The following is a 44,641-nucleotide window of genomic DNA, read 5'->3' on the forward strand; positions in this document are numbered from 1 at the left end:
TCAACCCCGAGACGGGCGAGAGCGCCGACGAGACGTACCGGCGGCTGGCGGGGGAGATGATCGACGCCGAGCAACGACGGCCGAAGGCCCTGTAACGTCGGCCGCAGCGCAGACCTGACACGGGGGAGTACGCGATGGGCGCAGGGATCGGGAAGCAGCGGGCCGCGGTGCTGGAGGGGCGCGCACCGGACGAGGCCATGGTCGTCGTCGAGGACGTCCGCCGTACGTACGGCAGCGGCAGCACCGCCGTGCACGCGCTGCGCGGGGTCTCGTTCTCCGTGCGCCGGGGTGAGCTGGTCGCCCTCAAGGGGCGCTCCGGCTCCGGCAAGACCACGCTGCTCAACATCGTCGGCGGCCTCGACAGCCCCGACGGCGGCAGCATCGTCATCGACGGTACGGATCTGGGCGGGCTGGGCGAGAGCGGGCTGCTGGAGCTGCGCCGGGACCGGATCGGCTTCGTCTTCCAGTCCTTCGGCCTCATCCCCATCCTGACCGCCGCCGAGAACGTCGGCGTCCCGCTGCGTCTGCGCCGTACGGATCCGCGCGAGCGCGACGCACGCGTCAGGCTGCTGCTCTCCCTCGTCGGCCTCGCCGAGCACGCGGAGCAGCGCCCCGGTGAGCTGTCCGGCGGCCAGCAGCAGCGCGTGGCCATCGCCCGGGCCCTGGCGAACAAGCCGGCCCTGATCATCGCCGACGAGCCCACGGGCCAGCTGGACGCCGACACCGGCCACGCGGTGATGGAGCTGCTGCGCGCCGTCGTACGCAGCGAGGGCGTCACGGCCGTCGTGGCCACCCACGACGCGGCGCTGCTCGACCTGGCGGACCGGGTGCTGGAGCTGGTCGACGGCCAGATCGTCGAGGAGCACGCCCCGCCGGCCTGAGGCCGCCGCCGCGGCGGGGCGCCGGGTGCCGGAGCGCCCCCGGCCCCCGCGCGCCGTGAAACCGGCCCCCGTGGCCAGGTACCCTGCCCGCATGAGTCCGCGCAGCTCTCCACCGCCGACCGGCAGGTTCCGCCGGATGATGAGCCGTATCTCCGGCAGCGCCCCCGAGCCCGAGGGTGACGTCCTCCCCGGTGAGGACGCCGCGGAGCAGGACTGCGCGCCCATCCGGGAGTGCCACGACCGCCAGGTGGTCAAGGTCGCCGGCACCCTGCGCACGGTGACCATGCAGCCACGGGCGGGTACACCCGCCCTGCAGGCGGAGCTCTTCGACGGCGAGGACTCACTCGATGTGGTGTGGCTGGGCCGCCGCTCCATCGCCGGAGTGGAACCGGGCCGGCGCATGATCGCCTCCGGCCGCGTCGCGATGAGCCACGGCCGGCGCGTGCTCTTCAACCCGAAGTACGAACTGCGACCCACCGGACAGGAGTAGGCGTGACATCCCTGGACAAGAGGCCAGTGGAGCCGGAGGACCAGCAGCCGCCGGTCGACGCCGCGGCCACCTCGCAGGAGGTGACGAAGGCCGCCCTGTTCGACGCCTTCGGCGGGGTGCGGGGCATGGTGGAGACCACGGTGCCGGGCCTGGTCTTCGTGGCCACGTACACCGTCCAGAAGGACATCCATCTCTCCGCGATCATCGCGCTGGCGCTCTCGGCGGTGCTGGCCGTGGCCCGGCTGATCAGCCGCGACACCGTCAAGCACGCCTTCAGCGGCGTCTTCGGAGTGGCCATCGGCGCGGTCTTCGCGATGATGTCCGGCGACGCGAAGAACTTCTATCTGCCGGGCATGCTCTACACCCTGGGCCTGGCCGTCGCGTACTGCGCGACCGCGGCCTTCGGCGTCCCGCTGATCGGTCTGATCCTCGGCCCGGTCTTCAAGGAGAACCTCTCCTGGCGTACGCGCAACCCCGGCCGCAAGGTCGCGTACACGAAGGCCAGCTGGGCCTGGGGCCTGATCCTGCTGGCCAAGTCGGCGGTCACGTTCCCGATCTACTTCTGGGGCGACGCGACCCAGCTGGGCTGGCTCCGGGTGGCCCTCGGCATCCCGCCGATGCTGCTCTGCGTCTATCTGACGTACATCTTCCTGGCCAAGGCCCCGCCGCCGATCGACGTGATCGCGGAGATGGAGGCGGAGGAGAAGGCGGAGAAGGAGCGTGAGGCCGCCCGCGCGGCCGGTGAGCGCTCCGACGGCTGACCCCGCCGCCCGGCGTACTCCACCCGCCGCAGGCCCGCAGCACGCCGAAGGCCCCGCCCGGTCACCGGGCGGGGCCTTCGTACGGTTCAGCGGGTTCAGGCCTCGTGGCGGACGGACAGCAGGTCCTCCAGCTGCTCCTCACGGTCCTGCGCGGCCACGAACAGCAGCTCGTCCCCGGCCTCCAGGGTGTCCTCCGGCTTGGGAGTGAGCACCCGGCTCCCCCGGATGATGGTGACCAGCGACGTGTCCTGGGGCCACGACACGTCCCCCACCAGCGTCCCGGTCAGCGCCGACTCCTGGGGGAGCGTGAGCTCCACCAGGTTCGCGTCGCCGTGGCTGAAGCGCAGCAGCCGCACCAGGTCGCCGACGCTCACGGCCTCCTCGACCAGCGCCGACATCAGGCGCGGCGTCGAGACGGCGACGTCGACGCCCCACGCCTCGTTGTAGAGCCACTCGTTACGCGGGTTGTTGACCCGCGCGACCACCCGCGGCACCCCGTACTCGGTCTTCGCGAGCAGCGACACCACCAGGTTGACCTTGTCGTCACCGGTGGCGGCGATGACGACGTTGCACCGGTGCAGCGCCGCCTCGTCCAGCGAGGTGATCTCGCACGCGTCGGCCAGCAGCCACTCGGCGCGCGGCACGCGCTCCACCGAGATCGCCGACGGCGTCTTGTCGATGAGCAGCACCTCGTGCCCGTTGTCCAGCAGCTCCGCCGCGATCGAACGGCCCACAGCCCCGGCTCCGGCAATGGCGACCCGCATCAGTGCGCACCCTCTTCCGGCCCCTTGGCGAAGGAGGCCTCGACCTGCTCCAGTTCGTCCGTGCGGAGCATCACGTGCACCAGATCGCCGTCCTGCAGCACGGTCTTCGAGGTCGGGAGCATCGCCTCGCCCTGACGGGTGATGAACGCGACCCGTACGCCGGTCTCCTCCTGCAGCGTGGCGACCTTGTGGCCGATCCACGAGGCGGAGTAGTGCACCTCGGCCAGCTCCACGCGCCCGCTGGGGTCGCGCCACAGCGGCTCGGCGCCCGAGGGCAGCAGCCGGCGCAGCATCTGGTCCGCCGTCCAGCGGACGGTGGCCACGGTGGGGATGCCCAGGCGCTGGTAGACCTCGGCGCGGCGGGGGTCGTAGATCCGGGCGGCCACGTTCTCCACGCCGAACATCTCGCGCGCCACCCGGGCGGCGATGATGTTGGAGTTGTCGCCGCTGCTCACCGCGGCGAAGGCGCCCGCCTCCTCGATGCCCGCCTCGCGCAGCGTGTCCTGGTCGAAGCCGACGCCGGTCACGCGCCGGCCGCCGAACGACGAGCCGAGGCGGCGGAAGGCGGTGGGGTCCTGGTCGACCACAGCGACCGTATGGCCTTGCTGTTCCAGGGTCCGTGCCAGAGTGGATCCCACCCTGCCACAGCCCATGATCACGATGTGCACTGCCGTCCTTCCGGCCGTCGCTCTCAGCAGTCCTGCGGATTCAAGCTACACAGCGTATGCGACCACGGGCACCCCGGGGACCACACGCATGTACATGAAACAGGCATGCGGCGGGGCCCCTGCATACGAACCCCTGACGCAAGCCATACGATCGAGCATGTGTCCAGACTGACCGACGAAGCCAAGCGGATCCTCATCGGCCGCGCCCTGCGCAGCGACCGACTGGGTGAAACGCTTCTCCCCAAGCGCATCGCGCTGCCCGTGTTCGCCTCGGACCCGCTGTCCTCCGTGGCGTACGCACCGGGCGAGGTGCTGATGGTGCTCTCGGTGGCGGGCTTCAGCGCCTACCACTGGAGCCCGTGGATCGCGGTGGCGGTCGTGGTGCTGATGTTCACGGTCGTCGCGTCGTACCGGCAGAACGTGCACGCCTACCCCTCCGGCGGCGGCGACTACGAGGTGGCCACCACCAACCTCGGCCCGCGCGCAGGCCTCACGGTGGCGTCCGCGCTGCTCGTGGACTACGTCCTCACCGTCGCGGTGTCCGTCGCCGCCGGTATCGAGAACCTGGGCTCGGCGGTCCCCTTCATCGCCGACAACAAGGTCTCCATGGCGCTGGTGGTCATCGCCCTGCTGACGGTGATGAACCTGCGGGGCGTCAAGGAGTCCGGCAAGATCTTCGCCGTCCCGACGTACCTCTTCGTCGCCGGCGTGCTCGCGACCATCCTCGTCGGCATCTTCAAGGCGACCGTGCTGGACAGCGACATGCACGCCCCGACCGCCGCCTACGAGGTGGTGGCCGAGCACAGCGAACTCACCGGCTTCGCGCTGGTCTTCCTGCTCCTGCGCTCCTTCTCCTCCGGCTGTGCCGCCCTCACCGGCGTCGAGGCGATCTCCAACGGCGTCCCCGCCTTTCGAAAGCCGAAGAGCAAGAACGCCGCCACCACGCTGGCCCTGATGGGCGGGCTGGCCGTGACGATGTTCTGCGGCATCATCGGCCTGGCCATGGCCACCGACGTGAAGATGGCCGAGAACCCCGCCAAGGACATCCTGATCAACGGCACCCCGGCCGGCGGCGACTACCACCAGGACCCGGTCATCGCCCAGGTCTCCGCGGCGGTCTTCGGCAACGGCTCGCTGGCCTTCGTCTTCCTCGCCGCGTGCACCGCCCTGGTGCTGTTCCTGGCCGCCAACACGGCGTACAACGGCTTCCCCGTGCTCGGCTCGATCCTCGCCCAGGACCGGTTCCTGCCGCGCCAGCTGCACACCCGCGGCGACCGGCTGGCGTTCTCCAACGGCATCGTGCTGCTGTCGATCTTCGCCGGCATCCTGGTCTACGCGTACCGCGCCGACTCGACCAAGCTGATCCAGCTGTACATCGTCGGCGTCTTCGTCTCCTTCACGCTCAGCCAGACCGGCATGGTCCGGCACTGGAACCGCCATCTGCGGACCGAGACCGACCCGGCCGAGCGCCGCCGGATGATCCGCTCGCGGGCGATCAACACCTTCGGCGCGTTCTTCACCGGCCTGGTGCTCGTCGTCGTCCTGCTGACGAAGTTCACGCACGGCGCGTACGTCGCCGTCCTCGGCATGGTCGTCTTCTACGCCATGATGTCCGGCATCCGGCGGCACTACGACCGCGTGGCGGACGAACTCGCGGTGACCGACGAGAAGGCCGACGACGTGATCCGCCCGGCGCGCGTCCACTCCATCGTCCTCATCTCCAAGATCCACAAGCCCACGCTGCGCGCCCTGCAGTACGCCAAGCTGATGCGCACGGACACGCTGGAGGCGCTCAGCATCAGCGTCGACCCGGCCGAGACGAGGGCGCTGCAGCGCGAGTGGATGGAGCGCGGCATCGACGTACCGCTGACGGTGCTCGACTCGCCGTACCGCGAGATCACCCGCCCGATCGTCGAGTACGTCAAGGGCCTGCGCCGCGAGAGTCCGCGGGACGTGGTCAGCGTGATCATCCCCGAGTACGTCGTGGGCCACTGGTACGAGCACCTGCTGCACAACCAGAGCGCCCTGCGGCTGAAGGGCCGGCTGCTGTTCACGCCGGGCGTGATGGTGACGTCCGTCCCGTACCAGCTGGAGTCCTCCGAGCGCGCGAAGGTCCGCGCCCGCCGCCGCGCCGAGTGGAGCGCGCCCGGTTCGGTGCGCCGCGGCCCGGCCGCGGAGGGCAAGAAGGACCAGGCGGGCGTGCGCCGATAGGAACCTCCGGCGCGGGCGGCTTAGACTGGACGGTCGCATCCGTGTCGTACCGCCCAGTGTCGTACCACCCAGCTCAGGAGCCACCCCGTGCCCGCAGCAGACAAGCCCTCCCTCGTGGGCGAGGAGTACGAGGTCACCGTGGGCCCCGTCGCCCACGGCGGCCACTGCATCGCCCGCACGGACGAGGGCCGGGTCCTCTTCGTACGCCATACCCTGCCCGGTGAGCGGGTGACCGCGCGGATCACCGAGGGGAACGAGGACTCGCGCTTCCTGCGGGCCGACGCGGTGGAGATCCACGAGGCGTCGAAGGACCGCGTCGAGGCGCCCTGCCCGTTCTCCGGCCCGGGCAGGTGCGGCGGCTGCGACTGGCAGCACGTGGCACCCGGCGCCCAGCGCCGGCTGAAGGGCGCTGTCGTCGCGGAGCAGCTGCAGCGGCTCGCGGGCCTGACGCCCGAGGAGGCCGGCTGGGACGGCACGGTGGAGCCGGCGCCGGGCGACAAGGTCGCCAAGGGCGAGGTCCCGGCGTGGCGCACGCGCGTGCAGTACGCGATCGACGCCGAGGGCCGGGTGGGCCTGCGCAAGCACCGCTCGCACGAGGTCCAGCCCGTCGACCACTGCCTGATCGCCGCCCCCGAGGTCACGGAGCTCGGCATCGAGAAGCGCACCTGGCCGGGCATGGACACCGTCGAGGCGATCGCGGCGACGGGCTCGGGCGACCGCCAGGTCATCCTGACCCCGCGCCCGGGCGAGCGGCTGCCGATCGTGGAGCTCGACAAGCCGGTGTCGGTGCTGCGCGTCCACGAGCGGGACGGCAGCATCCACCGCGTCCACGGCCGCCCGTTCGTCCGTGAGCGGGCCGTCGACCGCACCTTCCGGGTGGGCAACGGCGGCTTCTGGCAGGTCCACCCGAAGGCCGCCGAGCTGCTGGTCGACGCGGTGATGACGGGCCTGATGCCGAAGAAGGGCGACATGGCCCTGGACCTGTACTGCGGCGTCGGCCTGTTCGCGGCGGCGCTCGCGGAGCGCGTCGGCGAGAAGGGCGCGGTCCTGGGCATCGAGTCGGGCAAGCGCGCGGTGGAGGACGCCCAGCACAACCTCCGCGACCTGGACCGCGTCCGGATCGAACACGGCAAGGTGGAACGCGTCCTGCCGCGCACCGGCATCACGGCGGCGGACCTGGTGGTCCTGGACCCGCCCCGCGCGGGCGCGGGCCGCGACACGGTCAGGGACATCGCGTCCCTGGGCGCGCGCCGCATCGCCTACGTCGCCTGCGACCCGGCGGCGCTGGCGCGGGACCTGCGCTACTTCGAGGAGGCGGGCTACGCCCCGAAGTGGATGCGGGTGTTCGATCTGTTCCCGGCCACGCACCACGTGGAGTGCGTGGTGGTCCTGCGGCCGGCCGGCAAGGGCGCCTGACCCGCTCGTTCAACCTCTCCAGTCCCGCGGTCGGAGGCGCCCGGGCGGGCAGGCCGCCCGGGCGCGTCGGTCAGCGGTCGGGCTCCTGCATCGTCACGCAGTGGGCGCCGCCGCCCCCGTTGCCGTAGAGGTTGTCGAGGTTGAGCTGGACGACGGGCCTGCCGAAGGCGGCCGCGATCACGGACTTCGCCGCCGCGTCCTTGGCCGTGTCGCCGAACTGGACGGTGACGACGGCTTGGTTGGTGACGGTCCAGTTCATGTACGAGCTGAGGAACTCGCGCTGCTTCCCGTGCGGGATCCGGGGCAGGACGTCGGGGCCTTCGATGGTGAGGACCTGGAGGCGGCGCCCCCTGGCGTCGGTCGAGTTCACCAGTACGTCGTGGATGGCCTGGGCGTTCTCGGACCAGACGTCCGGCCGCACCGCTCCGGCCAGCTGCACCATGACCACCCCGGGGCCGATGTAGCGGGCGGTGCCGTCGATATGGCCGTCGGTGACGTCCTGCCCGGTGACTCCGGGCAGCCAGATCATCTTCGAGGCGCCGAACCGGGAGAGCAGCTCCGCCTCGATCTGGCTCCGCGTCCTGCCCGGATTGCGGTTGTCGTTCACCCAGCAGCTCTCGGTCGCCATCAGCGTCCCGTCGCCGTCGTACTCCACACCACCGCCCTCGCCGACCACGGCCGCCTTCGCGAACGGGACGCCCGCGTAGGCGGCGAGCTTCTGCGCGAGCGCCCGGTCCTTGTCGTAGGCGGCGGCGGGGATCCCGTAGAAGCTGGTGGCGTTCTCGCCCCAGGCGTTGAAGTTGAGGCCGAAGGCGTCCAGCCCGCCCGCTCCGTCGACCCGGAACAGCGGGCCGGTGTCCCGCATCCAGCAGTCCGAGACGGGAACCGAGCCGATCACCGTGACCGTCGACCCGCACGCGCTCCTGGCCTGCGAGGCGGCCGCCGAGCCGTCCGCACACATGGTGACCGGCTCGTACTTGGCGATCTCCTTGGCGAGCCTGGCGATGTCGGCCTGGATCCTGGACAGCAGGTTGCCCCAGATCGTGTAGCTGGACGGCCAGGCCATCCAGGTCCGCTTGTGCGACGCCTCCTCGCCGGGAACGCGCCAGGAAGCGGCCAGGGCCGGCTGGATGCCGCCGAGCACCGGCCCGGCGGCCACCCCGGCCACTGCTGCTCCGGTGCGGGCCAGCAGCGTTCTGCGGCTCACGCCCGGTCGGTCGCCGTTGCCGTCGTGCTGTGTGTTCACGTCGATCTCCTTCTCGGGGAGGTGGTGTACGTGCACGCGCGGGTCGCTCAGTGGAGTGGCGCCAGCAGCCCCTCCTCCCCGGCCATCCGGCGTTCGGTGGCCAGATCGAGGCTTCGGGCGAAGGCCCAGTAGAGGCCGCCCGCCACCGGCAGGCCGACGAAGATCGAGCAGTCGACGCCGCCCAGGACCTCCGCGACGGGACCGACGTAGAGACCGGTGACGACCATGAACGGGGCCATGCAGGCCAGACCGATCCCGTAGGCGAGGTTTCCGCGCCATCCCCACCGGCCGTAGATGCCGCGGGGGTTGAAGATCTCACCGACCACGTACTGGCCGCGGCGGACGAAGAAGAAGTCCACCAGGTTGACGGCCGTCCAGGGGATGAACAGGTACGTCAGCACGACGACCACGTTCGCGAAGAACCAGTTGAAGTGGTCGATGCCGACCAGGGTGGAGACCGCGCCGACGATCACCAGCATGATCCCGATGGTCGCGGCCCGGATGGTCCGCGTCGGCCGGACCGGCCGGAACGAGTCGACGATGGAGATCATGGTGAGGCTGCCGCCGTACTGGTTGATCGCCATGATGGACAGCAGACCGACCAGCAGTACGACGACGGCGACCGTGCCGAATCCGCTGAACAGCCGGTCGGCGGAGAGCTTCAGCGCGGTCACCGGGTCGGTGCCCTCGGGCGCTCCGGCCGAGACCACGGCGCCCAGGACGAACACCCAGATCCCGGAGACCGCACTCGGCAGGTACGTCCACCAGAAGGTGCTGCGGACGGGGACGTCGGGCTTGAGGTAGCGCGAGTAGTCCGAGACGTAGGGTGCCCAGCCGAGCTGGAAGCCGGCGACGAAGACGAACACGAGCATGAACGGCGCGAGTTCGAACGGACCGGCGTCCCAGACGCCGGCGGGCAGGCCGCCGCCCGCCAGCGCCGCCACGGTGATGGCCGCGGTGACCACGACGAAGGGCCAGGTGAGCCATCTGTTCAGCCGGTGGATCCAGTCGTAGCCGAAGAGGGCGATCACGGTCGCGACCGCGGCGGCCAGCAGATACCCGATGTCGTTGGGTATGTCGGTGAGCGTGTTCATCGCCTGGCCGGACAGCAGGGCGTCGGACGTGTTGAAGGCCACGTAGTTGACCAGGGCGAACACCCAGACCGTCACGGCGGCGCCCAGGTAGCCGAACTGGGGACGTGACTGGACGAGTTGGGGCAGGCCCAGTTGCGGCCCCTGCGCCGAGTGGAACGCCATGAAGAACGTGCCGAAGAGCGACCCGACGACGGTGGCGACGACGGTCCAGACGAGCGAGGCTCCCATGGAGAGGGTCACGACGCCGGTCGCCAGACCGGTGAGGTTGAGGCTGCCGACGAACCAGATGGCGCCCACGTGTGACGGTTTCCCGTGCCGTTCCTCCAGGGGCACCCAGTCGATCGAGTGCTGTTCCATGCCTGCGGACGCTGTGGAATCTCCGGATTCCACGGTTACTACCCCCATGCGGTCCCCTCGGTAAGGAGGCGTCTGCCACCCGCCTCGACGGCCTCGACTTCCCAAGCTGTCGGGGCTGCGCCACCGTAGGGTTTGACGTAATTTTCAGTCAAGACCTGTGACCGAGGAACGTGGGCGCCGTGGACGGGTCTTCGCACCGGGCCCCGGTGCCGCCGGGCCACTGGCGGGCGAGCTGCCCGATCTCCGCGGAGACCGCTTCCCGCATGTGCTCGCGGGCGCGGGCCGAGGTCAGGGCGTCGCTCAGCCAGCGGGTGCTGAGGCCCTCCAGGAGGGCCGTCAGACGTTCCGCGGAAGCCGTGAGGGCCGGGGCGGGGACCTGGGGGCAGACCCGGCCCAGAAGTGCCGCGACATCGTGAACCCAGGTCAGGCCGGCCCGGGCCAGGTCCGTGCGGAGTTCCGGCTCGAAGACCGCGCTGGCGCGCAGTTCGCCCCAGGCCGTGCTGTTCTCGCGGACCTCGGGGTCGTCCTGGAACTCGAGCAGCAGTGATCGCTCCAGCTCCCGGCGGGGGTCGTACGGTCCGGCGGGGCCCTCCCGGCCGGCGGTGTAGCGCCCGGCCCGGTCGCTGATGAACTCCAGCGTGTGGCGCAGGATGCCCGCTCGTCCCTTGAAGTGGTAGTAGATCAGGGCGGTCGAGACCCCTGCCTCTGCCGCCAGTTCCTCCACCCGCAGTCCGCGGATGCCCCGCCGGGCTATGACTCGGGTAGCCCCTTCCAGGATCGCCGTTCGGCGGTCGGTCGCCATGTCGCCCCTCGTCGTCGTTCTGCAGCCCAGGCAGTCTCTCATGTCTGACTGAATCTTCAGTCCAACCCGGGCTTCGTCCGCGGCGACGGCCGCCGTCATGGCGAACGGGATCAGGGTGGGGGCGGTCGGACGGCGGTCACGCGGCCGGTTTGCCGGGCTGGTCGTGGGTGGAGCAGTGGATGCCACCGCCGCCGGAGGCGATGGTGTCGATCCGGACCGGGACGACGTCGCGGTCGGGGAAGTGCTCCTGGAGGATGCTCCTCGCCCGGTTGTCGGCCTTCCTGTCCCCGAACCTGGGCATGAAGACGGCGTCGTTGGCGACGTAGAAGTTCGCGTAGGTGGACACGAAGTCGTCCCCCTCGCCGGTGATCTTGTAGAGGTCGGGCTGAGGGAGGTCGATGATCTCGAAGCGCCGGCCCCTGGCGTCGGTCGACTTGCCGAGCACGGAGCGGGCCTGGTCGGCCGAGCGGGACCAGGAGTCCGCAGGCGTGCCGGGGAACGCCTGGTCGAGCAGGACGACGCCGGGGGCGGTGAAGCGGACGAGGCTGTCCACGTGCGCGTCGGTGATGTCCTCGCCGCGGACGCCGGCCAGCCAGACCACCTTCTCCACGCCGAGGGTCGCGATGAGCTCGTCCTCGATCCGGTCCCGGCTCTTCCCGGGGTTGCGGTTGTCGTTGACGATCGAGCTCTCGGTGATCAGCAGGGTGCCTTCGCCGTCGGTCTCGAAGGAGCCTCCCTCGGCGACGAGGGGCGCCTCGACCCGGGGGATCTTGTACCTCGCCAGCAGTGTCTCGCCGACGAGGGCGTCGTTCCGGTGCTGCTGCTTGTCGCCCCACCCGTTGAAGTTGAAGTCGACGCCGACGACCCCGCCGTCCTCCTCGACGAAGACGGGCACGGTGTCGCGGGCCCAGAGGTCGTCGACCTCCAGGGGGACGACCTCGACCTGTGATCCGCAGGCCCGCTGCGCGGCCTTGAGCTGGGAGGGCCTGGCCATCATCACGACCGCCTCGTACTCCGCCACCGCGCGCGCGATCCGTGCGATGTCCTCGCGTACGTAGGGCAGGTCGTCCCCCCAGACCGCCTCCAGGGCGGGCCAGGACATGAAGGTACGGGTGTGGCTCTCCCACTCGGCACCCAGACGACGCTCGCCGCCCTCGCCGCCCTCGCCGGCGTCCGGGCCCGAGCTGTTCGCGGTGGCGCCGACCGGGCCGGGATCCGCGGTGTCGCAGGCGGAGGCGCCGAGGGCGATCGCGCCCATCCCCGCGAAGGAGCGCAGGGCGGAGCGGCGGGAGGGGAGGTAGATCACGTGGGACTCCGAGGGTGGACTGACGGGGCGGAGGCGGGTGCGGTCGCGGAAGACCGTGCGAACGCGGTGCCGCGCCGCGCTCCTGCGGAGAAGAGTGCCCGGTCACCAGCGAGAACGCCGGCACCCGCAGCAGGCGGCCCGGCCTCGTGTCAGGCACCATGACACTGGCTGGAATTTCAGTCAAACTCGCGGGCGCCGTGCCGGAGGTCCCCGGAACGGCGATCGCCGTGGCCCACGGGGTCACGATCGCCCGGGGGCAACATCGCCGATAGGGCTGAGCAGCGGACAAGCGCGGAAGGGCGCCGGGTAGAGTTCGGGCATGGCGACCCGCAGTGATCAGATCCTGGAAGCGGCTGCGCGGGTGATCGCCCGGCGCGGAATCCGCGGACTGCGCGTCGAGGAGCTGGCCGCCGAGGCCGGGGTCTCCACGGCCCTCATCTACTACTACTTCAAGGACCGCTCGGGCATCCTGCGCCGTACGTTGGAGTACATCAACGACCGCGCGGAGCGCTACACCACGGAGCGGGCTGCGGACGCGCCCCCGCTGAGCCCGCGGGAACAACTCGAGGAGACGCTCCTCCTGGAGCTCCAGGACACCGTCGAGGTGCGGGAGAACAGCGCCGCCTGGGGCGAGCTCCGGGCCAGTGCCGTCTTCGACGAGCTGCTGCGCGAGGACCTGGCCAGGGCCACCCTGACGTGGACGCAGGAAGTGGCGGCGCTGCTGGGTCAGGTGCAGCCCATGGCGAGTGCCGTGGCCCTCGCCTCGGCGGGGGAACGGCTCACCGCTCTGCTGGAAGGGCTCAGCATGCGCTGGCTCGGCGGCGGGATGCGGATCGAGCACGCGCGCGCCCTGTTGCGCGGTGCGATCGACGCGGAGCTGGCCGGACTTCGCTGAGCCCGCACGTGCCGCAGCGGGGTGCGGCACCGACGCGCTGACTCGTACTCACTCACCATGGCAGCTTTCGCGCTCGCATCTTGACTGGATTTTCAGTCAGTGCCAGAGTGTGGCCACCGCCGAGAGCGACCGCCGTGTCGTTCTCCGTCGGCTCCTCTGCCTGCCAGGGGCATCCCTCGTCCCTCGCCGCCCTCACCGCTTCCGGGTCGCTACCCGTACGGCGGCCATGACGTACAGGTATCCCGCCCACCTCCCGGAGAACGAATGAACACCAAGGTTGCGACCGGCGTATCCGCCGGGGGAAGCGGTCAGGGCCCGGTATGCCGCTGACTCCCACCGAGCGGGACCGCCTGCTGCTGTTCACCGCCGCCGAGCTCGCCCGGGCCCGGCACGCCCGCGGTCTGCGGCTCAATGTCCCCGAGGCGACCGCGCTGGTCGCGGACACCGTCTGCGAGGCGGCCCGCGACGGCCTGCGCCTGGCCGAGGCGGTCAAGCGCGGACGCTCCGTCCTCGGCCCCGACGACGTGCTGCCCGGCGTGGTCGACGTGGTGACCGAGATCCAGGTCGAGGCCGTGTTCGACGACGGTACGCGGCTCGCCGCCGTGGCCGACCCGTTCGGCGCCTGGGAGCGCAACGACGGTGCCCCCGGCGCCGTACTGCCGGCACCGGCCCCCGTCGACGTGCCGGAGCCCGCCCTGAGGCTGGCCGTCCGCAACACCGCGGAGGTGCCCGTCAGCGTGACGTCCCACTTCCACTTCTTCGAGGCCAACCCGCGCCTCGCCTTCGACCGCGCCGCCGCCTACGGCATGCGGCTCGCCCTGCCGGCGGGTGCGTCCTTCCGCTTCGACCCGGGCGGCGAGGCCGAGGTGGGGCTCGTCCCGATCGGCGGCGCCCGGATCGCGATCGGCTTCGCCGGCCTGGTCGACGGGCCGCTGGACGCGTTCGGGGCGAAGGCGGAAGCCCTGCGCAGGGCCGCGGCCTGCGGCTACCTCGGAGCGGACGCCGCCGGTGCGGATGCGCCGGCGGCTCTGGAAGGAAGGATCCTGTGAGCAGGCCGACCAAGCACAGCGACCACTGCGCCCCCGAGCACAGCCGCCACTTCGACCCCCACGAGTACGCCGCGGTGCACGGTCCGCGCGCGGGCGACCGCGTACGACTCGGTGACTCCGGACTCGTGGTCCGCGTCGAGTCCGACTCCCAGAACCCGGGGGACGAGTTCCTCGCCGGCTTCGGCAAGACCGCCCGCGACGGAATGCACCTGAAGGCCGCGGCCGTCCGCGAGACCTGTGACGTGGTGATCACCAACGTGCTGGTGATCGACGCGGTGCTGGGCATCAGGAAGACGTCGGTCGGCATCCGCGCGGGCCGGATCCACGCGATCGGACGGGCCGGGAACCCCGACACGGTCGACGGCGTGGACGTCGTCGTCGGTACGGGGACGACGATGATCCCGGGAGAAGGGCTGATCGCCACCGCGGGAGCCGTCGACACCCACGTCCACCTGCTGTCGCCGCGGATCATGGAGGCCTCGCTCGCCAGCGGCGTCACCACCGTCATCGGCCAGGAGATCGGGCCGAGTTGGGGCGTGGGCGTCAACTCGCCGTGGGCCCTGCGGCACGCCTTCAACGCCTTCGACGCGTGGCCGGTGAACGTCGGCTTCCTCGCCCGCGGCTCCTCCTCGGACCCGGCCCCGCTGGTGGAGGCGCTCGCCGAGGGCGGCGCGTCCGGCTTCAAGGTCCACGAGGACATGGGCGCCCACACCCGTGCGCTGGACACCGCGCTGCGGGTGGCGGAGGAGTACGACGTCCAGGTCGCCCTGCACAGCGACGGCCTCAACGAGTGCCTGTCGGTGGAGGACACCCTCGGCGTCCTGGACGGCCGGACGATCCACGCCTTCCACATCGAGGGCTGCGGCGGCGGTCACGTCCCCGACGTCCTGAGCATGGCGGGCGTGCCGAACGTCATCGGCTCCTCCACCAACCCCACACTCCCCTTCGGGCGGGACGCGGTCGCCGAGCACTACGGGATGATCGTCTCCGTCCACGCCCTGAAGACCGACCTGCCCGGCGACGCCGCGATGGCGCGCGACCGGATCCGGGCCGGGACGATGGGCGCGGAGGACGTCCTGCACGACCTCGGCGCGATCGGCATCACCTCGTCGGACGCGCAGGGGATGGGACGAGCCGGCGAGACCGTACGCCGGACCTTCGCGATGGCCGGGAAGATGAAGGCCGAGCTGGGCCCCATGGAGGGCGACGGCGCGCACGACGACAACGCGCGCGTGCTGCGCTACATCGCCAAGCTCACCATCAACCCGGCGATCGCCCACGGTCTCGCACACGAGATCGGCTCGATCGAGGTCGGGAAGATGGCCGACATCGTGCTGTGGCGCCCCGCGTTCTTCGGCGCCAAGCCGCAGATGGTCATCAAGAACGGCTTCCCCGCCCACGGAGTGACCGGCGACCCCAACGCGGCCACCGACACCTGCGAGCCCCTCGTCCTCGGCCCGCTCTTCGGCGCCCACGGCTCCGCCCCGGCCGACCTCTCCGTGGCCTTCGTCAGCCAGGCCGCCGTGGACCAGGGGAAGGACCAGCTGACGACCCGACGCCGCCGTGTCCCCGTACGCGGAACCCGCGGCATCGGACCCGCCGACCTGCTCCTCAACTCCCGCCTCGGCGACGTCCAGGTCGACGGCCGCTCCGGCCTCGTCACCCTCGACGGGACGCCGGTGCGGTCCCAGCCGGCCCGAGAGGTCTCGCTCAACCGCCTCTACTTCCTCTGACCCCCGTCTGCTTCCTCCGACACCCACCGGCTCGATTCGCCCCCGCACCCTCGCGCACCTCCGGCGAGAGAAGAGAGAGCTCACATGACCGCATTCCGGATGCCCGCCGAATGGTCCGCGCACGAGGGCTGCCTGATGGCCTGGCCCACCCGCTCCGACCAGTGGGGCCCTGTGCTGAACGACGCCAAGGAGGAGTACGCGAACGTCGCGCGGGCCATCGCCGGGTTCGAGCCGGTGACGATGGTCGCCCCGCCCGGGCACGGCGCGGACGCCCGGGCCCACTGCGGCCCGGAGATCACCGTCATGGAACTCCCGCTGGACGACTCCTGGTTCCGCGACTCGGCGCCGCTGTTCGTCCTCGACGGCGAAGGACACCGGGCCGGCGTCGACTTCCGCTTCAACGCCTGGGGCCGCAAGCACCACCCGTACGACGGCGACGACCGCGTCAGCGCCCTGCTCCTCGACCACCTCGAGGTGGACCGCATCGCGTCCGGGATGATCCTGGAAGGCGGGTCGATCACCGTCGACGGCGAGGGAACGCTGATCACGACCGAGCAGTGCCTCCTGCACCCCAACCGGAACCCCGGCATGAACCGGGACCAGATCGAGGCCGAGCTGAAGGCCCGGCTCGGCGTGCGCAAGGTCGTGTGGCTTCCGTACGGCGGACTGCTCGACACCGAGACCGACGGCCACGTCGACGGCGTGTGCGCGTTCGCCGCCCCCGGCAAGGTCGTCGTGTCCCTGCCCGACGACACCGACCACCCCGACTACGCCCGGATGCGGGCCAACCGCGCCGTCCTGGAGGCCTCGACCGACGCCGAGGGCCGGCCCTTCGAGATCGTCGACGTCCCGCAGACCGCGTTCGCCCACGTCGCCGGCACCGACGTCGAGGTGTCGTACCTGAACTACTACATCGCCAACGACGGCGTGGTCGTCCCGGTGGCCGGCGTACCCCAGGACGACGAAGCCCTCGCGGTGATCGCCGCGGCCCACCCGGGCCGCAAGGTCGTCGGCGTGCGGGCAGTCACGATCGCGTTCGGCGGCGGCGGGGTGCACTGCATCACGCAGCAGATCCCCGTCGCCCGACCGGGCGCGTAACGCCGGACCGGATCCACCGGACCCCCTCTCCGGGTCCGGCAGCCTCCCCCCCCCCTCACGTAGCCACCCGCCGTACGGAAAGAGAGCGCGACGATGATCCCACCCGTACCCCGCAGAGGGAGACGCCCGAGCGTCCCGCCCCGCCGACGCCTCGCCGCCGCGGCCGCCCTCCTGACCTCCGCGGCTCTGGTCGCGGCCTGTTCGGGGCCCCCGAAGAGCGAGGAGAGCAGCCACGGCGACTTCGCTCTCTCGAAGGGCACGCCCGCCGCCAAGGGCGAGATCGACTCCTTCAGCTGGGCCCTGTACGCCGAGCCGCCTACCCTCGACTACACCGTGGCGTTCGACTATCCGCAGAACACCATCCTCTCCAACGTCTGCGAGAGCCTGATGCGCTGGACTCCGGAGCTCACCATGGAGCCCGGCCTCGCGCAGAAGGCGTCGAATCCGGACGCCACGACCTGGGTCTACGACCTCCGCCCCGGGGTGCGCTTCCACGACGGCAAGGTGATGACCGCGGACGACGTGGTGTTCAGCCTGGGCCGGCAGACCGACCCGGACAACGCCGCCGCGTGGGCCCAGGTCTTCCAGAACGTCGCCTCCGTGACGAAGACCGGTCCGCTCCAGGTCACCGTCAAGCTCACGAAGCCCGACTCCCAGTTCCCGCAGTACATGGCCACCGCGGCCGGCGTCATCGCCTCCAGGGCCGGTGTCGAGGCGGCCGGCAAGGACTACGGCACGTCCGGAGGGCTCGCCTGCACCGGCCCGTTCAAGCTGGGCGCCTGGAACAAGGGGCAGTCCGTCGAGCTCGACCGGTTCGACGGCTACTGGGGCAAGAAGGCCAAGTCGGGCAAGGTCGTGTTCCGCTTCATGACCGACCCCTCGGCCCGTACCAACGCCCTGCTCAGCTCGGACGCCGACGGCGGCTACCTCATCCCGACCGAGAGCTACGACCGCCTCAGGAACAGCGGCGTCGGCAAGCTCTACTTCGGCGAGGGCCTCAGCACGGTCAGCGTCAACATCACCCACATGAACGGCCCTCTCAGCGACGTACGCGTACGCCGCGCACTGTCCCTGGCGCTGGACCGTTCCGGGTTCGTCAAGGCCGGCCTCGGCGGGGCGGGCACCGTCACCAACTCGCTCACCACCCGCGCCGCCTGGGCGGGCGCCTCGGAACAGACCCGGAAGGCGGCCCTCGACGGCCTCCCGTCGGTCCGGCCCGACATCGAGAAGGCCAAGGCGCTCATCAAGGAGGCGGGCGCCACCGGGAAGACGCTGACCGTCGCCACCAGCTCCATCGGTCAGGACGTCTCACTCCTCGCCACCGCCGTCCAGGCCGCCGGCACGCAGATCGGTCTCGACATCAGGCTCAAGACCATCGCGCCCAACGCGTTCACCGCGCTGTTCACCGACCCGGAGGCGCGCGAGGGCATCGACATGTTCCCGCTCACCTACTACGACTCGATCACCGATCCGCTGGACCTGCTCGCGAACTTCAAGACCGGCGCCTACATGAACTTCGCCGGCTACAGCGACAAGAAGTACGACGAGGGCGTCGAACGGGCAACGGCCGTGTACGACCCGGACGAGCGCCTGGCGATCGAGGCGGAGCTGCAGAAGCACGCCGCCGAGCAGCTGCTGTGGATCCCGGTCGCCGAGTGGCCCTCCGCCGTCTTCCTCAACAAGAGGATCACCGGCGCCCCCACCACCATCTCGTACATGTACTACCCGTGGGCGGCGGACGTGGGGGCCGCGCGGTGAGCTTCGCCAGAGTCGCCGTACGCCGGCTGGCGGAGATGACCGCCACCCTGCTGTGCGCGTCGTTCGTCGTCTACGGTGCGATGTACCTGGCGCCGGGCAGCCCTGCGAGCTTCCTGCTCGCGGGCCGCTCGGCCTCGCCCCAGGCCGTCGCCGCGATCAACGCCCAGTACCACCTGGACGACCCCTTCTTCGTGCGGTACCTGCACTGGCTCGGCGACATGGCGCAGGGCGACTTCGGGCGGTCGATCACCTATCGGACGGACGTCTCGCGGCTGCTGGCCGACCGCCTGCCCACGACGCTTCTGCTGATCTCCATGTCGCTGGTCGTGGTCGTGGTCGTCGGTCTGCTGCTCGGCCGGATCGCGGCCGTGCGCGGCGGTGCCACCGACTCCGTCGTTCTGGTCACCACCACGTTCGCCGTCGGCACCCCGTCCTTCGTCGCGGCCGTGCTCCTCCAGGCGCTGTTCGCCGTCAGACTCGGCTGGTTCCCGAGCGGGGGCGCCGGCCAGGGCCTGTTCGACCAGCTCTGGCACCTGACCCTCCCCGCGATCGCGCTCGCCCTCTATCTGGTCGGCATGCTCGCGCGGGTCACCCGTTCGGCCATGCTCGAGGCCCTCGGCAGCGAGCACGTCACCGTGGCCCGCAGCCGGGGTGTGCCCGAGCGCCAGGTCATCCGCCGGCATGTGTTCCGCAACTCGCTGGGTACCGTCCTGACGACCGGCGGCCTGGTCGTCTCGACGCTGCTGGTGTGCACGATCCTCGTGGAGACCGCCTTCGGCGTCGGCGGCATCGGTCAGCTCCTGGAACTGTCCACCTCCACCAAGGACTTCCCGACGGTCCAGGCCATCTCCCTGATCATCGTCGCCCTGTTCATGATCGTTAACTTCGTGGTCGACCTCCTGCTGCCGCTGGTCGACCCGCGGATCGCCCTCGGAGCGCGGAGGTCCGCCGCATGACCGCAGTGCTCATCCGCCGCCCCGGCCTCATGCGGGTCCGTACGGTTCGGTCGCCCCTTCACCTGTGCTGCCTGGGCTTCGTGGTGCTCGTCGTGGCCGGAGCGCTGCTCGCCCCCCTCGTGGTGCCGTACGACCCCAACGCCGTCCACCTCGGCGACGCGCTCGCCGGACCCACCGCCGACCATCTGCTCGGCGTGGACGCCGCCGGCCGCGACACGCTCTCCCGCCTGCTGCTGGGCGCCCGCACCTCGCTGCTCGGCCCCCTCGGGGTGGTCCTGTTCTCCACGCTGGCGGGCATCGGCGTCGGCATGGCCGCGGCCTGGCGGGGCGGCTGGCTCGACTCGGTGCTCTCCCGCAGCACCGAGCTGGTCTTCGCCTTCCCCGGCATGCTGCTGGCGATCCTCATCATCTCGATGTACGGCGAGGGGCTGCTGGCTCCGGTCCTCGCCCTCGCCCTCGCCTACCTGCCCTACGTCAGCCGGCTGACGCGCTCCCTGGTCCTCGCCGAGCGCGAACGCCCCTACGTGAGCGCCTACCAGGTCCAGGGCCATTCGGCGCTCCAGATCTGCCTGCGCCACATCCTGCCCAACATCGCCCCCGTCGTCCTCGCCCAGTCGACCGTCAACTTCGGCTACGCCCTCATGGACCTCGCCGGTCTCTCCTTCCTGGGCCTCGGCGTCCCGGCGCTGACCCCCGACTGGGGCCGCATGGTCTTCGACGGCCAGACCGCGGTCCAGCACGGCTACCCGCTGTCCGCGATCCTGCCCTGTGTCCTCATCGTCCTGACGGTGGTCGCGTTCAACGTCGTCGGGGAACGCTGGGCCGACCGCGTCGCCAGGAGAGACAGATGAACACATCCGACCGCCCGGCCCTGGAGATACGCGGGCTCCGGATCCACCTGCCCGGTACCGGGCGCCCCGTCCTGGACGGGATCGACCTCACCGTCGCCGGCGGCGAGACCGTCGCGCTCGTCGGCGAGTCCGGCTCGGGCAAGAGCCTCACCGCACGCAGCGCCCTGCGTCTGCTGCCGCCGGGCGCGACCGCCGAGGGGACCGTCCTCGTCGACGGCCACGACGTCCTCACCCTGGACGCCGCCCGGCTGCGCGCCCTGCGCACGGGCACCGTGGCGATGGTCTTCCAGGACCCGCGGGCGGCCGTCAACCCGCTGCGGCGCATCGGGGACTTCCTCACCGAAAGCGTCTGCCTGACCCGGACGATGACCGCCGCGCAGGCCCGTACCCGGGCCGTCGAGCTGCTGGAGGCGGTGGGCCTGGACGCCTCCGCCCTGGCGAAGTACCCGAACCAGGTGTCCGGCGGCATGCTGCAACGCGTCGTGATCGCCGCCGCTCTGATGGGGGACCCGGCCCTGCTGCTGGCCGACGAGCCCACCACCGCCCTGGACGTCACCACCCAGGCCGAGGTCGTCGCGCTGCTGGGCAGGCTGCGCGAGCGCTTCGGCACCGGGCTGCTGTTCGTCACCCACGACCTCGACCTCGCGGCGGCGATCAGCGACCGCGTGTACGTCATGTACGCCGGACGGATCGCCGAGAGCGGGCCCGCCGACGAGATCTTCGAGCGCCCCCGGCACCCCTATACGGCCGCCCTGCTGGCGTCCACCCCCCGCCTGGCGAACACGCGGGGCCGGCTTGCCGCCATCGAGGGCAGGCCCCCCGACCTCAGGGCGGCGCTGCCGGGCTGCGCCTTCGCCGCCCGCTGCGCGCTGGCCACCGAACTGTGCGAACGGCAGGCCCCGTTGCCGCTCCCCGCCCCCGGCCTGCCGGCACACCAGGCGGCCTGCCACCACAGCGACCGGCTGGGAAGGACGGCGATCGATGTCTGAGATGGTCGAGAACGTGCGGCACGGTGAGAACGCCGAGCCTGCCCTGGTGGTCAAGGGCCTGTGCAGGACCTTCGGGGCCGTACGGGCCGTGGACGACGTGTCCTTCACCGTCCCGCACGGCGGATCCCTGGGCATCGTGGGCGAGTCCGGCTCCGGCAAGACCACGACCGCCCGGATCGTCGTCGGTCTGGAGCGGGCGGACGCGGGGGAGGTCCACGTGCGAGGCCGGTCCCGGACCGTGCGGGGCCGGGGCCGGGCGCAGCGGCTCGCCCGTGCCCGCGAGGTCCAGATGGTCTTCCAGGACCCTCTCCTGTCGCTCGATCCCCGGACAAACGTCGAGGCGGCGCTCCGGGAGACGCTGCGGCTCCACTTCCCCGAGCGGGATCACGCCCGGCGGGTACGGGAACTGCTCGACCAGGTCGGCCTGGGAACACGCGCCGCCGACGCGCTGCCGCGTCAGCTCTCCGGCGGACAGCGCCAGCGCGTGGCCATCGCGCGGGCCCTGGCCGTGGAGCCGGCCGTGCTCGTCCTGGACGAGGCGGTCGCGGCCCTGGACGTGTCGGTGCAGGCGCAGATCCTGAACCTGCTCGCGGACATCAGGGAGCAGACCTCGGTCGGCTACCTGTTCATCACCCACGACCTCGGCGTGGTCCGGTGCGTCACCGACGACGTCGTCGTCATGCGGCGCGGCGCCGTCGTCGAGGCCGGGACCACCGCGGAGGTACTCGCCGCACCGCAGCACCCGTACACGCGACTCCTCCTGGAGTCCGTGCCCGGGCCCGGCTGGGACCCGGAGCGCATCGCGGTCGCCCGCCGGGCGCTCTAGGCGGCGACAGTCGACTCAGGCCAGGGTGGGTGAATGCGGTGGAACCGGTCGCTGTCGATGTGGACGACCGGCGCGTGCTGCACGCGCTGCAGCTCGACGGGCGGGCCTCGTTCGCGCGGATCGCGGCGACGCTCGGGATGTCCGAACGCACGGTCTCGCGCCGCTACCACAGGCTGCGTTGCCGGCTGGCGCTCCGCGTGGTCGGTGTCACCCGCCCCGCTGCCGGTGAGCAGGAGGACTGGTTCCTGCGCGTCACGGCCCCGAGCACATCGATCGAGGCCGTGGCTCGCAGACTCGCCGGCCGCGACGACACCTCGTGGATCGCGTTGCTGGCCGGCGACGGCGCACTCACCGGCATCCTGCGCGTGCCCGCGCCGACCGCGCCGATCGGCGACCGTACGGGGGCGCTCGAACAACTCCGGCGCAGTGCCGACATCGCGACCGTGACCGCACAGCGGCTGCTCGCGCCGATCTCCAGCGCCGGCGGATCGCCGGGGCGCCTTGAGGCACTCACGGCGGGGGAGCGCGAGGCACTCGCTCCCGGCACGGCAGTGGATCGCGCGGCCCCGCCGTCCGCAGGCCACCCGCTGTCCGACCAGGACGCACGCCTGCTGCGGCTCCTCGCTTCCGACGGGCGTACGAGCAACGCCCGCCTGGCCCGGGCGTCCGGCACCTCGGAGTCGACCGTCCGCCGCCGCATCGCCGAGCTCACCGGCAGCGGCATGCTGGCGTTCGAGGTCGAGGTCGACTCCACGCGCTACGGACGGCAGGTCGACGTACTCTGCTGGCTGGACGTACAGCCCGCCGCGCTCGGCGCCGTCGCGGCCGCCCTCGGCTCCCATCCCGAGGTCGCATTCGCCGCGACGACCACGGGCAGCACCGGCCTCCTCGCGCTCCTCGAACTGGCCGACGCCGGCGAACTGCACCGCTACCTCGTCGAGCGCGTCGCCGCCCTCCCCGGCGTGCATCGCGTACGGACGGACATCGTCGCGCGGTGGATCAAACGAGCGGGGCCGCTCGGCGCCGTACGCGGGTAGCCGCCGGGGCCCTCAGCGGAGCTCGCTGTTGTAGTCGGTCCGCGGGTCGTAGCGCGGCGGGAGGAGCGCGGGGTACGGCCTGCGGCGTACCGACCGCTGCCACCACTTGTCCGCGTGCCGCAGCGACTGCAGCACGCCCCACATCCGGGCGTCCTTGGCGAAGAACTCCCGCACCTCCGCCTCCGACAGGTCGATCTCCAGCGCCTCCCGCGCCTGGCGCAGGACGAAGCCGAGATGGCGGTCGAGGCCGAGCCTGACCAGGTTGCCGGCGAAGTCGCGGACCGCGGTGCGCGGGGTGTGGTACGCGTCGATGACGGCCGGCAGCACCAGGCGCGCCAGGGCCGGGCGCAGGACGGCCGGGTAGCCGCGGACGAACAGCGCGGTCGACAGGCGGTCCGCCCCCGAGGCATCGCGGAGGAACGGCGTCGACACGTCCAGCATCGCCAGGCTTCCGTCCGCGCGCACATGCCAGTTGGTCAGCTGCGGATCGAGGGACGCCTTCTCGTCCACGCCGCGGCCGATCGCGTCGAGCACCGCGGCGAGGATCGCCTCCGCCTGCGCCGGGGTGCCGGTCCGGCAGCGGGTGATCGCGAGATCGTCCGCCGGGAGCAGGGGCTGGACCAGGTAGCCGAGCGTGCCCCACCTGGGGTGCTCGACCACGTGCAGCGCGGTGTCCACGACCGGCACCCCGCGCTCCTCCATGGCGGCGGTCCAGTCCGTCAGCACCCCGCGGTACGTGTCGAGCTCGGCGCGGGTACGGAACGGGGGCAGGCGTTTGACGACGATGCCGGGATCGGCCGGCGGCCAGGCCACGGCGAGGGTGATCTCGCCGTAGCCGACTATGCCGAGGTCGTCGGGGTCCCCCGCCTCGACGCACGCGTCGATACGGGCGTGGGCCTCGGCGATCAGCTGGGAATCAGGTTCGACGTGCACGCGAGCTCCTCGCTGTCGAGGCGTGCGCTCCGTCCGGCGCACGGGTGCCGAGAACGCTAGGCCGAGGCATCGAGGGCGGTGAAACAGCGAAGCCGGGAGACGCCACAAGCGATCTTTGTCACACGTCCGTTCGGAGAGCCGCCGCCGAACACGGAGGTAACAACCGGCCGTTGTGAAGGTACCGGCGATCGGTGTTTCCGCTGCCGGGGCGACCGGCCCAGCATGGGCCCATGGACGACCTGGAGATCCTCATCATCGGAGCCGGCGTGTGGGGCTCGGCGGCAGCCGCCCGCCTCGCACGGCGCGGCCACGACGTACTCGCCCTCGACCGCTGGGCGCCGCCGCACGCCCACGGCTCCCACAGCGGCAGGACCCGGCTGGCCCGCCAGTCGATGCACGAGGGCGCCGACTATGTGCCGCTCAGCGAGCAGACCTTCGCGATGTGGGGTGAGCTGGAGGCCGAGTACGGCGTGGAGATCCTGCGCCGCGACGGCGCGCTGCTCATCGACCGCGCCGACGGCCCGCTGAACGGCGCGAGCCGGGCCTCGCTCGACCTCGGCGGCTGGGACTACGAGATCTGGTCCCCCGAGCGGACCATGGCCGCGTACCCGGCGCTGCACGTCGCCGAGGACGAGGTGGCGATCTGGGAGCCCGGTGCGCGGCTGCTGTTCGTCGAGCCGGCGCTCGCCGCGCTGCAGGAGGACGCCCGCCGGCACGGTGCGCGCTTCGCCCTCGGGGAGGCCGCCCTGTCCTGGTCCGTCGACGGCGACGGCGTCCAGGTCAAGACCGACAAGCGGACGATCCGCGCCGACCGGCTGCTGATCACCGCCGGGGTCTACGGCCCGGACCTGATCGGGCTGGACCTGCCGCTGCAGGTCGAGCGGCAGATCCTGGTCACCTGGGACGCCGGGCCCGAGCTCACCGGCGCCCCGCTGCTGTACTGGATCGACCCCCGGCTCGGCCCGGACTCCGGCGCGTACGGCTGCCCCGAGCCGGGCGGCGGGTTCAAGTTCGCGCTGCACCACGAAGGCGTCGTCGGCCACCCCGACAGCCTCGACAAGGAGGTGCGGGAGGCCGACCTGCAGGCCGTCCGGGACGTGCTCGCCCGGCGTATCCCCGGGCTGACCCGCGCACCGCTGTCCGCCACCACCTGCATGTACACCAACACCCCCGACGTGGGCTGGGTCTTCGACCGGCACCCCGCGGGCGACCAGGTCGTGTACGCGACCGGGGACTCGGGCCGCTCGTTCCGGTACGCGCCGGCCATCGGGGAGGGCCTCGCCGACCTGGTCGAGGGGCGGCCCCGGCCGGACCTCGCCTTCCTCGGCGCCGACCGGTTCGGAGCCTGACTCAGGCGGGACCGGTCCCGCGGTGCGGCGGCCGCCCGGCGGTCCGCGGTACGCCCCCGGTGTGCGGGGGGCGTTCCCGGACCGCCGTCGCCGCGGCGACCAGGTCGGCGAGGACGGGGCTGGTGGCGTCCCGCGCCCACGCGAGGGCGACGACCGACGGCGCCAGGTCCGTGATCGGGACGAACGCGAGGCCGGGCGGGTGCGGCCAGCGCGCCGCCGTGGCCACGCTGATCGACATCGCGCCCCGGGTCGCGACCAGCAGCATCTCCTCGTCCAGCGTGGACACCTCGTGCGAGACGCGGGGCTGCGCCCCGCCGCGGGCGTCCACGGCCAGCCAGAAGTCGTCCCACCGGCGGTCCCGGGTACGGCACACGATGAGCGGCGCGTCCGCGACCTCGGCGAACGTGACGGATGCCCGGGCTGCCAGGGGGTGGGACTCGTGCACCAGCAGGACCCGCGGATCGTGCAGCAGGTCGAGGTGGTCCAGGCCGTCGCAGCCGAGCGGCAGGCGGACGAACGCGGCGTCGGCCCCGCCGTCCGCGAGCCCGGCCGACGGATCGCTGAGCGGCGCCTCCCGCAGCTCGACCCGTACCTGGGGCCGGAGTCCGGCGAAGGCGGCCAGGATCGGAGCCGTCAGATCGAGCGCGGCACCGGTGGAGAAGCCGACGCGCAGCCGCTCGGCCCCGGAGCCGTCGAGGGAGCGCAGCGCGCGCTCCGCCCGGTCCGTACACGTGATCATCGACTCCGCGTACGGCAGCAGCACGTGCCCCGCGTCGGTGAGGCGCACATAGCGTGTGGTGCGTACGAACAGCGCGGCCCCGACGCCCAGTTCCAGCCGCTGGATCTGGGCGCTGAGAGCCTGCTGGCTCATGTGCAGCCGCTGTGCCGCCCGCGAGAAGTTCAGCTCGCTCGCCACGGTGAGGAACGAGCGCAGCAGCCGCGTGTCGAGGTGCACGGCGGGCGCCTACGCGTCGGGCCCGGTCGTCCCGGCCGTCAGGCCGGTCAGCACCCGGTCCAGCGTGGTGATGAGCAGTTCGGCGTCGGCGGCGGTGAACACGAGCGGCGGGCGGATCTTCAGCACGTTCCCGTACCGCCCGGTGATCCCGATGAGGACACCCGCCTCCCGCATGGCGTCGGGGATCCGCCGGGCGAGCGCCGCGGCCGGGGTGCGCGTCCCGCGGTCCTCGACGAGTTCCACCCCCAGGAACAGGCCGAGCCCCCGCACGTCGCCGATGACGGGGTGCCGCTCCATGAGCTGCTCCAGCCGGGCCCGCAGGACGGCCCCGACCTCGCGGCACCGGCTGGTCAGGTCGTCGCGCTCGCACACCTCCAGCACGGCCCTGCCGGCGGCGGCCGACACCGGGTTGCCGCCGAAGGTGTTGAAGTAGACGGCGCGGGAGGCGAACTCCTGGGCGATCTCCCGGGTCGTGACCACGATGCCGACGGGGTGGCCGTCGCCCATCGGCTTGCCCAGGGTGACGATGTCGGGCGTGACCCCGTAGTGCTCGAACCCCCACCAGCGCCCGGTGCGGGCGAGCCCGGCCTGCACCTCGTCGGCGATGCAGAGTCCGCCCGCGGCCCGTACGTGCTCGTAGGCGAGGCGGAAGTAGTCCGCGGGGGCCTCAAGCGTCCCCTGGGTGTCGAAGACGGTGTCGCACATGAACGCCGCGGTTCCGTGGCCGCGTTCGTCCAGTACGGCGGTCGCGTCGGCGACGAGTCGCGCGTACCGGGCGCCGAGGTTGTCGTCACGGTCGCGGCGGAACGGGCCGCGGTAGGTGTTCGGCGGCTCCACCGCCACCAGCCAGTCCGGACGGTCCGCCGGGTCGGGGTGCAGCACGGTGGACAGCGCGTCGACGACCGTCGAGTTGCCGTGGTACGCGCCCTCCATCACCACGGCCCCGTGGCGGCCGGTCACGGTGCGGGCGATGCGCAGGGCGAGGTCGTTCGCCTCGGTGCCGCTGCAGACGAACGTGCACACGTCGAGGCCGTCCGGCATCAGCGAGGTGAGCTTCTCGGCGTACTCGACGACCGTCTCGTGCAGATAGCGGGTGTGGGTGTTGAGCCGCCCCGCCTGTTCGCTGAGTGCCGTGACGACGTCGGGGTGGCAGTGCCCGACGGAGGCGACGTTGTTGTAGCAGTCGAGGTAGCGACGCCCGTCGCTGTCGAAGAGCCAGACGCCCTCGCCGCGGACGAGGTGGACCGGGTCGTCGTAGAACAGGACGCTGTTGCCCACGTGCTTCAGGCGCCGCTCGATCAGGTCCCGGTTGGCGGCGTCGGCGCGGAACTCGTCCAGCCCGAGGTGCGCCGCACCGAGCAGGGCCGGCCGGCCGCGGTGGTCTTCGGTGGGCATGGCTCTCCTCATATGCGGCTACTGAAACTCGAATCCGATCGAGTCAGCGCACGCTATGGCGCGGGGAGGCGTAGGTCAAGAGTCCGCCGCGGTCCGTGCGGCGGGGGGCAGCTCGGCGGGCAGGTAGGTGCGCAGGTACGCGACGGCCGCGCGGACCGCCTCCGCCGCCATGTCGTCGGTGATCCGGCCGTGGCGCAGCATCGACAGGGAGTAGAACAGATCGATGATCTCCACGGCGTGGAAGTACAGGTCCCCGTCCCGGGGCATGGCCGGGAGCTCGAACACGGCGGTGATGTGATCGCGCAGGATCGAGCCCAGGAGGAGGTCGTTCTCGCGGTCGGAGCGCTTGAACTCCGGCGGCGCCTTGCTGCCGATCAGCAGTTGCCGGGCGTCGGGCCGCGCCGCGTAGAAGTCGACCGCGCGCCCGGCGCACACCGTGATCACGTCCTCCCACGCGGTCAGTTGCGCCGCGGGGATCGGAGCGGCGAGCACCTCGGCCAGGTCGGCCCCGATCTGCTCGGTCAGCGCGGCGAACGCCTCGGTCGCGTTCGCGTAGAAGTAGTACGCCGACCCGGTCGGGATGTCCGCGGCCCGGGCCAGGTCCTGCAGGCTGATCCCGTCGAGTTCGCGTTCGCCCAGCAGCCGGCTCGCCGCGGCCAGCAGCTCGGCCCGGCGCCGGCGGCCGCGCGCCTGGGGCCCGCGGGTCCTGGCGCCGCCGTTGGGAGGGTCGGCCGGCTCGGCCATGGTCGGCATGCTCCTTCTCGGCGGGACGGCTGGTGCGGTCACTGTATGCGCTCGCGGTGGATTTCTGTGTACGGACTCTTGACGGATCGGAGTGTGATGTCTCTTACTCGAAAAAATTTGAGTTTGAACCTGGAGCGCGAGTGACCGACTTCTATGATCTGCCTCTCCGGGAGCAGGCCGACCGGCTGACCCTGCTGGCACGAACGGCGTGCTCCGCCTGGGACTTCGGCGCCGCTCCGGAGGTCACGCTGCTCAAGTGCCGGGAGAACGCCGTGTTCCGCGTGGACGCCGGCGGCAGCCGGCACGTCCTGCGGGTGCACCGGGCCGGATACCACACCCCGCGGGCCCTGGAATCGGAGCTGGCGTGGATGACCGATCTGCGGCGCTCCGGCATCGCCACCCCCGCCGCCGTACCGAACCGGCAGGGCCGGCTCGTCGAGCAGGTCACGCACGACGGCGTGCCCGAGCCGCGCCTGGTCGACGTGCTCACCTGGGTCGACGGCCTGCCCATGGGCTCGCTGGAGGACGGAGTCGCCGCGGACCACGACGCGGTGGCGGCCTTCCGCGAGACGGGCCGGCTGATGGCCCGGCTGCACAACCACGCGCAGCACTGGGAGCGGCCCGACGGGTTCGTACGGCACGCCTGGGACCTCGACGGACTGCTCGGCGAGGAGCCCCTGTGGGGGAGGTTCTGGGAGCTCCGGGCGCTGGACGGCGCGCAGCGGGCGGTGGTGCTCGCCGCCCGTGAGCGGGCCCGCGCGGAGCTGGCGGAGTTCGGGGCGGGCGAGGACCGCTACGGGCTCGTCCATGCCGACTTCCTGCCGGAGAACCTGCTGGTCGACGGTGACAGCGTGCAGCTGATCGACTTCGACGACGCGGGCTTCGGCTGGCACCTGTTCGACATCGCGACCTCCCTGTTCGTGGTCGCCGACTCGCCTGAGTTCGAGGCCGTCCTCGCCGCGTTCGTCGCCGGCTACCGCACCGAGCGGGAGCTCCCGGACGGGCATCTGGACCGGCTGCCCCTGTTCTTCCTGCTGCGGGGGCTCACCTACCTCGGGTGGCTGCACACCCGCAAGGAGAGCGAGACGGCACGGGAGATGACCCCCGTGCTGGTGCCCGCCGTCACTGCGCTGGCCGAGGACTACCTCGCCGCGGCCCGCGCCCGGACCTGAGACCCCCGTCCGGGCCGGTGCCGCGAGCACCGGACGGTCGCTTCTTCTCTGCTCCACCCCATCGGACAAGGACAGAACCCCCATGACTGAACCCTCTTCGCCCGCGGTTCCGGCCGCCCAGCCCCTCCTCGCCGGTGCCGGCGGCGCACCCGCGCACGGACCGGCGCGCCGCGGGCATCTGGCCGTGATCTGTGCGACGTACGCGGTCGCGGCGATCGTCTTCAACGTCGCGCCCGGCTTCATCAGCGCGCTGATCGACGGCTACCACTTCACCGAGACCGAGGCCGGCCTGGTCGCGACCGCCGACATGCTGGCCATGGCCGCCACCGGATTCCTCGCCGGCCCCGCGCTGGCGCGCCGGTCGCGGCGCCGGCTGCTGGGCGCGGGCGCCGCGCTCGTGGCGCTCGGCAACGCGCTGTCCGTCGTCGTCGGCAGCCTCGGCGGGCTCCTCGCGACCCGGGTGGTCGCCGGTGTGGGCACCGGGCTGCTGCTCGTGTTCGCGAACACGATGGCGGCGACCACCCGCAACCCGACCCGCTCCTACGGGCTGGCCACGATGACCGCGACGGTCGTGGGCGCCTTCCTCCTCGTCGTGACCCCCATGGTCGTCTCGGCCGCCGGGTACGAGTCGTTCTTCGTCATCCTGGCGGTGTTCGGTGCCGTCGTCGCCCTGTTCGTCCCCGGCGAGCCCGCGGCCCCGGCCGCCACCCCGGCGGCCGAGACGGGCACAGACCGGCTGAGCCCCGCGCTGCTGCGGCTGCTCAGCGTCGCGGCGATGGCGATGATGGTCGTGCAGTCGGCGTTCTACGCCTTCGCGCAGCAGGCGGGCGAGGACGCCGGGCTCTCGTCCGGCGCGGCCGGTGCCGTGCTGTCCGTCGGCTACATCGGCGGCATCGTCACCTCCGCGCTGGCCGCCTGGCTGGGCAACCGGTGGGGCCGCTGGACGCCGGTCGCGCTGGGCATGGTGCTGCAGGCCGCGGCCTCGGTGGTGGTCCTCAGCGGGCCCGGCGCCACGGTCGCCGGCGCCGCCCTGATCGCCCAGAGCGCCACGCTGTTCTTCGGCATCCCCTATCTGCTCGCGCTCAACGCCGAGGCGGACGCCAGCGGCCGTTTCTCCAACATCGGCGTCGGCCTGTTCTTCCTCAGCCTGGCGGTCGGCCCCTTCGTCGGCGGCCTGCTGCTGGACGCCTTCGGGTACGCGGGCGTGGCGGTCGCCGTGGTCGTCGGCACGGTGGCCGGTCTGATCGCCCTGGCGCCGGTGACGCGCGCCCTCGCGGCGCGCGACGCCGACCGTACGACCGCCGCCCCCGGCGCCTGACCCACCACCGAAAGGACCCCCACGATGTCCACGTACACCGAAGACAGCGAGCAGACCGCGGACCGCGCGCTCACCGCTCTGGCAGCCGGGGAGGAGACCTGGTCGCGGACCGGCACCGCGGCACGCCGCCACCTGCTGGGCAAGCTGGGCGACCTGGTCGCCGAGTGCGCCGAGGAGTGGGTCGCGACCGCGGCCCGGATCAAGGGGCTGGCGGACGACTCACCGCTCGTCGGCGAGGAGTGGATCAGCGGACCGTGGGCGACGCTCGGCTACGCCCACGCGCTCGGCCGTACGCTCGACCGGCTGGCCCGCGGCACCGACCCGCTCGCCGGGCTCAGGCTGCGCACCGCCCCCGGCGGCCGGGTCGCCGTCCCCGCGCTGCCCGCCGGCGGCTACGACCGGCTGCTGCTGAGCGGCTTCTCCGCCGACGTGTGGATGCCGCCGGGCGTGACCGAGGACGAGGTGCGGCGTACGGCGGGCCTCGGCGCCCGTACGCCGGAGCAGACCGACGGCATCACGCTGGTGCTGGGAGCGGGCAACATCTTCTCGATCGCGCCGCTCGACGTCCTGTACGCGCTGCACGCCGACAACCGCGTCGTGGTCCTCAAGCTCAACCCGGTCACCGACCCGCTGCTGCCGGTCTTCGAGAAGATCCTCGCGCCCTACACCGAGCTGGGTGTCGTACGGATCGTCCGCGGCGGTGCCGAGACGGGCTCGGCCCTGGCGTACGACGACCGCGTCACCGCCGTGCACATGACCGGCAGCGAGCGGACCCACGACGCGGTCGTCTGGGGTACGGGCCAGGCCGGCGCCGACGCCCGCACCGCGGGCACGCCGCGCCTCGCCAAGCCCATGACCTCCGAACTCGGCGGCGTCTCGCCCGCCATCGTCGTCCCGGGCCGCTGGTCCGCGGCCGATCTGAGGTTCCAGGCCCAGCACATCGCCACCCAGCGGCTGCACAACGCCGGCTCCAACTGCATCGCGACGCAGGTGGTCGTCGTCTCCTCGGACTGGCCGCAGAAGGAGGCGTTCCTGCGCGAGCTGCGGGCCGCGCTGGACGCCGCGCCGGACCGCCCGGTGTGGTACCCGGGCGGCCCGGAACGCGTCGAGGCCGCGCGTGGCAGCCGCCCCTCGATGCCCGGCGCGGTGGCCGACCGCGTGCTGCTCACCGGTCTTGACCTGGCCGACGCCACCGACCCCGCCTTCTCCACGGAGTACTTCGCCCCGGTGCTCGGCGTCGCCGAACTCCCGGGCGCCGGCCTCGACTTCCTCAACGCCGCGATCCGCTGCGCCAACGACGCCCTGCGCGGCACCCTCGGCGCCAACGTGGTCATCGACCCCGCGACGCGCCGCCGGATGGGCGCGGACTTCGACACGGCCCTCGCGGAACTCCGGTACGGGACGATCGGCGTCAACGCCTGGACCGGCGTCGGCTATCTCACCCCGCACGCCACCTGGGGCGCGTTCCCCGGGCACACCGTCGACGACGTGCAGAGCGGCATCGGCGTCGTACACAACGCGCTGCTGCTGGACCGGCCCGAACGCACCGTCGTCCGCGGGCCGTTCCGCCCGGCCCCCCGCGCGATCCTGCGCGGCGAGTGGTCGCTGAGCCCGAAGCCGCCGTGGTTCGTCTCGAACCGCACCGCCGCGACGACGGGACGGCGCCTGGTCGCGTTCCAGGCGCGCCCGCGCGTCTCCGCGCTGCCCGCGGTCTTCGCGTCCGCCCTGCGGGGCTGACCGCGGGCCGGCGCGGCACGTATCAACGACAGACCGAGAAACCGAGAAAGAGACACCGACCCATGGCCAACCTCGCCCGACTCGCCGCCGACCCGCCCGCGCACCTCGCGGACCAGCCCGCGTTCCGGCTCGACGAGCAGGTCCTCACCTACGCGGGCCTCGACGACGCGACCGCCCGCATCGTCAGCTGGCTGCGGGCGCTGGACGTACGTCCCGGCGACCGGGTGGCCGTCATGCTGCCCAACGTCGTCCAGTTCCCGGTCGTCTACCACGGCATCCTCCGCGCGGGCGCGGTCGTCGTGCCGGTGAACCCGGTGCTGCGCGAGCGGGAGATCGCGTACTACCTCGGCGACTCCGGCGCCAAGGTCCTCTTCGCCTGGCACGAGCTGACCGGCGCGGCGGTCGCCGCGGCGGACGGCACGCAGACCGACGTCGTCGTGGTCGACCCGGCGGAGTTCGCCGACCGGCTCGCGGCGTACGAACCCGCGCCCGGCCTGGTGGAGCGCGAGGACGCCGACACCGCGGTGATCCTCTACACCTCGGGGACCACCGGCCGCCCCAAGGGCGCCGAGCTCACCCACGGCGGCCTGCGCCGCAACGTCGAGGAGTCCGTGCGCCTCTTCGGAATCGGCGCGGGCGACGCCGTACTCGGCGGGCTTCCGTTCTTCCACTCCTTCGGGCAGACCTGCGGCATGAACGGCGCACTCGCCGCGGGGGCCACGGTCACCCTGCTGCCCCGCTTCGACCCGGCGAAGGCCCTCGACATCCTGCGGCGCGACCGGGTCACGGTCATGCTCGGAGTGCCGACGATGTACGTCGCGCTGCTGAACCACCCGGACCGTGCGTCCTTCGACACCGACGCGCTGCGGGTCTGCGTCTCCGGCGGCGCGTCGCTGCCGGTCGAGGTGCTGCACGGCTTCGAGGCCGCCTTCCGGTGCGTGATCCTCGAGGGCTACGGGCTGACGGAGACCTCTCCGCTCGCCTCGTTCAACCACCCCGACCGTCCCCGCAAGCCGGGATCGATCGGCACGCCCATCCGCGGTGTGGAGTTCCGGCTCGTCGACGACGGTCTCGACGACGTGCCCGAGGGCGAGGCGGGGGAGATCGCGATCCGCGGCCACAACGTCATGAAGGGCTACTGGAACGGGCCCGAGGCCACCGCGGAGGCCGTCCGCGACGGCTGGTTCCGCACCGGCGACATCGCGCGCCGGGACGAGGACGGCTACTACTACATCGTCGACCGGAAGAAGGACCTCATCATCCGCGGGGGCTACAACGTGTACCCGCGCGAGGTCGAGGAGGTGCTCTACCAGCACCCCGCCGTCGCCGAGGCCGCGGTGATCGGCGTCCCGCACGCCACCCACGGCGAGGAGGTGGCCGCCGCGGTCGCGCTGAAGCCGGGCGCCGTCGCGGACCCCGACGAGCTGCGGGCCCACGTCAGGGAGCGGGTCGCGCCGTACAAGTACCCGCGCCGGGTGTGGCTCGTCGACGCGCTGCCGAAGGGCCCGACCGGCAAGATCCTCAAGCGCGAGATCCACCCGCCCGAGGATCCGACGGGTCTGTGACCTGATCCCGGGGCGGATGATCGCCCTGAACGGCGAACCGCTCCGGAGCCCGACTCGGGCTCCGGAGCGGTTCGGTGACCTCACGGTGTCAGGGGCGTGGGAGCCCGTTGACGGCCACCTCCAGCAGGTCGGTCGTCGGGCCGTTCGAGCCGGCGTCGAAGACGAGCTTCACGTACTGGGCGCGGGCGGTGACCGGATAGCGGTCGTAGAAGCCGAAATAGGCCGTTCCCGTGGGGCCGTTGACCGTGCCGGCGTCCGTCCAGGTCTCGCCGTCGGTGCTGGTCTGGATCCTGATCGTCTTCGGTGTGTTGACGTACTTCTGGTCCAGCGTGTTGAAGTCGATGTCGATGCTCGAGAGGTCCGACTCGGCCGGAAGCCGGAACTGAAGCCAGGACTGCTCCGTCCCGGGCACCGACCACTTCGACTGGTCGAACCGGTCGGCCTCGATGAGCCTGTCGTCGGTGAGGTTCGACACCGCGTCGGCCTGGTGGCCGGCGGTGATCTCGGCGTCGCTCGCGAGGTTCCGGTGGGGCAGCAGGTCCAGGAAGACCCTGTTCGTCGTGAAGGTCCTGCCGTCCAGCGTCACGTCCGCCCAGACGACTCCCCGGGTGGGTGCCTCGACCTGCGGAGTGGTGATCCGGTGCGGCTTGAACGCGAACGTGTCCACCTCGCGGATGGCGACCGGCTTGTACCTGTCACCCGCCGTCAGATCGACGACGCCCGCGTGCCAGTTGATCCGGGCCGTGTCCAGGCTGATGGGCCCGCCGGTGGCCGACCTGCCCTCAAGCGTGTACCCGAGCCCGTCGTTCAGGCCGAACTCGCCGTAGGCCTCCTTCCCCTCCACCAGCAGCGACGCGCTGATCATGTCCTCGGCGACGTGGACCAGGCGGTCCCTGACCCGCACCTTCAGCGTGTCCTGCTTGGTCACGCCCTCATGGGTGCCCCGCACCGTGATGGTCGCCGTGCCGTCCGACACCGCCGTCACGACTCCGCTCGGCTGCACGTCGGCCACCCCGGGGTCCGAGCTGGTGTACGTCACGTCCGACAGGGGGGCGCCGAGCGCGGGATACGTCATATAGCCCTCGGCCTTGACCTGCAGCTCTCCCGGCGTCCGCTGCTCGGCGGTCGCGGTGAGGTCGGTCAGCCGGTACCGGCGCTCCGGGTTGTCGGTCACGATCTTCACGATCGTGTCGATCGGGTCCTCGTGGGCGTTGGCCATGTTGATGGTCAGGCTGTCGCCCTCCTGGCGGAAGGAGGTGACCGGGGTGTCGGTGTTCAGCCATTTCACGGACGTCACCCGATCCTTGACCGGGCGAATGGTCAGGGACCTGTCGTTGATCGCGGCGAAGCCCTTCTTGCCGTCCGGCCCCTTCATGATGTGCAGGTAGACGTTGTTGTCCCGCGCGGTCGCGTAACCCCACTGCGGGCCGGTCGTGCTGTTGGGGCGGGCGAACTTCTCGTAGTTCCCGCGGCCGTCGTCCTCGTAGCCGTAGCCGGCCAGGAAGTACGGTGTCGTGCCCGTGGTGGACTCGTGCCGCTCCGGCCTGCCCTTCGGCGCGAACCAGCCGGCGAGCCCCTCTCGTACGTCGATGAACTCCTGTACGGCCTTCGGATACCGCGTGGCGATGTCCTCGGGGGAGTTGAAGTTCGGACCGCGGCTGTCGATGACGCTCTGGTCGTTGTTGTCGACGAGGCCCCGGCCGGCGTTCATCAGCATCTCCTTGGTGACCTGCCGGAAGTCGTCGCGCTTGCCGTAGTACGGCGACAGCATGTTCTTCGTGTGGATCATCTTCCACGGCTCCATGACCGTCCGCTTCAGCAGATGGTTCCCGTGCACCGCGGCGTAGATGCCGGACGCCTCGTCGGTGCGCAGGTCCGGATCGCCGTACTCGACGCCCCAGGCGTTCGAGTTCACGACGATGTCGTTGCTGTAGTTGCGGATGAGGCTGTACATCACGTCGTAGTTGGCGTTGGGCATCGCCTGCGGACCGTCGAAGTACAGGTAGTCCGGGTCGTAGCGGTGGATGAGGTCAGCGACGTTCTGCACCAGGACGTCGGTGGAGTAGTGCTGCAGACCGCCGCCCTCGGTGGCGTAATAGAGGCCGAACCTCATGCCGTGCCGCTTCACCGCCTGCTCGTACTGCCGGAGCCCGTCCACCACCTTCCCGTTCCCGTCCTTGGGGAGGTACTCCGCCCTGATGTGCTTCGGGTCCGCGAACTTCGACGGCCAGAAGTAGTTCTGCTGGAGTGATTCGACCGACACCAGCGAGTGTCCCTGGCGCTTCGCCCTCTCCGCCCAGCGGTCGACGGAGAAGTTCGGGTCCACGAAGTAGTCGTACGTCGGGGTGGCATGGGTCAGGGCGCCGACCCGTCCTTCCTCGAACCACTTGTTGGGGCGTTCCTTCACCGTGATGGTGAAGTCCTTGGACGCGGTGTTCCCGTCCCTGTCGGACACCTGGACGGTGAAGTGGTGGTCGCCCGGTTCTGTGGTGCCGTCGATGATGCCCTTGGTGCTGTTCAGATCGACCTTCCCGTCGACCAGTCCGGTCGCGATGGAGCCGTCGGGGTCGAGCTCCAGACCGCCGGGCAGCTTCCCGTCGACGATCTTCCAGGTGTAGCCCGGCGCGCCGCCGGCGGCCATGAACCGGAAGGGTGAGGCGGAGACGCCGTACTTGTTGGAGGCCGCCGACTTGTTCCAGACGTACGGCCACTCCCGGTAGCCGGTGGGCATGTCGTTCGTCGGGAGGGCGGTGCCGACCGGCTCGTCGGTCGAGAGACCCTGCGAGGCGATCTGCAGGTCGTCCGACGGCCCCGTCACGGAGTTCGCCAGATCACTGATCCTGTTGCCGTTCTCATCGGCCACCCGGCCGTAGAACCCCAGATAGGACACGTTCTGGTCCTTGGCGACCGGCACGCCGTTCGCGTTCACGTCCTCCGTGTAGGTGTGTTTGATCTGAACCATCAGCTTGTTCCAGCCCGCCCGCAGCTGGACGGCCTGCTTCGTCAGGTCCTTCTGCACCTCCACCGGGGTGCTCGGATTCGTCAGGCACCGGTCGTTCGCGTACAGCCGGTACGAGCCGCTCGCGCCGACGCCGAAGTACGCCTGACGCTCGACCGGGCTGTACACGTACGTGTGCGCGTAGACGTACTTGTTCCTGGTGTCGACGCCCTTCTTCACGGTGAAGTACCCGTGGAGGTCCTGGTAGTCGTCGTAGGTCCGGTTGTAGATCCGGTCGTCGAAGTACTCCCACTTCCGGCTGTCGCCGCCGGCGCCGAGCGGCTCGCCCAGCTTCGGCGCGATGCTCGCCGTGCCGTCGACCGGTGGCGTCGCGCTTTCGCACCCGTACTGCTCGTCGACGACCGGTGAGTCGAACGGACCCGACACCAGCCACGAGTTGATGAACGGAGCGCTCCCCGCCACCTGCTGCGCCTGCGCCTGCTCCGCCGCCGGCGCGCCGAACAGGAGTGAGGCGAGTGTCATCACTCCCAGGAGTGGTACGAACCGCCTGAATCGTCTGCTCACTGCTGAGGACCCTTCCATCGGTGACGCTTCGCGATGAGCCGAAGCTTCACATGCATGGATCGGGCTGCCTATGGATAGTTCAGAGTAATCCTTGGATTCTCGGGCCGCGTGGGGCGGCCCACCCCGCCGGGTGGGCCGCCCCGGTGCCGTTCGGCGAGCTGCCGGTAGGCGGCGCCCTACGCCGGGGCCCGCGTCAGCAGCGGGGAGCGGGTTTGCTGAACGTGGTGTTGCTGGGGTTGGTGACGTAGTAGTCGGAGACCCAGTAGCCGTTGTCGAGCTTGTTCCAGACCCAGGTCGTGCCGACCTTGGAGCCGCCTTTCTGGCAGGCGACCCAGGCCAGGGCGCCGTTGGGCAGGGAGCCGACGGCGTCGTACGAGGTGGAGGGGCCGGTGCGCTGCTTCAGGCCGGTGGGGGCGTTGACCTGCCAGGGGTAGCGGCACTTGGGCAGCGGCGGGCTGAAGGTGGTCTTCGAGGGGGTCGAGACGTAGGAGTCGGGGACGTAGCTGCCGTCGGTGAGTTTGTCCCAGACCCAGGTGGTGCCGACCTTGGTGCCGGACGCCTGGCAGACGACGCCGACCGCGGAGGCGGCGGGGTAGGTCGTGACGGCGGTCGCGGTGGCGTTCGGGGCGGTGCGGGCGGTCAGGGCCTTGGCCGCCGTGTAGGTGTGGGCGACGGTGGCGGTGGGGGCGTCGACGAGGTTGCGGTCGATGGGCTGGGTGACGCCGCCCCAGGTCTCGGTGACGTCGCCCTGGTACTGCTTGGCGCGCTGGTGTACGGACCACTTGGTGTCCGTGATCCCCGTCCAGCCCTTGAGCGAGGCGACGCCGTCGTAGCGGGCGATCCACAGGGCGTCGGGGCGGGCGTAGGCGGTGGAGTGGTACGCGTCGGCGAGGTTCGCGGCGCCCAGGTTGAGGTTCAGGTACGCGCCGGCCAGGTAGCCGGACGCGTGCAGCTTCCTGGTCCAGCCGGAGAGGTAGGACAGCACCGAGTCGCGGCAGGCGGTGTCGGCGGGGTCGTAGTGCTCGATGTCGTTGTACAGGGCTGATCCGGGCAGCATGCCGCGCTCCTTGGCCCCGGCGACGGCCTCGGTGGCGGCGGCGGTGCCCTGGGTGTAGGCCGTGGCCTTGGTCAGGGAGATCTTCTGGTCGGTGGCGCGGGCGCCGCACGCGGGCTGCAGGCCCTTGTGGATGGGCAGCAGCCTCCAGCCCAGCCGGCTGACCTCGGTGACGTAGGCGGCGGTGAGTTCGGCCTGGGTGCAGGTGCGGTTGACGCCGCTGATGTAGACGCCGAGCCCGCGGTACGGGGAGGCCGCCCACGCCTTGATCGTCGTCAGGGGCGGGGCGGTGCAGGCGTCGAACGCCTTGCCGCTGAACCAGGTGGCCGAGCCGGCCGACGGGTAGCCGACGGACGTGTCGGGTTCCGCGGTCGCCGAGTCGGTGAGCGCGAGGGGCACCGCCACCGCGGCGGCGGCAGCGGCCGCCACGACGGCGATCAGCCTGCGGCGCCCCTTGCTCAGGGCATGACGACGACCACGGCGTACGAAGGACACGGCGGACACTCCCGGGGGACGGCGGCTGGCGGGGCGAGGGGGATCGTAGTTGAAGCGGAGCCGCCGGTGACGCAGCCCTGCGGGGGCGCGTCGCTCTTCTTCCCGGGGCGACCCGGGGCGTGCCTGCTCCCTTTGTGACCTCGGCCACGCGAATGCCTCCGCATGTCACAACCGCGCCGGTCTCCGAGTCTCATATGCGGAAGTCCGATCGAAAGCCCGGGCTTTCCGTCGTAAGACGCCGTCATGCCTTTATCGCGAACGACAGCACGAATTCCGGATGAGATTCATGGACGGAGGGGCTGGCATGCCCGACAAGAACCGGACGCGAGGCGCCGGCGGGCGGATTGCGGAATGGGCCGAGGGGCGCCTGGGCGCCCGCGGTCTCGGCCGCCGGATAGCCCGCGGTGTCTATCCGTCCCACTGGTCCTTCATGCTGGGGGAGATAGCGCTCTACAGCTTCGTCATCGTCCTCGTGACGGGCGTGTACCTGTCGCTGTACTTCGATCCGTCGATGGCCCAGGTGGAGTACCAGGGCAGCTACGCGCCGTTGCGGGGCCAACTGGTCTCCCGCGCGTTCGACTCGACCATGCACATCTCCTTCGAGGTGCGCGGCGGCCTGCTCATCCGGCAGGCCCACCACTGGTCGGCGCTGGTGTTCGTCGGCGCGATCATGGCCCACATGATGCGGGTCTTCTTCACCGGGGGCTTCCGCAAGCCCCGTGAACTCAACTGGGTCTTCGGCTTCCTGCTGCTCCTCCTGGCCATGGTCGGCGGCCTGACGGGCTACGACCTCCCGGACGACCTGCTCTCCGGGACCGGACTCGCGGTGGTGAACGGCACGATCCTGTCCATCCCGGTGGTCGGGACGTACCTCTCCATGTTCCTCTTCGGCGGCGAGTTCCCCGGCGACGACGTGGTGCCGCGCTTCAACACCCTCCATGTGCTGGTCATCCCCGCGCTGATGGTGGGACTGCTCGTCGCCCACGTCGTCGTGGCCGTCCGGCACAAGCACACGCAGTACCCGGGCCCCGGCCGCACCGAACGGAACGTGGTGGGCCTGCCGTTCCGCGTCCACGCGGTCAAGTCCGCCGGACTGTTCCTGCTCGTGTCCGCCGTCGTCGTCGCCGTCGCGGCGACCGTGCGGATCAACCCGATCTGGGAGTACGGCCCCTACCGCGCCGACCAGGTCTCGGCGGGCTCGCAGCCCGACTGGTACATGGGCGTGCTGGACGGGCTGGTGCGCGTGATGCCGGCCTGGGAGATCGAGGCGTGGGGCCACACCCTGGCCCTGGGCACTCTGCTCCCCGTGCTGGTGGGTGTCGGCTTCTTCCTCGTCCTGGGCGCCTACCCCTTCATCGAGGCGTGGGTGACCGCCGACGACCGCGACCACCACCTCCTCGACCGGCCGCGCAACCGCCCGGTCCGCACGGCGCTCGGCGTCGCCTGGCTCGGCTTCTACGTCGTCGGACTGGCCGGCGGCGCCAACGACATCATCGCCACCCGCTTCGGCCTCTCGGTCAACGCCGTCACCTGGGCGGTCCGGATCGGACTCCTCGCGGTCCCGGTCCTGGCGTACACGATCACCAAGCGGTGGGCGCTCGGCCTGCAGTACCGCGACCGCGACGCGGTGCTGCACGGCCGCGAGACCGGCGTCATCAAGCGGCTGCCCGACGGCGGGTACGTCGAGGTCCACGAACCGCTCAGCGGGGATGAGTTGCACGTGCTCACCCAGCACGAGCAGTACGAGCCGCTCGCCCTGCCCGCCGAGGACGGCGGAGCGCACGGCGCCCGCCGGCTGCAGGTGGCGCTCAGCCGGCGTATGTACGGCGCGGGCGCGCAGGTCGCCAAGGCGACGGGACGGCCGCACACCGCGTTGCCGCCCCGGCAGCACGCCGGCGATCAGGCCCGTTGAGGCGCCGCCCGATTACCGGTGATCAAGGTTTACACCGGAAATCGACAGGACTAGCCTGGAAACAGAGTTAATGTCAGCGGTCACTTCTCGGAGAAGGGAGCAGCTGATGACGTGGACGATATCCGGCAGGTACGTGGCCGGCTGCTCGTGTGCTGTGCTGTGCAGCTGCCCGTACGACGGGCAGCCGAGGGACGCCAAGGGCGGGACCGAATGTCTGGGCACCGCCGTCTTCCATGTGGCGGAAGGAAATCTGGACGAGGTGGACCTGTCCGGTGTGGACTTCGCCTTCTACAACCACTTCCCGTCCAATCTGACCTCCGGAAACTGGAAGGTCGGACTGGTCGTGGACAGCGCGGCGAGCGACGCGCAGGCCGGCGCCCTGGAAAGCATCCTGTCCGGGCGTGAAGGCGGTCCCTTCGGTCAACTCTCGCAGTTCTACGGCGAGTACCTGGGAATGGAGCGGGCGAAGGTCTCGCTGGGCAGCGGAGACGGCGACGGTTGCACGGTCGAGGGCAGGACGGAGCTCTCCTACGAGCCCCTCACCGGCCCCGACGGCAGTGCGACGAAGATCAAGAACGCCATGTTCGGGTTCGCGCCCGAATTCGAGGTCGGCACGACAAGCGGACGTTCGGACGCTTTCGGCCTGAGCTACGAGGCGTCGTACGGCGAGACGGCCGACTACGTCTTCAGCAGCGAGGAGCTCGAGGGGGCCACCCAGGGACGCGCCTGAGTCACATGTCCATTGACGGCATCGAGTCCCGCAGCCCCGGCAGCAGCCAGTCCTGGAACGGTGCGAGCACCGCCAGGACGAGGAACGCGACGCCCACGAACCGGGCCAGCAGCGGGCCGCGGGACCACAGCTTCTCCACGAAGATCACCACGGCCAGCCCGGCCATCGCCGCCACGTTCATCACCCCGAGCGGGATCAGCACGACCATCAGCCCCGCGCAGCAGCCGACACAGTAGGCGCCGTGGTGGACGCCCACCCGCAGGTCGCGCGCCGGTGCCCGGAAGCCGGAGTAGTGGATCAGATGGCTCATGGGGTCCCGGCAGTGCCGCAGGCACACGTACTTGAGGGGGCCGAGCTGGTACAGGCCCGCGAGCAGGAACGCCGTGAAGCCGATCCAGCGCCCGGCGGTGGGGTGGTCGGCCACCAGGTCGCCGGTCAGCGCCAGGGCGGCGTAGGCGAGCACCCCGAACGCGGTCCACACGACGAGGTAGCCGCCGACGAACTCCCCGGTGCGCGCGGCCCGGGTCCAGCCCGAGGAGTGCCGGCCGATTCCGCGCACCCAGGTGATGGCCACCGGTGCCATGGACGGCAGCATCATGGCCGCCATCATCGTCACCCACAGCAGCAGGAACAGCGGCAGCGCCATCCCCATCGTGCCGGGCTCGACCCCCATGTCCCGGGCCTGCCCGATGGTGAGCGCCCACGCGGGTACCGCGATCAGGACGACCAGCAACCACGCCGTCGCGAGATCCCGCTTCGGTAGCAGGCCTCCACCGGCTCCCGTCGGCGACGGTGGAGGCGAGGGCGAAGGCGACTGCGATCGCGTTCGCGCGGGTGCGAGAAAGGAGGCGAAGGTGTGACGCATCGGCAGCCCTCCTTACCGATATATCCAGCACACCACTCCTCGGCGTGCGGCGCGACCTCGCCCTCCCCGCGCCGCACGCTCGGTGAGTGCCGTGCTACGCGGCGGAGTTCCGTCCGCCGCGGCGGCCGGACCCCCGGCGCTCCGCACCCCGGGCGCCCTTCGCGGCACCGGCTCCAGCACTCCGTGCGCTCTTCCCGGCACCCGCCGCCGTACCGGCTCCAGCACCCCGTGCGCTCTTCCCGGCACCCGCCGCCGTACCGGCTCCCGTGCCACCGCCGTTGGCGCCGCCACCGCTCCGGCGCCGGCGGGCGGGCCGCCTGCCCGGCTCGGTGCCGGTCTTCCGGTCCGGGCGGGCCTTGCGCGCCGCCGGCTGTGCCGCCTGCTGGGGGACCTCGATGGTGACGGGCACGCCGGAGGGTTCGCGGGCGCCGGTGATCTCGGCCAGCTGGGGGTCGCTCGACGTGATGCGCGCCGTACGGGGGCGGATCCCCGCGTCCGACATCAGACGCGTGACGTCGCGCTTCTGCTCGGGCAGGACCAGGGTGACCACGCTGCCGGAGCCGCCGGCGCGGGCCGTGCGGCCGCCGCGGTGGAGGTAGTCCTTGTGGTCGGCGGGGGGATCGACGTTCACCACGAGGTCGAGGTCGTCGATGTGTATGCCGCGGGCCGCGACGTTGGTCGCCACCAGCGCGGTGACCTGGCCGTTCTTGAACTGCTCCAGGGTGCGGTTGCGCTGCGGCTGGGAGCGGCCCCCGTGCAGCGCCGCCGCGCGGACACCCGCGGCCAGCAGCCGCTTGGCGACCCGGTCGGCGGACCGCTTGGTGTCGAGGAACAGGATCACCCGGCCGTCACGGGCGGCGATGCGGGTGGTGACGGTCTTCTTGTCCGTCTCGTCCAGCACGTGGAGCACGTGGTGCTCCATGGTGGTCACCGCTCCCGCGGACGGGTCCACGGAGTGCACGACGGGGTCGGTCAGGAACCGCTGGACCAGCCGGTCGATGTTGCCGTCCAGGGTGGCCGAGAACAGCATGCGCTGACCGTCCGGCCGTACCTGCTGGATCAGCTTGGTGATCTGCGGCAGGAAGCCCATGTCGGTCATCTGGTCGGCCTCGTCCAGCACCGTGATCCGCACGCCGCCCAGCACGCAGTCACCCTGGGCGACCAGGTCGTTGAGCCTGCCGGGGGTCGCCACCAGCACCTCGGCGCCGCGCCGGAGCGTGGCCGCCTGCTTGGTGGCGGAGAGCCCGCCCACCACGGTGGCCAGCCTGAGGTTCACCGCCGTCGCGTACGGGGTCAGGGCGTCCGTCACCTGCTGGGCGAGCTCACGGGTGGGCACCAGTACGAGGGCGAGCGGCGCCTTGGGCTCCGCGCGCAGTCCCGCCGTACGGGCCAGCAGCGCCAGTCCGAACGCCAGGGTCTTGCCGGAGCCGGTGCGCCCCCGGCCCAGCAGGTCGCGGCCGGCGAGCGAGTTCGGCAGCGTGGCGGCCTGAATGGGAAAAGGGGTGGTCACGCCCTGCGCGGTGAGGGTCTTCAGCAGTCCCGCGGGCATATCGAGAGCGGCGAAGTCCTCGACGGCGGGAAGAGCGGGTGTGGTGCTTTCCGGCAGCAGGATGCGGACCCTGCGCGAGCTGGGACTGGACCTTCCCACGATCCGCAAGGTCGTGGACCGCGAGCTCTCGCTTCCCGAGGTCGCCGCGGCGCACGCC

Annotated in this window: 36 protein-coding genes; 22 read left to right on the top strand and 14 right to left on the bottom strand. The window is 71.5% G+C overall.

Annotated elements, in window-relative coordinates; genetic code table 11:
• Window positions 1-197: 197 nt before the first annotated feature.
• From AB0M28_RS25485 to AB0M28_RS25495, 3 genes are all read left to right on the top strand, one after another.
• Window positions 198-881 carry an ABC transporter ATP-binding protein gene (locus AB0M28_RS25485; RefSeq protein ID WP_365409418.1) on the top strand — a complete coding sequence of 228 codons (684 nt, stop codon included), beginning with the start codon at window positions 198-200 and terminating at the stop codon, window positions 879-881.
• A 91-nt stretch (window positions 882-972) separates the two neighbouring features.
• Window positions 973-1,371 carry an OB-fold nucleic acid binding domain-containing protein gene (locus AB0M28_RS25490; RefSeq protein WP_365409327.1) on the top strand — a complete coding sequence of 133 codons (399 nt, stop codon included), beginning with the start codon at window positions 973-975 and terminating at the stop codon, window positions 1,369-1,371.
• A gap of 80 nt (window positions 1,372-1,451) precedes the next feature.
• On the top strand, window positions 1,452-2,132 hold the full coding sequence (locus AB0M28_RS25495) for a DUF3159 domain-containing protein (RefSeq protein ID WP_365409421.1): 681 nt from the start codon (window positions 1,452-1,454) through the stop codon (window positions 2,130-2,132).
• A 95-nt stretch (window positions 2,133-2,227) separates the two neighbouring features.
• On the opposite strand, the gene AB0M28_RS25500 is transcribed toward AB0M28_RS25495, so the two are convergent.
• Both AB0M28_RS25500 and AB0M28_RS25505 read right to left on the bottom strand, forming a co-directional pair.
• A complete protein-coding gene (locus tag AB0M28_RS25500) occupies window positions 2,228-2,896 on the bottom strand; it encodes a TrkA family potassium uptake protein (protein ID WP_365409330.1) in 669 nt (222 codons plus the stop codon).
• The gene (locus tag AB0M28_RS25505; RefSeq protein WP_365409333.1) at window positions 2,896-3,564 is read right to left on the bottom strand and encodes a TrkA family potassium uptake protein; all 669 of its coding nucleotides are present in this window, start codon (window positions 3,562-3,564) and stop codon (window positions 2,896-2,898) included. Before AB0M28_RS25505 ends, AB0M28_RS25500 begins: the two co-directional genes overlap by 1 nt.
• A 159-nt stretch (window positions 3,565-3,723) precedes the next feature.
• Between AB0M28_RS25505 and AB0M28_RS25510 the strand changes: the two genes are divergently transcribed.
• Together AB0M28_RS25510 and AB0M28_RS25515 are read left to right on the top strand one after the other, a co-directional pair.
• Complete coding sequence (locus AB0M28_RS25510) at window positions 3,724-5,775, top strand: APC family permease (RefSeq protein ID WP_365409336.1); 2,052 nt, start codon at window positions 3,724-3,726, stop codon at window positions 5,773-5,775.
• Window positions 5,776-5,862: 87 nt separating this feature from the next.
• Complete coding sequence (locus AB0M28_RS25515; RefSeq protein ID WP_365409339.1) at window positions 5,863-7,191, top strand: class I SAM-dependent RNA methyltransferase; 1,329 nt, start codon at window positions 5,863-5,865, stop codon at window positions 7,189-7,191.
• A 70-nt stretch (window positions 7,192-7,261) separates the two neighbouring features.
• Here the strand turns inward: AB0M28_RS25515 and AB0M28_RS25520 are convergent, their stop codons facing one another.
• From AB0M28_RS25520 to AB0M28_RS25535, 4 genes are all read right to left on the bottom strand, one after another.
• Window positions 7,262-8,437 (bottom strand): agmatine deiminase family protein, encoded by a 1,176-nt coding sequence (locus tag AB0M28_RS25520; protein WP_365409342.1) that lies wholly within the window; start codon window positions 8,435-8,437, stop codon window positions 7,262-7,264.
• A gap of 47 nt (window positions 8,438-8,484) precedes the next feature.
• Window positions 8,485-9,888, bottom strand: coding sequence for a cytosine permease (locus tag AB0M28_RS25525; RefSeq protein ID WP_365409345.1), 1,404 nt, complete (start codon window positions 9,886-9,888; stop codon window positions 8,485-8,487).
• Between the two features lie 148 nt (window positions 9,889-10,036).
• On the bottom strand, window positions 10,037-10,690 hold the full coding sequence (locus AB0M28_RS25530; RefSeq protein WP_365409348.1) for a TetR/AcrR family transcriptional regulator: 654 nt from the start codon (window positions 10,688-10,690) through the stop codon (window positions 10,037-10,039).
• 136 nt (window positions 10,691-10,826) lie between these two features.
• Window positions 10,827-11,948 carry an agmatine deiminase family protein gene (locus AB0M28_RS25535; protein WP_365409424.1) on the bottom strand — a complete coding sequence of 374 codons (1,122 nt, stop codon included), beginning with the start codon at window positions 11,946-11,948 and terminating at the stop codon, window positions 10,827-10,829.
• 367 nt (window positions 11,949-12,315) lie between these two features.
• Between AB0M28_RS25535 and AB0M28_RS25540 the strand changes: the two genes are divergently transcribed.
• From AB0M28_RS25540 to AB0M28_RS25585, 10 genes are all read left to right on the top strand, one after another.
• Window positions 12,316-12,891: a helix-turn-helix domain-containing protein gene (locus tag AB0M28_RS25540; protein ID WP_365409351.1), complete on the top strand. Its 576-nt coding sequence runs from the start codon at window positions 12,316-12,318 to the stop codon at window positions 12,889-12,891.
• Window positions 12,892-13,211: 320 nt separating this feature from the next.
• Window positions 13,212-13,940 (top strand): urease subunit gamma, encoded by a 729-nt coding sequence (ureA, locus tag AB0M28_RS25545; RefSeq protein ID WP_365409354.1) that lies wholly within the window; start codon window positions 13,212-13,214, stop codon window positions 13,938-13,940.
• Entirely contained in the window at window positions 13,937-15,673 is a 1,737-nt protein-coding gene (locus AB0M28_RS25550) for an urease subunit alpha (RefSeq protein ID WP_365409357.1), read from the top strand. Before ureA ends, AB0M28_RS25550 begins: the two co-directional genes overlap by 4 nt.
• A gap of 84 nt (window positions 15,674-15,757) precedes the next feature.
• The gene (locus tag AB0M28_RS25555; RefSeq protein WP_365409359.1) at window positions 15,758-16,771 is read left to right on the top strand and encodes an agmatine deiminase family protein; all 1,014 of its coding nucleotides are present in this window, start codon (window positions 15,758-15,760) and stop codon (window positions 16,769-16,771) included.
• A 93-nt stretch (window positions 16,772-16,864) separates the two neighbouring features.
• Window positions 16,865-18,529, top strand: a complete 1,665-nt coding sequence (locus tag AB0M28_RS25560) for an ABC transporter substrate-binding protein (RefSeq protein WP_365409362.1) — start codon at window positions 16,865-16,867, stop codon at window positions 18,527-18,529.
• Window positions 18,526-19,485, top strand: a complete 960-nt coding sequence (locus AB0M28_RS25565; RefSeq protein ID WP_365409365.1) for an ABC transporter permease — start codon at window positions 18,526-18,528, stop codon at window positions 19,483-19,485. The genes AB0M28_RS25560 and AB0M28_RS25565 overlap by 4 nt, the downstream gene beginning before the upstream one ends.
• On the top strand, window positions 19,482-20,336 hold the full coding sequence (locus AB0M28_RS25570; protein ID WP_365409368.1) for an ABC transporter permease: 855 nt from the start codon (window positions 19,482-19,484) through the stop codon (window positions 20,334-20,336). The genes AB0M28_RS25565 and AB0M28_RS25570 overlap by 4 nt, the downstream gene beginning before the upstream one ends.
• The gene (locus AB0M28_RS25575) at window positions 20,333-21,325 is read left to right on the top strand and encodes an ABC transporter ATP-binding protein (RefSeq protein ID WP_365409371.1); all 993 of its coding nucleotides are present in this window, start codon (window positions 20,333-20,335) and stop codon (window positions 21,323-21,325) included. Before AB0M28_RS25570 ends, AB0M28_RS25575 begins: the two co-directional genes overlap by 4 nt.
• A gap of 1 nt (window position 21,326) precedes the next feature.
• Entirely contained in the window at window positions 21,327-22,151 is an 825-nt protein-coding gene (locus tag AB0M28_RS25580; protein ID WP_365409427.1) for an ABC transporter ATP-binding protein, read from the top strand.
• A gap of 38 nt (window positions 22,152-22,189) precedes the next feature.
• The gene (locus AB0M28_RS25585; RefSeq protein ID WP_365409373.1) at window positions 22,190-23,188 is read left to right on the top strand and encodes an AsnC family transcriptional regulator; all 999 of its coding nucleotides are present in this window, start codon (window positions 22,190-22,192) and stop codon (window positions 23,186-23,188) included.
• Between the two features lie 12 nt (window positions 23,189-23,200).
• Here the strand turns inward: AB0M28_RS25585 and AB0M28_RS25590 are convergent, their stop codons facing one another.
• Window positions 23,201-24,121, bottom strand: coding sequence for a DUF6206 family protein (locus AB0M28_RS25590; protein WP_365409376.1), 921 nt, complete (start codon window positions 24,119-24,121; stop codon window positions 23,201-23,203).
• A gap of 230 nt (window positions 24,122-24,351) precedes the next feature.
• Between AB0M28_RS25590 and solA the strand changes: the two genes are divergently transcribed.
• Window positions 24,352-25,470: an N-methyl-L-tryptophan oxidase gene (solA, locus tag AB0M28_RS25595; protein WP_365409379.1), complete on the top strand. Its 1,119-nt coding sequence runs from the start codon at window positions 24,352-24,354 to the stop codon at window positions 25,468-25,470.
• Window position 25,471: 1 nt separating this feature from the next.
• Here the strand turns inward: solA and AB0M28_RS25600 are convergent, their stop codons facing one another.
• From AB0M28_RS25600 to AB0M28_RS25610, 3 genes are all read right to left on the bottom strand, one after another.
• Window positions 25,472-26,425 carry a LysR family transcriptional regulator gene (locus AB0M28_RS25600; protein WP_365409382.1) on the bottom strand — a complete coding sequence of 318 codons (954 nt, stop codon included), beginning with the start codon at window positions 26,423-26,425 and terminating at the stop codon, window positions 25,472-25,474.
• Window positions 26,426-26,434: 9 nt separating this feature from the next.
• A complete protein-coding gene (locus AB0M28_RS25605) occupies window positions 26,435-27,820 on the bottom strand; it encodes an aminotransferase class III-fold pyridoxal phosphate-dependent enzyme (RefSeq protein ID WP_365409385.1) in 1,386 nt (461 codons plus the stop codon).
• 75 nt (window positions 27,821-27,895) lie between these two features.
• Window positions 27,896-28,564 (bottom strand): hypothetical protein, encoded by a 669-nt coding sequence (locus AB0M28_RS25610; RefSeq protein ID WP_365409388.1) that lies wholly within the window; start codon window positions 28,562-28,564, stop codon window positions 27,896-27,898.
• Window positions 28,565-28,704: 140 nt separating this feature from the next.
• Between AB0M28_RS25610 and AB0M28_RS25615 the strand changes: the two genes are divergently transcribed.
• The 4 genes from AB0M28_RS25615 to AB0M28_RS25630 all read left to right on the top strand — a co-directional run bounded on the left by AB0M28_RS25615 (window position 28,705) and on the right by AB0M28_RS25630 (window position 34,356).
• Window positions 28,705-29,736: a phosphotransferase gene (locus AB0M28_RS25615; protein WP_365409391.1), complete on the top strand. Its 1,032-nt coding sequence runs from the start codon at window positions 28,705-28,707 to the stop codon at window positions 29,734-29,736.
• An 82-nt stretch (window positions 29,737-29,818) separates the two neighbouring features.
• Complete coding sequence (locus AB0M28_RS25620; RefSeq protein WP_365409394.1) at window positions 29,819-31,054, top strand: MFS transporter; 1,236 nt, start codon at window positions 29,819-29,821, stop codon at window positions 31,052-31,054.
• Between the two features lie 24 nt (window positions 31,055-31,078).
• Window positions 31,079-32,791 carry an aldehyde dehydrogenase family protein gene (locus tag AB0M28_RS25625; protein ID WP_365409397.1) on the top strand — a complete coding sequence of 571 codons (1,713 nt, stop codon included), beginning with the start codon at window positions 31,079-31,081 and terminating at the stop codon, window positions 32,789-32,791.
• 62 nt (window positions 32,792-32,853) lie between these two features.
• Complete coding sequence (locus AB0M28_RS25630) at window positions 32,854-34,356, top strand: long-chain fatty acid--CoA ligase (protein ID WP_365409400.1); 1,503 nt, start codon at window positions 32,854-32,856, stop codon at window positions 34,354-34,356.
• A gap of 88 nt (window positions 34,357-34,444) precedes the next feature.
• On the opposite strand, the gene AB0M28_RS25635 is transcribed toward AB0M28_RS25630, so the two are convergent.
• Both AB0M28_RS25635 and AB0M28_RS25640 read right to left on the bottom strand, forming a co-directional pair.
• Window positions 34,445-37,837: a discoidin domain-containing protein gene (locus tag AB0M28_RS25635; RefSeq protein ID WP_365409403.1), complete on the bottom strand. Its 3,393-nt coding sequence runs from the start codon at window positions 37,835-37,837 to the stop codon at window positions 34,445-34,447.
• A gap of 235 nt (window positions 37,838-38,072) precedes the next feature.
• Window positions 38,073-39,428 carry a glycoside hydrolase domain-containing protein gene (locus tag AB0M28_RS25640; protein WP_365409406.1) on the bottom strand — a complete coding sequence of 452 codons (1,356 nt, stop codon included), beginning with the start codon at window positions 39,426-39,428 and terminating at the stop codon, window positions 38,073-38,075.
• Between the two features lie 304 nt (window positions 39,429-39,732).
• Here AB0M28_RS25640 and AB0M28_RS25645 point away from each other — a divergent pair, with 304 nt between their 5' ends.
• Together AB0M28_RS25645 and AB0M28_RS25650 are read left to right on the top strand one after the other, a co-directional pair.
• Window positions 39,733-41,340, top strand: a complete 1,608-nt coding sequence (locus AB0M28_RS25645; RefSeq protein ID WP_365409409.1) for a cytochrome b N-terminal domain-containing protein — start codon at window positions 39,733-39,735, stop codon at window positions 41,338-41,340.
• A 106-nt stretch (window positions 41,341-41,446) separates the two neighbouring features.
• A complete protein-coding gene (locus AB0M28_RS25650; protein WP_365409412.1) occupies window positions 41,447-42,070 on the top strand; it encodes a DUF1326 domain-containing protein in 624 nt (207 codons plus the stop codon).
• Between the two features lies 1 nt (window position 42,071).
• On the opposite strand, the gene AB0M28_RS25655 is transcribed toward AB0M28_RS25650, so the two are convergent.
• The gene (locus AB0M28_RS25655) at window positions 42,072-42,836 is read right to left on the bottom strand and encodes a DUF2182 domain-containing protein (protein WP_365409430.1); all 765 of its coding nucleotides are present in this window, start codon (window positions 42,834-42,836) and stop codon (window positions 42,072-42,074) included.
• Window positions 42,837-43,029: 193 nt separating this feature from the next.
• The gene (locus tag AB0M28_RS25660; protein ID WP_365409415.1) at window positions 43,030-44,484 is read right to left on the bottom strand and encodes a DEAD/DEAH box helicase; all 1,455 of its coding nucleotides are present in this window, start codon (window positions 44,482-44,484) and stop codon (window positions 43,030-43,032) included.
• Window positions 44,485-44,641 lie beyond the last annotated feature (157 nt).

Source organism: Streptomyces sp. NPDC051940, assembly GCF_040680895.1.
Taxonomy (GTDB): domain Bacteria; phylum Actinomycetota; class Actinomycetes; order Streptomycetales; family Streptomycetaceae; genus Streptomyces.

Bases quoted from the DNA above. Each gene is read 5' to 3' on its own strand.
- AB0M28_RS25485 (WP_365409418.1), top strand. From the start codon at position 198: ATGGTCGTCGTCGAGGACGTCCGCCGTACGTACGGCAGCGGCAGCACC.
- AB0M28_RS25490 (WP_365409327.1), top strand. From the start codon at position 973: ATGAGTCCGCGCAGCTCTCCACCGCCGACCGGCAGGTTCCGCCGGATG.
- AB0M28_RS25500 (WP_365409330.1), bottom strand. From the start codon at position 2,896: ATGCGGGTCGCCATTGCCGGAGCCGGGGCTGTGGGCCGTTCGATCGCG.
- AB0M28_RS25525 (WP_365409345.1), bottom strand. From the start codon at position 9,888: ATGGAACAGCACTCGATCGACTGGGTGCCCCTGGAGGAACGGCACGGG.
- AB0M28_RS25530 (WP_365409348.1), bottom strand. From the start codon at position 10,690: ATGGCGACCGACCGCCGAACGGCGATCCTGGAAGGGGCTACCCGAGTC.
- AB0M28_RS25535 (WP_365409424.1), bottom strand. From the start codon at position 11,948: ATGGGCGCGATCGCCCTCGGCGCCTCCGCCTGCGACACCGCGGATCCC.
- AB0M28_RS25540 (WP_365409351.1), top strand. From the start codon at position 12,316: ATGGCGACCCGCAGTGATCAGATCCTGGAAGCGGCTGCGCGGGTGATC.
- ureA (WP_365409354.1), top strand. From the start codon at position 13,212: ATGCCGCTGACTCCCACCGAGCGGGACCGCCTGCTGCTGTTCACCGCC.
- AB0M28_RS25555 (WP_365409359.1), top strand. From the start codon at position 15,758: ATGACCGCATTCCGGATGCCCGCCGAATGGTCCGCGCACGAGGGCTGC.
- AB0M28_RS25560 (WP_365409362.1), top strand. From the start codon at position 16,865: ATGATCCCACCCGTACCCCGCAGAGGGAGACGCCCGAGCGTCCCGCCC.
- AB0M28_RS25570 (WP_365409368.1), top strand. From the start codon at position 19,482: ATGACCGCAGTGCTCATCCGCCGCCCCGGCCTCATGCGGGTCCGTACG.
- AB0M28_RS25575 (WP_365409371.1), top strand. From the start codon at position 20,333: ATGAACACATCCGACCGCCCGGCCCTGGAGATACGCGGGCTCCGGATC.
- AB0M28_RS25580 (WP_365409427.1), top strand. From the start codon at position 21,327: ATGGTCGAGAACGTGCGGCACGGTGAGAACGCCGAGCCTGCCCTGGTG.
- solA (WP_365409379.1), top strand. From the start codon at position 24,352: ATGGACGACCTGGAGATCCTCATCATCGGAGCCGGCGTGTGGGGCTCG.
- AB0M28_RS25605 (WP_365409385.1), bottom strand. From the start codon at position 27,820: ATGCCCACCGAAGACCACCGCGGCCGGCCGGCCCTGCTCGGTGCGGCG.
- AB0M28_RS25610 (WP_365409388.1), bottom strand. From the start codon at position 28,564: ATGGCCGAGCCGGCCGACCCTCCCAACGGCGGCGCCAGGACCCGCGGG.
- AB0M28_RS25620 (WP_365409394.1), top strand. From the start codon at position 29,819: ATGACTGAACCCTCTTCGCCCGCGGTTCCGGCCGCCCAGCCCCTCCTC.
- AB0M28_RS25625 (WP_365409397.1), top strand. From the start codon at position 31,079: ATGTCCACGTACACCGAAGACAGCGAGCAGACCGCGGACCGCGCGCTC.
- AB0M28_RS25630 (WP_365409400.1), top strand. From the start codon at position 32,854: ATGGCCAACCTCGCCCGACTCGCCGCCGACCCGCCCGCGCACCTCGCG.
- AB0M28_RS25635 (WP_365409403.1), bottom strand. From the start codon at position 37,837: ATGACACTCGCCTCACTCCTGTTCGGCGCGCCGGCGGCGGAGCAGGCG.
- AB0M28_RS25645 (WP_365409409.1), top strand. From the start codon at position 39,733: ATGCCCGACAAGAACCGGACGCGAGGCGCCGGCGGGCGGATTGCGGAA.
- AB0M28_RS25650 (WP_365409412.1), top strand. From the start codon at position 41,447: ATGACGTGGACGATATCCGGCAGGTACGTGGCCGGCTGCTCGTGTGCT.
- AB0M28_RS25660 (WP_365409415.1), bottom strand. From the start codon at position 44,484: ATGCCCGCGGGACTGCTGAAGACCCTCACCGCGCAGGGCGTGACCACC.